This window comes from Agrobacterium sp. 16-172Ci, assembly GCF_053522725.1.
The window spans coordinates 565,232-614,512 of sequence record NZ_JBNWBW010000001.1 but is presented as its reverse complement, the minus strand read 5'-3'; the positions used below and the strand labels follow the sequence as shown (position 1 = coordinate 614,512).

Genomic DNA, 49,281 nt, shown 5'->3' with positions numbered 1-49,281 from the left:
CGTCGCAACCATGCGAAAGCTTCTGACAATGCTCAACGCCATCATCAGAGACAACAAACCATGGCAAAACGCTTGACATCAAAGACAGTCGCTCATCCCTGTGCTTGTCACAGGGATGAGGGAAACTTGGCCCTCAGTGCCCGCCCTCGGCATGGGAGCGGCGGATGCGGCGCACCACCCACCAGACGCCGAGAACCGCGAAAGGAACGGAGATGCCGGTGACGACGGCGGGGTCGAGCGGCAGCACATCATGGCTGATCGCCTTGGTGAGATAACCGATCAGACCGACGACATAATAGGAAATGGCGGCGACCGAGAGGCCTTCGACCGTCTGCTGCAGGCGAAGCTGCATGGCGGCGCGCTTGTTCATGGTGTTGAGCAACACCGTATTCTGCCGTTCCAGCTCCACGTCGATCCAGCTTCGGACGAGCGCCGTGGCGCGATAGAGCTTGCGCGACAGGTTGGCCTGCCGCTCCTCCACCGACTGACAGGTGCGCATGGCGGGCGCCATGCGCCGTTCCAGAAAGCTGCCCATGGTCTCGTGGCCCTGCACCGGGGTTTCCGCAAGCGCCCGAAACGTTCGCGCACGATGCCGTCATAGGCGCGGCTGGCGCCGAAACGATAGAGGCTGAGCGCGGCATTGGCTTCCAGTTCGGCCGCAAGCCGGGTCATTTCCGCCAGCAGCGCATCGGCCTCGTCGCGCGCGCCGTTTTTCATGCGCTGGGTGATACCCGTCAGGCCATCTTCGATACGGCGGATTTCCGGCGAGAGCGTCTGCGCCATCGGCAGGCCGAGCATGGCAAGGGTGCGATATGTCTCGATATCCAACAGCCGCTGCACCAGCGCGCCGCGGCTGTAATCGCTCAAGCCCCGGTCGATCACCAATATCTGTGTCAGCCCGTCGCGATCCTGCCGGAAATCGGTGAGGATCGCCGCCTGACCGTCGCGCACGTCGCTGTGACAGAGGCTGGTCGGCTCGAAGATCGTCTCCGCCTCAGACGCCACGCCATTTTCCGGGCGGATTTCCAGCCGCACGCCCGAGATCAGCGAGCCGGGCGGCGAAAAGCCGTCGCCGAAGGGATCGCCGGCAATCTCGCCGCCGAATTTTTCCGGCGCCGGGCCATCCCAGAACCAGGTCGAGAATTCGGTATGCCGCTCCCAGCGCAAGGTCCCCTGCCCCCACGGCATGGCATGGTGGCGGGCATCGCGCTCCGGTGGCGCGACACCGCGGCTGCGCGACATTTCCGCGATGACCGAGTGATGCACGGCCGAACCACCATCCATCATGAAGGCAAGCTGGACGATGATGCGCGAGGGTGCGAGAAGCACCGTCGGTCGCGCATGAACCTCCCCGAGCGCCAGCGATCTTTCCGGCGCGCTTGCGAAAGCAAATCTACCCTTGGCCATTGCGATATCGTCCCCGCCTGTTGCGCCGGTTTTATTAAAACATTGATCGCGATGAAAACATCGCAATCGAAGCCGCTGTTATTGTTTTGATCCACCTGGCGGAAAAATCCGCCATCGTCGCCCTTGCCCTGCCGCTGCTTTAACAAAAGCCAATTCGAAAAGGCAGATGCCGTGTTGCCGCAGGCATGGCACGGCCGAGGCGTGTAACTGGATAGAATATTTGACCAGTACGATGCTTGGCTGATAATTTGCCCCTATCGAAATACGGGGCGGGATTTCGCCGGAGACTTCTGCGATGGACGAAACGCTTTTTGCGCGCATCGAGCACAGCCGCACATCGCAGGAGGTGATCCTACGTTTCGAGGAACTGATCCTCGACGGCATATTGCGCGATGGCGACAGGCTGCCCGGCGAGCGCGAACTGGCGCAACGCCTCGATGTCTCGCGGCCGATCCTGCGGGAAGCGCTGAAGGAGCTTGAGACCCGTGGCCTCCTTACCAGCCGGCATGGCGGCGGCACCTATGTTGCCGATATTGTCGGCCCGGTCTTTTCCGATCCATTGAGCGCGCTGATTACCCGCCACAGTCGGGCGACGCGGGATTTCCTCGAATATCGCCGCTATATCGAAGGGATGACCGCCGAACTTGCCGCGCAGCGGGCGACGGAGCCGGACAGGCGCAACCTTGCCGCCATCGTGGACAGAATGCGGGAAGCGCATGAGGCGGGCCGTTTCGAAGAAGAGCTTGCGGGCGATGTGGAATTTCACAACGCCATTGGCGAGGCGGCGCATAATATCGTGCTGATGCATACGTTACGCTCCTGCTACCGGCTTCTAAGCGACGACATCTTCTACAATCGCCATCTCATCTTCACCGTCGCCGGCGCCCATGACGAGGTGCTGAGGCAACATATCGCCATCCACGATGCGATTGCCGCCGGCGATGCGGCTGCGGCAAGAGCGGCGGCGGAGGCCCATATCGACTTCATCGTGGAGACGACATCCAAGGCACATCAGGCGCGGGAATGGGACCGGATTTCGCGCCTGAGGCAACAGCAGCGCAGCCCCTGAAAACGCCATCCGGCGAAATGCGGCACCCGGTTTTTTCAGATTTTGATGGAACCTTTTGTGCTCTTTGGTCTTTTTATCGGGTTAATTGGAAAAATTTACCAAGATGGGACCCATGACGACCACGAGCGAAACTGAACGCTATCCGCGGATAGCTCTCATATCGACGCATGGCTATGTCGCCGCGCACCCGCCGCTGGGCGCTGCGGACACCGGTGGACAGGTGGTTTATGTGCTTGAGCTTGCACGCAAACTCGGCCAGCTCGGTTATACTGTCGATCTTTACACCCGCCGCTTCGAAGACCAGCCGGAATTCGATGATGTCGATGAGCGCGTCCGCGTGGTGCGCATTCCCTGCGGCGGGCGCGATTTCATTCCCAAGGAATATCTGCACCGTCACCTGATGGAGTGGTGCGAAAACGCGCTGCGCTTCATCAAGAAAAACGACCTGAAGTATTCTTTCATCAACAGCCATTATTGGGATGCGGGCGTCGCCGGCCAGCGGCTTTCCGAAGCGCTGAAAATCCCACATTTGCACACGCCGCATTCGCTCGGCATCTGGAAAAAGCGCCAGATGGAAACCGACTATCCGGAAAAGGCCGATACGTTCGAACTGGAATTCAACTTCAGGGAACGTATCCAGCACGAGCTGATCATCTATCGGAGCTGCGATATGGTGATTGCCACGACGCCGGTGCAGCTCGACGTTCTGATCGAGGATTACGGTCTGAAGCGCAAGCACATCCACATGATCCCGCCGGGTTATGACGATAACCGTTTCTTCCCTGTTTCCGATGCGACGCGGCAGATGATCCGGCAGCGTTTCGGTTTCGAGGGCAAGACGGTGCTGGCGCTCGGACGCCTTGCGACCAACAAGGGTTATGACCTGCTGATCGACGGTTTTTCCGTGCTTGCCGAACGCGAACCGGAAGCCCGGCTGCATCTGGCGGTCGGCGGCGAGAATATGGACGAGCAGGAAACCACGATCCTCAACCAGTTGAAGGAGCGGGTGAAAGTGCTCGGCCTAGAGGATAAAGTGGCCTTTTCCGGTTATGTCGCGGATGAAGACCTGCCGGACATCTATCGCGCCGCCGATCTTTTCGTGCTTTCCAGCCGTTATGAACCTTTCGGCATGACGGCTATCGAAGCGATGGCGAGCGGCACACCCACCGTCGTTACCATTCATGGCGGGTTGTTCCGGGCCGTCAGTTATGGCCGCCATGCGCTGTTCGCCGATCCTTTCGACAAGGAAGACCTCGGCATCACCATGATGAAGCCGTTCAAGCATGAGCGGCTTTACGGGCGGCTTTCCCGCATGGGGGCGCACAAGGCGCGCAGCCTGTTCACATGGACCGGCATTGCCCAGCAGCTTCTCGCCCTTGTGGAAGGCAGGACCATGATGCCGGTTCTGGAAGAGGCCGATTGGGCCGAACCATGGAACGACGGCGATTGAGACCGCTTCGCCTTTTTTCCACCGATCTCGACGGAACCGTCGTCGGCGATAACAACGCCACGCGCCGGTTCCGCGATTTCTGGTATTCGTTGCCGGAGGGTCAACGTCCTCTTCTGGTTTTCAACAGCGGCAGACTGATCGACGACCAGATTGCGCTCATCGAAGAGGTGCCGCTGCCGCAGCCCGACTACATCATCGGCGGGGTCGGCACCATGCTGCACGCGAAAGAGCGAGGCGAGTTGGCAAACGCCTATACACAGTCCCTCGGCACCGGTTTCGACCCCCAGAAGATTGCCGAGGTCATGGCCGGAATTCCCGGTGTGACGATGCAGGAAGAGCGTTACCAGCACGGCTTGAAATCGAGCTGGTTCCTGCATGACGCCGATGACGCCGCGCTCGAAGAGATTGAGGCCGCGCTTGCGGCGGCCGATATCGATGCCCGTATCGTCTATTCCAGCGACCGCGACCTCGACGTCTTGCCGAAAGCCGCCAATAAGGGTGCCGCGCTGACATGGCTATGTGGACAACTACAGATCGGCCTCGACGAATCAGTGGTTGCAGGCGATACTGGCAATGACAGGGCGATGTTTGAGCTAAAGAATATTCGCGGCGTGATCGTGGGCAATGCCCTGCCGGAGCTCGTCTCGCTGACATATCATGATACGCGCTTCTTTCACTCGGCTGCGAAGGAGGCGGACGGCGTGGTCGAAGGCCTCCGGCACTGGGGATTAACCCCGGACTAAAAACAGCCCCGGCTACAATTCATAGCGGCTTTGCAATCCGTATGCTTGAAGGCGGGCGGAGAGGGTATTACCGCATCGGCTGTCCGGCCGGGGAACCACCCGGTCGCAGCTTTGTTCGCATATCTACCATGCTCATCTTTGCCCGCAGGCTTCATCAGCGTGAAGACAGTAGTGGGTTATGGGCGAAAGGGGATTGGCGGAACTTACGGCACATCTATATTAGCAATTATCACTACCCGGCAAAAAAGGATCAATCCGGATTGAAAATTTTGAATCGATTGGCGACAGATGTTGGCTTGATGTTGCGCAGACCGCCGCGACAGCAATATGCAGCGCTGTGCTATCGATTGTCCAAGAAGAATCCGGAGCCGGAAGTGTTGCTGCTGACCAGCCGGGATACGGGACGCTGGGTCATTCCCAAGGGCTGGCCCATGGCCAACAAGAAGGCCCATGCGGTGGCCGAGCAGGAAGCTTATGAGGAAGCCGGTGTCAAAGGCACGGTGGAAAAGGCCCCCTTCGGTTATTACGAATACGAGAAAAAGCTGAACAGCGGCGTCAACGTACCATGCAGGGTTCAGGTGCATCTGCTCGAAGTTTCTGAGATGCAGGAAAGTTTTCCCGAAAAACAATCCAGACGTCTGGAATGGGTCAGCCCCCAGGAAGCGGGAAAACGCGTCAACGAGCCGGAATTGAAAGCGCTGATGCTCGCTTTCGACAAGCGGATGACGCATTCGAAATAGCGCGCCCGCCTCGAACGTGGCAATGTGCGGTTTGTTTTTCCAACATGGCTTTTATCGTCTTTCCTTTTGGAAAGATGTGCGAGATGTAACAGTCTTTCTGTAAAATTGCCTTCAACCTGCGACACTGCCGGACGAAAGGGAATGCTGGCAAACGAGGTCTGAATGGCAATCAAGCCGCCATCGAATATGAAACCGACGCTCGACAAGGATCTCGACAAGATTACCCGTGTCGAAGAGGCGACGCTGCATGTCACGCAGCAGCTTGCCGGCCTTGGCGCGGGGTTCATGTTCGTTGTCCTGGCGGCCATCTTCGCCGGCGTCTTCGTCACCGGCACCGCGGGTTCGGTCATCATCATCGCCGCCGTCGCCATCGGCGCCTATATGGCTATCAATATCGGCGCGAATGACGTCACGAACAATGTCGGCCCGGCGGTTGGGGCCAAAGCTATGCCGCTTGCCGCCGCCCTCATCATCGCCGCCATCTGCGAGATCGCCGGCGCACTGATCACCGGCGGCAACGTCGTCGAGACCATTTCCAGCGGCATCATCAACATCGAGACAATTCCCGACAGGACCGCCTTTTCATGGGCGATGCTGTCGGCGCTTCTCGCCGCCGGCCTTCTCGTCAATATCTCGACATGGACCAAGGCGCCGATTTCCACCACCCATACGGTGGTGGGCGGGGTTGCGGGCGCGGGAATGGCCGCCTATGGGGCGAAGGCGGTCGACTGGATTTCGCTCGGCAGCATTGCCTTCGCATGGGTTGTGGCGCCCTTCATCAGCGCCATCATCGCCGTCGCCATCCTTGCTTTCATCAAGGAATTCATCATTTACCGCGAGGACAAGCTCACCTCCGCCCGACTGTGGGTTCCGGTTCTCATCGGTTTGATGGCGGGCGTCTTTATGGCCTATCTCATCTGGGTCGGATTGCGGCAGCTCATGCATGTGTCGCTTGGCCATGCCAGCCTCACAGGGCTGGTGACCGGGTTCGTGGTCTGGCGGCTCTGCGTGCCGATCATCCGCAAACAATCGGAAGGATTGGAAAACCGCAACCAGTCGCTTCGAATCCTGTTCCAGTGGCCGCTGGTTCTCGCCGCCGGCCTGATGTCCTTCGCCCATGGGGCGAACGACGTTTCGAATGCCATCGGGCCCGTTGTTGCCATCGTGCGGGCCCTGCATGACGAGGCGGTGAGCACATCCGCCCGCGCACCGATGTGGGTAATGCTGGTCGGTGCCTTCGGGCTTTCCTGCGGTATTCTTCTTTATGGCCCGCGCCTCATCCGTCTCGTCGGCGAGCAGATCACCAAGCTCAATCCGATGCGCGCCTTCTGCGTTTCCGTGGCCACGGCGCTCACCGTGCTCGTTGCCTCACGCTTCGGCCTGCCGGTCAGCACCACCCACACGGCAATCGGCGCGGTGTTTGGAGTGGGTTTCTTCCGCGAATGGTACACGCAATCGTCGCGGCGACGGCAGGAGCTCGTTCAGGCTGGTGACGGCAGGCCCCGCCGGTCCGAAAGATATGCCGACAATCCTTCCGAGATACGCCGCCGTTATCTCGTCCGCCGCTCCCACTTCATGACGATCATCGCCGCCTGGCTGGTCACCGTTCCTTCCAGTGCAGCGCTTGCGGCGCTGCTTTACTGGCTCATGTCGTCCCTCTTTCTCTGAACCAGAAACAGAATCCCATGCGCGCCAATTTCCGGATGCAACGCCTGTATATCGAAGCCAGCCTTGCCGAAGGCGTCGCGCAGGAGGCGACGGGCGAACAGTTCAATTATCTCGCCAATGTGCTGCGCATGACCGACGGTGCGGAAATCCTGCTGTTCAACGGTCGCGATGGCGAATGGAAAGCGAAACTTGCCTTTCCGAGCCGCAAGAAGATCGTGCTCGTCCCCCTCGAGCAGACACGGCCCCAGCCGAACGCCCCGGACCTGCATTATCTTTTCGCGCCGCTGAAAGTCGGGCGCATGGATTATCTGGTGCAGAAGGCGGTGGAGATGGGCGCCGGCCTGTTGCAGCCGGTGATGACGCAGCATGTTCAGGGCAAGATCCACAATACCGAAAAACTGCGCGCCAACGCCATCGAAGCCGCCGAGCAGTGCGGCATACTGTCCCTGCCCGAGGTGGCCGAGCCGGTGAAACTGAGGGATATACTCGAGACCTGGCCCCACGACCGGCGCATCATCTATTGCGACGAAGGCGATGCGGGGCAAAATCCGCTGCCGATCCTGCAAGCCGTCACGGAGCGCAAACTTGCCCTGCTGGTCGGCCCGGAAGGCGGATTTTCCGAGGAAGAAAGGGAGCTTCTGCGCGGCCTTGCCTTCGTTACCCCCATTCCGCTGGGGCCGCGTATCCTGAGGGCCGATACGGCCGCCGTCGCTGCGCTCGCGGTCATTCAGGCGGCGATCGGCGACTGGAATTGAATGGCCCCATTGCGCTTCATGCATCTTTAAAAGAAATTCATTTGCCTCCGGATACGATCCGGCCCTATCTGCCAATCATATGCCTCGCCGCAACAGAGACGTCATAACAAGGTAAGCCATGGCACGCGACACGACCGACCAGACCCCCCTCTCCTCCGTCACGGAGCTTACAGATTATCTGGCGGGCGGTTGCAAAGCTGAAGCCGACTTCCGCATCGGCACCGAACATGAAAAATTCGCGTTTTTCCGCGAGGATAACAGTCCCGTTCCCTATTTCGGCGAAGCCAGCATTTCAGCACTTTTGAAGGGCATGCAGGAAAAGCTCGGCTGGGAGCCGATCATGGACGGCGGAAACATCATCGGCCTTGGCGAGCAGCACGGCATGGGCGCCATTTCCATCGAGCCGGGCGGCCAGTTCGAGCTGTCGGGCGCGCCGCTCGAAAACCTGCACCAGACCTGCAAGGAATCCAACCAGCATCTGGCGACACTGCGCGAAGTGGCCGAGCCGATGGGCATCCGTTTCCTCGGCATCGGCGGCAGCCCGCTGTGGAGCTATGACGAAACGCCACGCATGCCGAAATCGCGTTACGCGATCATGACGCGCTATATGCCGAAAGTCGGGACCAAGGGTCTCGACATGATGTACCGCACCTGCACCATTCAGGTTAATCTCGATTTTTCCTCCGAAGCGGACATGCGCCGGAAGATGCGCGTTTCCATGAAGCTGCAATCGCTGGCAACAGCGCTTTTCGCCTCCTCGCCCTTCACCGAAGGCAAGCCGAACGGTCTTCTTTCCTGGCGCGGCGATATCTGGCGCGACACCGACAATCGCCGCTCGGGAGTGCTGCCCTTCACCTTCAGCGATGACTTCGGCTTCAAGGACTATGTGGAATGGGCGCTCGACGTGCCGATGTATTTCATCGTGCGCGACGGCAAATATCATGATTGCACCCATGTCACTTTCCGCCAGTTCATGAACGGTGCGCTGAAGGGTGAAATCGCCGACTGGCAGCCGACCATGGGTGACTGGACGAACCATCTTTCCACCCTGTTCCCGGATGTGCGCCTGAAGCGCTTTCTGGAAATGCGCGGTGCGGATGGCGGCCCGTGGAGACGCATCTGCGCCCTTCCCGCTTTCTGGGTCGGCCTTCTCTACGATGACGAGGCGCTGACCGCTGCCGATGCGCTGACCGCCGGCTGGAGCTTCGACGAGGTCATCGCCCTTCGCGATGCCGTTCCGGCCAAGGGTCTTTCCGCCGAGATCGCCGGCAAGCCGCTTCTCGGTCTCGCCCGCGAGGTGCTCGACATTTCCCGTACCGGCCTGAAAAACCGCAAGCGCCTGAACGGCGAAGGCCAGGACGAAACCGTGTTCCTGTCGTCGCTGGATGAAGTTCTTGCCAAGAAGACCACGCTCGCCGAAGACCTGCTTGCGCTTTACAACGGTCGCTGGGGCGGCTCCGTGCTGCCGGTATTCGAAGAATATCAGTATTGAGAAAATTGCGACGCCATTAAAAAAGCCCGGCGCGGCCGAGGGGCCTGACACCGGGCAAAGGCAGGGCTATTGGCAAATCACCCTGCGGGGAAAACTTTTCCGTTCGAAAGCAATTACGGCGGCTGGAGGTCTGCCGGAATTGCCCGAACATTCTGGAACGTTTTGGCGCATTTACGGACGGAAAACCGGGGCCCGCCTTTCCTGGAAATGCTTTAAACGGTCTTGAACCGGGTCACCGCGCGGTTGCGTGCGGCGCGGGTCAGATGGGCGGTCGGATCCTCGAGCAGGCCGGTATTGAGCGCATCCCTCACATCCGAGCGCGCCAGACCGATATCGGCCAGAAGGCGGTCATCGAGTTCCGTGAGGCCATTGGCCACGATACGATTGTAGATGCGCTGCAAGAACGTTTTGACGCGGAAAGCAAAGAGGACAGCGACACGACGAAGCGTATCGTTCTGCCGCGAGGTTGCGAGTTCCAGTTCCATTCTCCGTTCTGCCGTGCGCATGACACTTATCCTTTCGTAACGGCACGATGCGGCACCGCCCCCGGCGCACCACGCGCGAGAAGCTGCCTCGGGTTGGGGGCCTGACGTTTCGCCAGCCCGGGGTTGATATTGATTTGCTGGGTGTCAAAATGTCGCAAGACTATTGATCAGTCCAACGAATGTTTCTAATGTGAGGCATCAATCATTCTGATGGATGGCCATCCATGTCCGCACCTCTCGACATAGACCAGCTGCATACCTTCATCGCCATCGTCGATACGGGCAGCTTCACCAAGGCCGCAGACCGCGTTTTCAAGACGCAATCCGCCGTTTCCATGCAGATGCGACGGCTGGAAGAACGGATCGGCAAGCAGCTTTTCGCCAAGGACGGGCGTGGCAACCGCCTGACGGCGGAGGGCGAAAAACTGATGAATTACGCCCGCCGCATCATCCGCCTCAATAATGAGGCGATTGCCGCCTTCGACGACAACCGGCTGGAAGGCACGCTGCGCATCGGCACGCCCGATGACTATGCCGACCGCTACATGCCGGAGATCATCGGGCGCTTCGCCAAGACCCATCCCAATGTCGAGCTTTATATCGTCTGCGAACCTTCGGTCAGCCTTGCCGAAAAAATGGCGCGCGGCGAGCTGGATATCGCGCTCGTCACCCATAATCCGCGCGCGCGCTCCTCGGATGTGGTGCGCACCGAACCGCTCTGCTGGGTCGCTTCCGCCAACCATCCGCTGAAGGACGATGCACCCGTGCCGCTCGCCGTCGGGCGGCGCGATTGCCACTGGCGCCAGCTTGCCTGTTCGGCGCTCGATGCCGATGGGCGGGACTATCAGGTCCTGTTCACGAGCTGGTCTTCCACCGTCGTCGCCGCCGCCGTGCTGGCGGGCATGGCCGTCTCGGTGCTGCCGGAATCGGCGCTGCGCACCGGCATGAAGGTTCTGACCGCCGCGGACGGTTTCCCGCCCCTGCCGACGGTGCAGATCGGCCTGATGAAACGGCCGGGCCTCTCCCCTTCGCTGGTGAACGCCATCACCGACCACATCACTGCCTGCCTCGACAATATCTCGCCGATGAGCGTTGCCGACGAAATGGACAGCGATGTGAAGACCTACCCCAAGATGCCGCGCCTGCGCGCCGGGCACATGCTGCCGGGGTGGTAAGAGGATAGCACAAATCCCGGGGATGACGTCGCGTATGCGGGAGGCTTTGTCATCAGCCGCAAGCCGGCTAAAGCCGATCCTCCCGTCGCTCGCCCGCGCTTTCTCTGTTACCGCGCCCGCAGCGTGGCAACCGCCAGCAGCGTATCGGCGCTGATGCCCACCGAACCGCTGCCGTTGAAGAGCGTCATGATCGGATCGGTGGTGTTCTGCTGATTGTCGTACATGATGGTGAAACGGGCGACCAGCTTCTTGACCTTTTCCGGATCCTGAAAATCCTCGATGTCGAAATATTTCTTCATCATCGTCACCTGCGTATCGACCTCGGCATTGGCGAGTTCGTCCGGAATCCCGAAAGTGGTGTTGATGAAGCTCTGGAGCGCCGTGTCGGCGAGGATCGAGTAATAGGACGTCGTTCCGGCCGCCATGCGCTGGAAATAGAGCGCCAGGCGCACGCCGGCATTTTCTTCGCCCGCCTGCGTTTCCAGCGTCTGGGTGAGATAATTGTCCAGCGTCTCGTAAAGGCCGCGCCGCGTCTGGATCAGGCTGCGATCCTCGTGAAGAAGCGTACCGTCGGTATTGAAGTTGAAGGCGGTGACGAGGCGGCGGAAGACCGGATCCATCTCCTTGTTGACGTAACTGTCCTTGTCATCGAGCTTCGAGGTGAAGGCCTTTTCGAGCTGTTCCTTCGTCACGCTTTCGGGATCGATGCCGAGCGATTCCATCGCGAATTTCGTCAGGCGATCATCGCTCAGGAATTCCTTGAGCGTCTTGATCTTCTGCATCTCGGCCGTGAAATATTCCGATTCCTTCTTCGCCGTTTCCTTGTCCTTTTCCGTGCCGAAAGCCGATTTTTTCTTGATGTAGTCGGCCGACATGGTCTGCATCTCGATTTCCGACTGCGCCAGAACCGGTGTTCCGACGCTGCCATCGGAGGCGAAATTGAACAGCTCCGCCAGCTTGACATAACGCTCGTCTTTCAGCGTGTAGACGAAGCTCTTTTTATCCTGCAGATCGCTGGTGAGCACCTTGCGAATATCGGCAGAATTCACCTTGGCCGGATCGAGGCCGACGGCTTTCAGCGCATAGGTATAGACCGCGCTGCTGTCGATGAAATCCTTGACGGATGTGACGCTGGCTATATCGCTCTTGAACAGCTTCAGCGCCTTCTCGTCGGCGGCGTCATCCTTGTCGTTATAATAGGTCATATAACCGCTGGTGGTGGTCGCGGTCTGTGCCGTCGTCTGTGGTGTCGTGCCGGCTGCCAGCGTTCCGTCGGTCTGGAAATTGAAGGCATTTCTCAAGGCAATATAACGCTTGTCGTTCTTGCCGACGGTCGCGATGTAGTTGCTCGGATCGCTGAGATCGCTGGTCAGGATATTCTGGATCGTTGCCGTGACGACTGTGAGGTCGTTCAGGTCGAAGGCGGTCCTGATATAGTTGAGAAGCCGGGTATCCGAGGTCAGTTCCGTTACGGTCTTGATCGAACCGATCTTCGATTCGAAATAATCCCGGTTCAGCGTGGCGACGGTCGGCGTCACGCGCGGGGCGCTGCCGATATAGGCATCCGTCAGGGCCTTGAGATTATCTGCCGTCTGCGCTTGACCGGCGGTGACCGTGCCGTCGTTCTTGAATTCGAAGGCGGTGGCGAGCTGCGCCATCTTGTTATATTGCGTCACGGTGCTGGTGAGCGTCGTCTGCTCGGCCTTGATGGCGGCGAGCTTCGCTTCCCACTCATCCTGCGGCGGCAACACCGCCTCGAGCTGGGTCAGCTGGTCCTGGCGCGTCACCTTTTCCGCCTCCAGCGCCGTGCGCTCCTCGGCCGTCAAACCGGTGCCAGCGAGTTCGGTGTCGATTGCGGTAATCCGGGCGGTGACCTGCGCGTGCAGTTCGATATTGCCCTTCATCGTCAGTTTTTCGACCGCGTCATTATAGGCCGCGCCGTATTTCTGGTTGATGTAGCTGTCGGGATCGTTGATGTCGCTCGTCATCAATCCCTTGATATGGGCATAGGAATAGGTCTTCTCATCGATGCCGAAGACCTGAAAGATATAGGCGCGGGTGCGGTCGTTGCGCAGCAGCTGGTCGACATTGGTCACCGTGCCGACGATCGCCTTGTAATAACGGGTCTCTTCCGCAAGGCTGTCATCGAGATCGGTTATCGACGTATCGTAAAGCCCGATCATCTTGTCGAGCTGCGCTTCCGTCTGAACGGTCTTCGTCGATGTGGTGAAGTTGAAGGCTGCGGCAAATTCCCGATACCGCTCATCGGTGAGCTTGTTGGCGAAGCTGTTCTGGTCGTTCAGATCGCTTTCCAGCACCTTTTTCATGAAGGCCTTGGCATAGGTCATCTCGCCGAGACCAAAGGCATCCATGGCATAGGAATAGAGCTGGTAATTGTCGAGGAACTCATCGACGCTTTTCACATTGCCGATGTTTTCCTTGTAATATGTCGTCTGCCGCTCGATGAGCCCCTGCTGCGACACGCGCGACAGGCTTGCCTTCATATCGCGGTTGATCAGGTCGTAGCTGAGATAAGTCGATACCATCCGAATGCCCCTTGGAGACCCGCGCGTCGCTTCAGACGCCGAATGCTCCGGTTTTCAATCCACCCATCGCGCCTCCATCGGGACGCACGGCAAGCCTTTGCCTGACTATGCGGGAGACGCCTTGCCCGGAGCTTGAAAGAGCACAATTTCCGCCGGGATAAAAACCGCATTGTCCCGATCTCTTTTACCTAAGCGAAACCATGCCACAGTGTGTTTTGCTAACCATTTGGGAATGCAAAGTTTTCTTAACCGCGATTTTTAAGCAGTCTCGAACAGGCGGCGGATATTCTCCCGACATCAGAGGACGAAAAGTCCCGATGAGAAGACCGGAAACCGGCTCTCAGGTAAAACAAGGGTAGAATAAACATGACCAAGACCGTTCTGAAGCCCGACTGGGCCGTCGCCACTCTCAGACTCGACCCGGCACGTTTTCCGCAACAGGTCACTTATGGAAAAGGCAACGGCGCGAGCGATGTCGCCGTCACCCTCGATGAACGGGGCGCCGTTCTGAGAAAGGTTCTGTCCTCTTCCGGCCTGCCTCTGTCCTTCGCTTTGCCAGCCCGCGCCTTCAAGGGCGTCGCCGCCCGCGCCATCGACCATGGCGACGGACAGGTAACGGTGACGCTGGAGCTGCACCATGACGATCCGGATCTCTGCGTTCCGCTTCTCGTCGCCCACGATCTCTGCGATATCGCCGCCGACTGGCGCAGCTGGTCCGAGGCCTACCGTATTCCCATGCTGATGGTGGAAGCCGATGGCGTCGCCCGTCCGCTGGAAGAACATCTCGGCAAGGTGCGCACCCAGAATACCCGCCCGCGCCGCCGCCATTCCTATTTCGCGGAACGCCGCCCGCGCTTCCTCGTTCGCCGCTCCACCGGTTCGCTGGGCATGAGCATGAAGATCGAGGGCAAGGAAATCATCGCCCGCAGCTGATAATCTTCAGCCAGACAAATCAAAAAGCCCGGCGCGGATGACGCGGCCGGGCTTTTTCATTTCGTGTTTTCACAGGCTTACGCCAGCAGGAGCGGCAGGATGAGGCCCGCGAAAATCAGCACGCCGACGCGATTGTTGGATTTGAACAGCACGAGGCACTGATCGACGTCGTCGATATTAAGCACCCAGACCTGCCGGAACAGCATGATGGCCGCAGCGGCAAGGCCGCTATAGGCAATGACGTTAACCCCCGCGATCCAGAACGACAGGAACATCATGACAAGGGCTGTGCCATAAAGGAAAACCAGCCAGCGATGTGTATTCTCGCCAAACAGCAGGGCGGTTGAACCGATGCCCACGGCGGTGTCGTCTTCCTTGTCCTGATGGGCGTAGATTGTATCATAACCGATCGTCCAGGCGATGGAGCCGACATAAAGCAGGACAGCCGGCCAGGCGATCGATCCGAACTGTCCCGCCCAGCCCATCGGCGCACCCCAGGAAAAGGCAAGGCCGAGGAAAAATTGCGGCCAGTTGGTGAAGCGCTTGGCGAAGGGATAGATCGCCACGAAGATCAGCGAGAATATGCCGGTGGCGATTGCGAAACTGTTGAACTGCAGGAGCACGACAAGCCCCGCAAGCGCCTGCAGGACGATGAAGAGCTTGGCCTGCGACCGGCTCACGCGGCCGGAAGGCAGCGGCCGCGAACGGGTGCGCGCCACGGCCATGTCGATCTTGTGGTCGGCCAGATCATTATAGGTGCAGCCCGCGCCGCGCATCGCCACCGATCCGATGAAGAACAGCAACAGATGCCAGATCAGCGTCGCCCAGGAAAAGCCGCCGCTCGCCATCGCGACATTTGCCGCAAGGGCTGCGGACCAGAAACATGGCCACATCAGCAATTGCCAGCCGATGGGGCGATCCCACCGGGCCAGTTGCGCATAGGGCCAGAGGGGCCTCGGCAAAATCCGATAGACCCAATTATTGGATGGCGCGTCGGAGACGCGATCTGACAAATCGCTGTGGTGAACCATGGAATGGTTCTACAGCATCGGCGGGAAAATCGGAATGGATTTCAACAGCTGGCCGCACACGCGGAAAAGCCCCGCAGCGGTTTCGTGACGGGGCTTTGCAGGACGATATCGCCGCTATTTATCAGGGCAGCGAGAAATTGAACTTGTAGCTCGCCTGAACGCCGATGATGAACTGGTTCTTCGAGCCGCGCTCGCGCACCAGCGAACTATCGGCGGCGTCACCGGTCAGGCGGCGATATTCCGCAAACGAGCCGACTTCGGCGTTCTCGGTGACTTTCCAAGTGATCGCGGCGCCGATGCCGGCGGAATGCAGGCCGCCGCCGGGGCTATAGGGCGATGGCGCGCCGGCAGCCGTCTGCGCGGCGCTTACGCCGTAATAACGCTCATTGTATTTGCTGCTTACCCATGTGGCGCGCGGACCGGCGGAAATCTGGATGCCGGGGGCGATATCGGTGAAGGCATCGACGGCAACATCGCCGACCACGCCGCTATGGCTGCGAATGCCCTGACGGACTTCGCCGCGAACGCGCAGCCAGTCGGTCGGATAGGCCTCGGCGAAACCGCCAAGCTCGCCGCCGCGCTTGATGCGGGTCATGCCCTTCAGATCGGACGAGTCGCCCTCGTCACGCGGGGATACCAGCTTTCCGGCAAGACCCATGCTAATCGGGCCATTGTCCAGAAGCGAAATCGAGGCGCTGTCGTTACGCGAGGTGAAACGCGCGCCCTGGCCCTGGCGGCCGAGCGAAATGATGGGCGAAAAGCCGAATTCATTCTTGTTGTCGCCCTGATATTTCGGCGCGGTAAAACCCGCGCCGCCGAGCTTCAGATACCAGTCGCCGGAAAACCAGCCTTCGGCATGGGCATTGCCCACGGCAAAAAGCGACAGGACACAGGCAGCGAATGCCGCTGATGGCTTGAACATGAAAGAACCCCAGAAACGCAATACAGACAGGTGTCCGTAGAATTAGAGGGATTGTCTTTCCATTCCATTAACCGTCACTAGGCCCTCGTCAGAACGTCACCTTCTCCAGCGGCGTGCGCGTCTTCTCGAATTCCAGCAGCTTCGCTTCGTTCTGCGCAATGTAGTCGCGACTATGCGGCACGGCATCGCGATCCTTGGCGATCTGGATCTGGAAAATGTGGAAATTTTCATGGGTAAAGGCCATTTCCGACCCCGCCAGATAAAATTCCCACATGCGGAAGAAGCGTTCGTCATAAAGCGCTACCGCTTCCGCCCTGCGCGCCACGAAACGCTCCCGCCAGTGGCGAAGCGTATGGGCGTAATGCATGGGCAGGATTTCGATATCCTTCACCAGCAGCCGCGATTTTTCGATGGCCGGCAGCACCTCGGCAAGCGAGGGAATATACCCGCCGGGGAAAATATATTTTTCGATGAAGGGGTTGGTCGCCAGCGCCGGATAGGGCTGGCCGATGGAATGCAGCACCATCACGCCCTTGTCGTCGAGCACCTCCGCCACCTTGTCGAAATAATCGCGATAATGGGTCGGCCCGACATGTTCGAACATGCCGACGGAGACGATGCGATCGTATTTTTTCGAAGCCGGCAGGTAGCGGTAATCCTGCAATTCGAAACGGACATTTGCCGCAAGGCCCCGTTTGGCGGCGCGGTCGCGGGAAACGCGCAGCTGTTCTTCGCTGAGCGTAATGCCGGTCACATCCGCACCGGCGCTTTCGGCAATATACATCGCCATGCCGCCCCAGCCGGAGCCGATTTCCAGCACGCTCTGGCCCGGCTCGGTCATCAGCTTGGCGGCTATGTGCCGTTTTTTCGCGACCTGCGCTTCATAGAGGCTGATGCCGGGCGGATTGAAATAGGCGCAGGAATATTGCCAGTCCTCATCGAGGAAGAGATCGAACAGCTTGGCGCTCAGATCGTAATGATGGGCGACGTTGCTCTTGTTGTGGTTGACCGGCAGATGCATCTTGATGCGGGCGGCGATGATGCGCGCCATGCCGCGCCAAATCATGCCGAAGGACAGCGCCTCACTCAGCGTATTGCCCTTCACCAGTGCAAGGAAATCGTAGATGTCGCCTTCCGCGACCTTCGCCCGACCTTCCATGTACATTTCAGCGAGCTTCAGCGCCGGATCGGCGGCGATCTCCTGCATGGCGGCTTCGTCGGTGAAGTTCAGAACCACCTTTTTTCCCGCGCCGTTGCCGAATGTGCGGCTGCCGCCCGGGCTGTTGACGGTGAGATCACCGGTCTTGATTATCTTTTCGAGAAGAACATGCAGAGACGACGCCATGGCACCCCCAATTGCTAAGTCTCACTTATCAATTTCGCTGACCGTATTCCTTTCGGCACAAGTTTCAAGATAGTCTTATTTCAAAAAAATTGAACGATTTCATCAAGCAAAAAGCCCCGCCGGGGTGTGCGGCGAGGCTTTTGGGTAAAAAATCATTTCAACCGCAGGTCAGCGTCGCTTCATGGCTTCAGCCAGAGCGGCGGCAAGCGCACCACCGGTTTGCGACCCCTCGTTGCGCTCTTTCGGCTTGGATGTCGCGTGCCGCATGGCGCTGGCATTGCCCTTCTCGCGCATCGGCTGCGGCGCTGCCTCGCCGCCATCCTTGCGCATGGTGAGACCGATGCGCTTGCGCTTCACATCCACTTCCACGACCCGCACCTTGACCACATCGCCCGCCTTCACGACCTCATGCGGGTCTTTCACGAAACGGTCGGCGAGTTGCGAGACATGCACCAGCCCGTCCTGATGTACGCCGATATCCACGAAAGCGCCGAAGGCGGCGACATTGGTGACGGTGCCTTCCAGAAGCATGCCCGGTTTCAGATCGGTGATCTCGTCCACACCCTCGGCGAAGGTCGCGGTCTTGAAGCTCGGGCGCGGGTCGCGGCCGGGCTTTTCCAGTTCGGCGATGATGTCTTTTACCGTCGGCAGGCCGAATTGCTCGTCGATGAACTTCTTCGGATCGAGCGCCTTCAACGCGGCGCTGTCGCCCATCAGCGAGCGCAGATCGCGGCCGCAGGCGGCGACGATCTTTTTCGCCACACCATAGGCTTCCGGGTGAACCGAGGAAGCATCCAGCGGCTCCTTGCCGTTCGGGATGCGCAGGAAGCCGGCGCATTGCTCGAAGGTGCGCTGGCCGAGACGCGGCACCTTCAGCAGTTCCTTACGGCTGGCGAAGGGGCCGGTCTGGTCGCGATGGGCGACGATGGCATCGGCAATCGAGCTGCCAAGACCAGACACCCGCGCCAGAAGCGGCGAAGAGGCCGTATTGAGATCGACGCCGACAGCGTTCACCGCATCTTCCACGACTGCATCGAGCGAACGGCTGAGACGGCCCTGATCGACATCGTGCTGGTACTGGCCGACACCGATGGATTTCGGCTCGATCTTCACCAGTTCCGCCAGCGGATCCTGAAGGCGGCGGGCGATGGAGACGGCGCCGCGCAGCGAAACATCGAGATTGGGAAATTCGGCCGCCGCCCGTTCCGAAGCGGAATAGACCGAAGCGCCCGCCTCCGAGACGATGACCTTGGTGGGCTTCGCGCCCGAAGCGGGCATCTGCGCCAGAAGATCGGCGACCAGCTTTTCCGTCTCGCGGCTGCCGGTGCCATTGCCGATGGCGATCAGTTCGACATTGTGCTTGCGGATGAGGACAGCAAGTTCCGCCTGCGTGCCGCGCACGTCGTTCTTCGGCGGGAAGGGATAAACCGTCGTGGTGTCCAGAAGCTTGCCGGTGCCATCCACCACAGCCACCTTGACGCCGGTGCGGATGCCCGGATCGAGCCCCATGGTGGCGCGGGAGCCGGCGGGGGCTGCCAGCAGCAGATCCTTGAGATTGCGGGCGAAAACATGGATCGCCTCTTCTTCCGCGCGCTCGCGCAATTCGCGCATCAGATCGAGCGAGAGCGACATGGAAAGCTTCACCCGCCAGGTCCAGCCAGCCACTTCCATCAGCCATTGATCGGCGGGGCCGGCATTGCGGATATCGAAGGCGGCGGCGATGGTACGCTGTGCGGGTTTGACCGGTGAGGGATCGTCCGCATCGACATCGATTGTCAGCGTCAGCACTTCCTCGTTCCAGCCGCGCAGCATGGCCAGCGCCCGGTGGCCCGGCACCGTCGCCCAGCGCTCGAAATGATCGAAATAGTCGGAGAATTTCTCACCCGCCGCCTGCTTGCCATCCACGACTTTGGCGCGGAAGGTGGCGTTCTGGCGCATGTAATCGCGCAGGCGGCCGAGCAGATCGGCATTTTCCGTCATGGTTTCCGCCACGATGTCGCGCGCGCCCTCCAGTGCCGCCTTCACATCGGCCACCTCACCCTGAACATAAGCTTCCGCCAGTTTCGCCGGATCGGCGGCGCGGTTCTCCCAGATGGCTTCCGCCAGCGGGCCGAGACCGCGTTCGCGGGCGATTTCGGCACGGGTGCGGCGCTTCGGCTTATAGGGCAGGTAAAGGTCTTCCAGCTCCGCCTTGGTGCCCGCCTGCATGATCTTGACCATCAGTTCATCGGTCATCTTGCCCTGGCCGGTGATGGAATCGACGATGGAGGCGCGGCGCGCATTAAGTTCGCGCAGATAGACAAGACGTTCCGAAAGCGTGCGAAGCTGGGTGTCGTCCAGCCCTCCCGTCACTTCCTTGCGGTAACGGGCGATGAAGGGAACGGTTGCACCCTCGTCCAGCAGCGCCACCGCCGCCTTTACCTGATCGGGGCGGGCGTTGATTTCGGTGGCGATGAGCGAGGCGAGGCGGGCATTGTCTGCGGTCATAGGGGACTCTTGGGGGTTCTCTGCTTTCACGTCTGGAGCGGCGAACATAATGTCTGATTGTGGCGTGACAACAAGAGGCGGCAACGATTCCACAGGAAAGGCGGCCTTCAAGGGAAAGACGGGTATTTGCGGCGCTTTCTCCTTGACCTTTCGCCCCCCTGCCCTTAACGCCCCTGACACAAGGTTACTGGCGAATTTGCAGGGATATTGACCATGAAAGTTCTGTTGATCGGTTCCGGCGGACGCGAACATGCGCTGGCGTGGAAAATCGCCCAGTCTCCCCTGCTCGATGAGCTTTATGCCGCTCCCGGCAATCCCGGCATTGCCGACCATGCGACACTGGTGGCGCTTGATGTGGAAGACCATGCGGCCGTCATCGCCTTTGCCAAGGAAAAGGCAATCGACTTCGTCGTCGTCGGTCCGGAAGCGCCGCTGGTTGCGGGTCTTGCGGATGACCTGCGCGCCGCCGGCATCGCCACCTTCGGCCCCTCGAAAGCCGCCGCCCAGCTGGAAGGCTCCAAGGGCTTCACCAAGGATCTCTGCGCGCGCTACGATATTCCGACCGGCGCTTACCAGCGCTTCAAGACCTCTGCACCGGCCAAGGATTATGTTCGTCAACAGGGCGCTCCCATCGTCATCAAGGCGGACGGGCTTGCCGCCGGCAAGGGCGTGACCGTGGCCATGACGGAAGCGGAAGCGCTTGCCGCGATTGACGACTGTTTCGACGGCGCTTTCGGCGCGGCCGGCGCCGAAGTGGTGGTGGAGGCCTTTCTCGATGGCGAAGAAGCAAGCTTCTTCTGCCTTTCCGACGGCAAGACCGCGCTGGCGCTCGCCACCGCGCAGGATCACAAGCGCGTCGGCGATGGCGATACCGGCCCGAATACCGGCGGCATGGGTGCCTATTCCCCCGCTCCTGTGATGACACCGGCCATGGTGGAGCGCACCATGAAGGAGATCATCGAGCCGACGATCTCGGGCATGGCCAAGGATGGCAACCCCTTCTCCGGCGTGTTCTTCGCCGGGTTGATGATTACCGCCAAGGGCCCGGAACTTATCGAATACAATGTGCGTTTCGGCGATCCCGAATGCCAGGTGCTGATGATGCGCCTGAAAAGCGATCTGCTGCCGATCCTCTACGCCACCGCCACCGGCACGCTGGACAAGGTTGAGGCGGAATGGCGCGACGATGCGGCGCTGACCGTCGTTCTCGCTTCGAAGGGTTATCCCGGCGCTTACAACAAGAACACGCCGATCGCCCATATTCCCGAGGCCAGCGAAGAGGCGAAGGTGTTCCATGCCGGAACCGCGCTGAAGGACGGCGGGCTGGTGGCGACGGGCGGACGCGTGCTGAACGTTACCGCCCTTGGAAAGACCGTCACGGAAGCGCAGTCCCGCGCCTATGCGTTGGCCGACAAGGTGGAGTGGGAAAACGGCTTCTGCCGCCGCGATATCGGCTGGCAGGCCGTCGCCCGCGAAAAAGCCTGATCCTTAAGGCAAACGGGATTGAGCGCGAATATTTCGTTCAATTTTTACCAAGTTTGCTGACCCGATGGAAACGAAACATCGGTAATACTCGCCGGAACATTGAAGGGCGCATTGCGTCTCGATCACGAGGCCGCGCCGTCATTTCGGGGGTTTTTCGATGCGTCGTCTTTTTCTGACAGCGATTGTCGCGCTGACCGGCGGGTCGGCGATGGCGTCTTCCATCGAATATATAAACGGCGTGCATGTGGCCAACGGCAGCTTCATTCGTCGCGATTGCGCGGGCTGCAAGCCCATGAAGGGCAAAGCCGTGGCGCAGGGTTACGCCGTTCCCTCCATTGAGCCGGGCACGCAGCACACGGAAATGCGCGAAGTCGACGGCAAGCGCACCCTGCTGCGCACCGAAGCCTGGCTTGGCGGCGCGCCCGTTACCTTCGTCAGCACCAATCCGGCATGGATGGCGGAAACCCCGAGCACGGCCATCGCGACCTATGACGACGCAGAACCCGTGGCACATCCCGCTGAGACGGTTTCGACATCGGCCGGTATCGACGTGACGACGACCACGGCAGCCGTCAAGGAAATTTCCACCGAAAACGCAGCCGAACCGGCCAGCGCCTCGGTGATCGCCGCCCCCCAGTTCCCGGATTTCCAATTGCGCGGCAATTGACCGGCCGATGACGTCTTTCATGACGAAGGTCAAATAATCGCGTCATCGCTGCATTCCCGAAATGGCGCCGCAACCATGCGGGGAATATTGCTTTTTCTCCCGCATATTCTACCTGTCGGGCCTGATAAATCTTTCGCTAATTAAATATTTATTCAAATTTTTAGCCGCTAAGTGCGTCTATAGTGCGATGCAGCACAGGATGAGGCCACGGCGCGGACTCGCGCTTTTGGGCCCTTTTATCGCGCATCATGCGCCTCTCCCTTCTCCGAAACATCGGTACCGCGCGGCGTTTTCAGGCGCGCGATCCCAAACGCTTGTGAGCGCCCATGAAGAACCTTTCCATTTCCCGTCAGTTGATCGTTCTCGTGGTGGCCCTGATGGCCGCCTTCGCCGTGGCGACGTTTTACCAGCTGAAATCCGCCACCGATGCGATCTATGAGGAACGCTACGGCATGCTGCGGACGCAGGTGCAATCGGCGATCTCCATCCTGCAATCCTTCCACGACAAGGAAAGGGCCGGAACGCTTTCGCGCGACGAGGCCATGAAACAGGCTTACGCCACCGTCAGCGCCATGCGCTTCACGCCGGACGGCTATCTGTTCGGTTACGACTACGACGTGACGATGAAGTTCCATCCCGATGCCAAGCGCGTCGGCGAAAGCTTCAAGGGCAAGCCGGACAGCAAGGGTTTCGCCTATCGCGACGAGCTGGTGCGGCTTGGCCGCAATGGCGGCGGCCAGACGGATTTTTACGGTCCGAAGCCCGGCATGGAAGGCAATGACTACGCCAAGAGCTCCTATGCCCTTGCCTTTGAGCCCTGGCAGGTGGTGGTCGTGACCGGCGTTTATATCGATGATCTGAACGCGCAGGTTCGCGGCGATGTGATGAAGGCGCTGTCGATAGGCGCGCTGATCTTCGTGCTGGCGCTTGCCGCAGCCTTCTACGTCATCCGTGGCATTTCGAAGCCGCTTGGCGATATTCACCGTGCGCTCGGTGAAGTGGCCAATGAAAACGTCTCGCTCGCCATTCCCCATACCGGCCTGACCAACGAGGTCGGCATGATGGCAAAGGCCACCGCCTCGCTGCAGGACAAGGTGCGCGAGCGCCATGCCATGCAGCGCCGTGAGGAAGAACAGCAGCGGCAGCTCAATGCGGAGCGCCAGAACAATCTCGACATGCAGCGTGACGAGGCGGAATTGCAGGCGCGTGTCGTCACCACCATCGGCGAGGCACTGGAGAAGCTCGCCGGCGGCGATCTGACCGTGCGCTGCGGCGATCTCGGCAATCGTTATGCGGCGCTGCGCGACAATTTCAACGAGGCTCTGATCCATCTCGACGCCGCCATGGCCAAGGTGAATTCCAAGAGCATCGACATCGGCGGCTCCAAGGAAGAAATCCGCAAGGCCTCCAACGAGCTTTCGCAGCGCACCGAACGGCAGGCGGCCAATCTGGAAGAAACCTCGGCCGCTCTCGATGAATTGACGGTTGCGGTGCGCCAGACGGCGGAAGGGGCGGCCGACGCCGCCAAGCGCGTCACCACCGTCAGCTCCGAAGCCATCCGCAGCGACCGGGTAGTGGAAGAGGCGATCACCGCGATGAGCGGCATCGAACAGTCATCCGACCAGATTTCCAACATCATCGGCGTGATCGACGACATTGCCTTCCAGACCAACCTTCTGGCACTGAATGCCGGTGTGGAAGCGGCACGTGCCGGTGAGGCCGGCAAGGGCTTTGCCGTGGTGGCGCAGGAAGTGCGCGAACTGGCGCAGAAATCCGCCGCCGCCGCCAAGGAGATCAAGGACCAGATCGCCCGTTCTTCCGCCCAGGTGGAAAACGGCGTACGCCTTGTCGGCGAGGCCGGCGATGCGCTGAAACGCATCTCGGATCAGATCAAATCGGCAAACGAGATCGTCAGCAAGATCGCCCATTCGGCCGCCGAACAGGATACGACGCTGCGCTCGATCTCCTCGTCGCTCAACCAGCTGGATGTCGCCACCCAGCACAATGCGGCGATGGCGGAAGAAACCACGGCTTCGGCGGAGGCGCTGGCCGTGGACACCGAGGAACTGCTGAACCTCATCCGCGGCTTCCGCGTCTCTTCCGGCCACCAGCTTCATGGCATGGCAGAGCAGATGCGCATGGCGGGGTGATAGGCCCCAGGGCCATCGATGAACAACGGCGCCGGGGGAAACTCCGGCGCTTTTCTTTTCAAGCATTTCCAGGAAAAGTTGAACCCGGTTTTGCGTCCGGAAATGCTCCAAAACACTCTAACGGGTCAGCGCATCCAGCCGGTCGATATCGGCAGGTGAAAATACGGCAATACCGGCTTTTTCGAACAGCGCCGCCGTCACCCCGTTGCCCGCATGTTTGACGCCCGAGAACGAACCGTCATAGATTGCAACGGACCCACAGGACGGGCTGCCGTCAATCAGAAGCGCATATGTGCAGCCATTGGCCCTGGCGAAGGCCAGCGCCCTTTCCGCACCTGCGATAAATTGCGCCGTGACATCGCCACCGGTCACTTCCAGCACGCGGGCGCAGCCCTCCAGCACATCGAGACCGGAGGCACCATTTTCGATTTCCGCCGGAGGCCGCGGCACGGGCATACCGCCCGCCATCTCCGGACAGATCGTAACCAGCCTGCCCTCCTGCCGCCAGCGGTCTATCGCCGGGTGGGCGAAGGGTTTGCCTCTGCCATCATAACGGACCGGTTGGCCGAGGAGGCAGGCGCTGATGAGGATTTTGGGGGTCATGTCGATCAATCTAAAACGCTCCCGGCAAGCGTGGAAGCCGAAAATACCCCCCTCTGCCCTACCGGGCATCTCCCCCTCAAGGGGGGAGATCGGCAAGAGGAAGGCTCCCCGCAAAAATCGCGACATTAGAGGTAATCGAGAGGTTGCCGCGATTCGATCTCCCCCCTTGAGGGGGAGATGTCCGGCAGGACAGAGGGGGGTGAACCAAGAACGCTGACATACCTGGCTACCCCGAAACCCCTCACCCCGTGATCTTCGAAAAATCCGCAACCGTTCCGGTCGCTTCGCGAATAGCCTTCAGCAACGCCAAACGGTTGGCACGGATGGCCGCATCCTCGTCATTAACGAGCACATCCTCGAAGAACTTGTCGACCGGCGCACGAAGCGTCGAAAGCGCCTGCATGGCGGAGCGGAAATCCTCGCCCGCAACAGCCTTCGCAGCGTCGGCAGATGCGGTCTTGATCGCCGCATAAAGCGCCTTTTCGGCCTCGAGCTTCAACAGCTCTTCCGAAACGCCATCGGCCACCACCGTACCCTTCTTTTCCTCTGCCGCCAGAAGCTGGGTGGCGCGCTTGGCGCCTGCCAGAAGGTTGCGGCCATCCTCGCCGGTGATGAAGGCGGTGAGCGCCTCAACACGGCGGGCGATCATTAGCAGATCGTCGGATTCCGGCGTCAAAACGGCGTCGATCAGATCGTAACGCGCGCCGAGATCGCGCAGATAGACCTTCAGGCGATCATGGAAGAAGGAGAGAAGGTCCGGGTCCTTCGCAACGCTTAGCAGCGGAAGCCGCACGTTTTTCTCAAGCAGAATGCGGACCACACCCAGCGCCGCACGACGAAGCGCGAAGGGATCCTTGGAGCCGGTCGGCTTCTCGTCGATGGCCCAGAAACCGACGAGTGTATCGAGCTTGTCGGCGAGAGCGACCGTGATCGCCACCTTATCGGCCGGCAGGCGGTCGGAGGGACCCTGCGGCTTGTAATGGTCTTCGATGGCGGCCGCGACGCTTTCGTTTTCGCCCTGCAGCGTCGCATATTTGCGGCCCATCAGGCCCTGAAGCTCGGGGAATTCGCCGACGGCTTCGGTGCGCAGGTCGGCTTTCGCCAGAACAACAGCGCGGTCCACCAGATCGGCATCGGCGCCGACAACCGGGGCCAGCGCCTTTGCCAGTTCGCGAATACGCGCCACGCGCTCACCCTGCGTACCGAGCTTGGCATGGAAGGTGACGTTCAATGCGTCGAGTTTGGCCATACGCTGGTCGAGCGGCTTATTGAGGTCGAGGCCGAATTTCGCGGCCGAGTCCTTCAGCGTCTCAAGATCAGGCAGATCGCCCTGGTCACGGGTCCAGAAATGACGGGCGTCGGACAGGCGTGCGCGCACGACCTTGCCGTTTCCGTGGATGATTTCCTTGCCGCCGTCGCTTGCCTCGATGTTCGAGATCAGGATGAAGCGGTTGGAAAGACCCTCTTCCGCACCCTGATTGCGGGTGACGAAACACTTCTGGTTGGTCTTGATGGTGAGGCGAATGATTTCCGCCGGGATCTGCAGGTAATCTTCCTCGAAGGTGCCCATCAGAACCTGCGGCCATTCGACGAGGCCAGAGACTTCTTCCAGCAGGCCTTCATCTTCCACCAGTTCAAGACCGTTGGCGAAAGCGAGATCCTTGGCGTCGTGCAGGATGATATCCTTGCGGCGTTCGGCATCGAGAACGACCTTCGCCTTTTCGAGGCTCGAGACATAATCCTCGAAACGGCGCACGGTGATCGGGCCGGGTGCATGGAAACGATGGCCATAGGTGACGTTGCCGGCGACGATACCGTCGATGGCGAAAGGAATGACCTGGGTTTCGTCATGTTCGGGGCCGAACAGGCAGACGATGGATTGCAGCGGGCGCACCCAGCGCAGGCTTTCGGAGCCCTTGCCTTCGATGCCGGCATAGCTCGAACCCTTCGGCATGGAGGCCGGGCCGGAGCGCATGGATTTCGGCCAGGGGAAGGAACGGATGATGCCGGGCATCACCTCGGCGATGATCTCTTCCGCCGGGCGGCCGGGCTTGTTGATGATGGCGATGTAGAAATCGCCCTTCTTCGGGTCGGAAACGACCTGCGCTTCCGAAATATCGTTGAGGCCGGCGCCGCGCAGAAAGCCCTCGATGGCCTTTTCATTGGCGTCGGTGCGCGGGCCCTTCTTTTCCTCACGCACATCGGCGGAGCGGGCATTAAGGCCGCGAATATCCAGTGTCAGGCGACGCGGCGTCCAATATTCGCGCGCACCTTCATAGGTCAGCCCTCTCTCCACCAAGGCATCGGTGACGAGTTTCTTCAGATCGCCCGCCGCCTTGCGCTGCATGCGGGCAGGGATTTCCTCGGAGCGAAGTTCAAGCAGAAGATCGGGCATGGGATAAGGACTTTAATCTGTTGCAAAAGAGTGTCGCGGACTTAGCAAGACCAGCGGCAAAAGTCACCAGCTATCGGTTAAATTACCGCCGGCGGGCGTTACCAGCCGCCGCCACCACCACCACCGCCGCCGGAGCCGGAAAAACCGCCGCCGCCACCGCCCGAAAAGCTGGAGCCGGACGAGCTGACAGGCTGGGGAATGGTGGAGGCGATGGTATTGGCCATGGAGGTGGAAAAGCCGCCGATCCTGTCGCCAAAGGTTCCGTAATTGCTGCCCGCATACCAGCCGGGCGCATAACTTGCAGCAGCGGCACCGGCAGCGGCCGTTGCAAGCCATGCCTCGAAGGTGCGGCTCCACGGTTTTTCAACGCCGAGCGCCACGGCATAGGGCAGCAACGTCTCGAAATGCTGCGGCGACATGGCGGGCGCGCCGGCCATGTTCATCCGGTCTTTTTCCGCCAGCGTCAGATAGGTTCGGAGGCCCTCAATGCCATCCATCAGCTTGCGGCCGAGCGGCGTCGGCGCGCCCATCAGGAACAGGAACAGCGCGTTGGTGAGCACGATGCCGCCGATGGCGGCCAGTGCCAGCGACTTGGTGTCATGCGTCACATCCAGCAGGATTTGTGTGGCGATGCCGCCAATGGCGGAAAAGGCCACGAAACCGGCAAAAGCCAGCATGACAATGCCGCCTATCCGCTTGCGTAGCGGTGCGCCGCGCGAAAACTGGCGGCCGATGCCGATCGACAGGATGCTGAAGAAGAAGGCGAAAAAGCCGAAGACCAGCACGGCGGCAATGGCGCTTTCATCCAGATCGCCGAAGATCAACGTCGCAACGATGAGGGCGATGCTGAGGAAGATGCCGAACACGGTGTAACCGGCATTGCTGCGGTAATATTTGCCGCGATGTTCTTTCTCTATCGCCGCGCGGAACTGTTTTCCGACCTTTTCAACTTCCGTCCCATGGGCCTTGTCGATGGTCAAAGTCTCGCCCGGACTGCCGATGGAGGCAAGCAGCGTCTTCTGGCCGGTCGGCAGGTTGTCGGCCGTCGCCTTTTGCGTGCGGCGGATGACGATGGCGTTCTTCAAATCCTCCAGAACGACATAACCCTTCACCGCCAGATCAAGAGCCGAGGCAGAGAGCGCCGTCCAGCCGGCACCTGAAAACCCGCGATTATCGACGTAATTGACCAGAGCCGGCGAAAGCCCCTCCGGCGCATCCCAGCGCGGCACGACCACACCCTTCGCCGGATCGCGGCCGACGGCGAACCAGGCGCGCAGGTAATAAAGCAGCACGGCGAAAAGCCCGCCGCCCGAAAGCAGGATGGCGAGATTATCCCGCAGCCACCAGCCCGCCTCCTGTGAGGTGTCTGGTGCCGCAATCGCGCCCTTGGAGAGCTTGACGGCGACCGTCATGCCCTCGCCAACCGTAAACGGGCGGGTGGAGGCGAAGAATACCTCGTTACCTTCGCTCAAGATGCGCGCATCCTTGCCCTTCGCACCCCGCGGCCCGGTGAAGACGTCGGTATCCGTTGCCTTCACGCCCTCCGGCAGAGTGATGGTCGCGGAAATCTCGCCCATGGGGAATTGCCAGCCATTGCCGGTGACATTCCAGGTCAGCTCGTCATAATCGCTGAAATAACGAATCTGCCGGGCGGTGGTGTAAGTGATCTGGAAGATGTGCTCGCCGGTCGGCAGAAAACGCTCGGCGCTGCCGGTATAGATGCGGATGCCGCCATCGATAGTTTCGGTGCGCCAGTTTTCCGGCGCGCCATCGCGCTCCACCGAAACGACGTTGAAATCCACCTTGGTACGACGGTTATTCGCATCCAGCGCATAAAGCGGGAAATCGCGGAAGATGCCGCGCTTGATGTTCTGCCCTTCCGCGCGGGCGGTGATGGTTTCCGTCACCGTCAGCTTGCCATCCGCCGCCAACTCGATGACGGAATGGTAGGAGCGGATGAATTCCTCCGCGAAGGCGGGGAAAGCCGCGCCCAGGAAGACGAACAGCGCGAGAAGTCTTGCGGCGATGGTCTTCACGGGCGGTCCCTCCTCAATGGCTCAGTGCTGCGGCTCGGCAGCGCTTTCCTTTTCGGTATAGTTGACGCCGAGCGAAGCAAGCGCCTTCCAGTAACCGGGATAGGTCTTGCCGACGCAGGCCGGATTCTGGATGGCAATACCGCCGACTTTCAGCGCCGCCAGCGCAAAGCTCATGGCGATGCGGTGGTCGGCAAAAGTATCGATGGAGGCCTTGACCGTCTGGCCTGCAAGGGCCGGATCGGCATGCACGATCAGGTCGTCGCCCTCTTCATGCGCAAGACCGTTACGGATTTCGTTGAGGCCGAGCGAGACGGCGCGGATACGGTCGCATTCCTTGACGCGCAGATTGGCGATGCCGACGAAACGCACCGGCGTCTCGTTGAAGGCGGCCAGAACCGCGATGGTCGGAATGGCGTCCTGCATCTGCGAGCCGTCGATTTCGGCGGGCAGGTGCGGAAACTTGGCCATGACATCATAGGCCTTGGCGTCCGGCTGGGTGAACTTATCGGCCGGCGTGCCGATATCGATCGCGCCGCCGGTCAGCAGTTCCGCACCCCAGAGATAGGTGGCGGCGGAGGCATCCGGCTCGATGTGGAAATCGGTCGCCGTGTAACCCGTCGGGTGCACGCGCCAGATGGCGTTGCTGACGCGCTCAATCTTCGCACCGAAAGCCTCCATGGCCGATGTGGTGAGATCGATATAGCCCTTGGCGCCGATTTCCTCACCCTTGAGGAGGATATCGACAGGCTTGTCGCCGCAGGCGGCGGCCATCAGAAGCGCCGACACATATTGGCTGGAGAGGTTGGCATCGATGGTGACGCTCCCCTTCGGGAAACCCGTGCCCTTGCCGCAGACGGTGACGGGCGGGCAGCCGGTCGGCGCCTCCGCCTCGACACCGAGGGAGCGCAGGGCCTCCACCAACGGCATGATCGGGCGTTTGCGCATATGCTCGTCTCCATCGATGATGACGGCGCCATCGACAAGTGCGGCAGCAGCGGTGAGGAACCGTGTCGCGGTGCCGGCATTGCCGAGGAAAAGCGGCTTTTCCGGCTGCTGAAGTACACCCGTGCCTTCCACCACAAAGGTGGTGGCGTCTGGTTCGGTTACCTTGACGCCCATCTCGCGCAGGGCTTCGGCCATATAAAGCGTGTCGTCGCTTTTCAGTGCGCCGGTCAACCGGCTTTTGCCCCTGGCAAGACCGGCCAGAAGAAGCGCACGGTTGGTGATGGACTTGGAGCCGGGCGGCTCGACCTTGCCGGAAAGCGGGTGGTCGGGCGGGGTGATGGTCAGTTCGATCATGATTGTCGTCTTGTCAAAGAATGCAGCGAAGAGCCGGATTATCGGAATTTGAACGGGAGGTCTTAAGCCGCCGAGGGAACAGTGCGCTTAGAATTTCACAGTCGGCACGGCGCGGTCGGCCGGGTTGTCGATCTCGAAATACGGCGCCTTGGCAAAACCGAACTGGCCTGCGACCAGATTGGAGGGGAAGCTCTCCACCTTGACGTTGAGGTCGCGGGCGGCGCCATTGTAATAACGGCGCGACATCTGGATTTCGCTTTCGATGGTTTCCAGCGAACGCTGCAATTCCAGAAAATTCGTATTGGCCTTGAGATCGGGATAGGCTTCGGCAAGCGCAAAGAGCTTGCCGAGCGCCTGCGACAGCAGCCCTTCCGCCTGCGCACGACCCTCGACATCGCCCGCCGGCACGGCCTGCGCCCGGTTGCGCATGGCAATCACCTCCTCGAAGGTGCTCTTTTCATGCGCCGCGTAACCCTTCACTGTCTCGATGAGATTGGGAATGAGATCAGCGCGGCGCTTCAGCTGCACGTCGATGCCCGACCACGCCTCTTCCTTCATCTGCCGCGCCTTGACCAGCCCGTTATAAATGAAGACGACATAAAGCGCGATTGCCGCAATGATTGCCAGCGTGATGAACATTCCCTACCCCTCCTCAAGAGGTGCGGACACCAGAACGGCGTCCGCACGTTAGACTGTTGCCCCGCCTTACATAAACGTTCAGGCGGCCCTGTTCCAGTTCAGCCCGCCCGCATCCGTCAGCAGGAAGGCTTCGCCGCAGGCTTTCGCCAGCGTGCGCACGCGCAGGATATAGCTCTGGCGTTCCGTGACCGAAATTACGCCGCGTGCATCCAGAAGGTTGAAGACGTGGCTGGCCTTGATGCACTGGTCATAGGCCGGGAAAACGCATTTGTGCAGGCGCTGGTTGTCGTTGTCACCGGGCGCGCCGGCGGCGAGAAGCGCCTGGCATTCCTTTTCGGCGTCGATGAAATGGCGATGCAGCATGGCTGTATCGGCGAACTCGAAGTTATGCCGGGAATATTCCTGCTCGGCCTGCAAAAACACGTCGCCGTAGGAAATCTTTTCTTCACCTTCGCGGCCGTTGAAGTTCAGGTCATAGACATTATCGACGCCCTGGACATACATGGCCAGACGCTCCAGACCATAGGTCAGCTCGCCCGCAACCGGCGAGCATTCGATGCCGCAGACCTGCTGGAAGTAAGTGAACTGCGATACTTCCATGCCGTCGCACCAGCACTCCCAGCCAAGGCCCCAGGCGCCGAGCGTCGGGCTTTCCCAGTCGTCTTCGACGAACCGCACATCGTGCAGCAGAGGGTCGAGGCCGATGGCCTTCAGCGAACCCAGATAGAGTTCCTGCAGGTTCGAGGGGTTTGGTTTCAGGATCACCTGATACTGGTAATAGTGCTGCAGACGGTTGGGGTTCTCGCCGTAACGCCCATCGGACGGGCGGCGTGAGGGCTGCACGTAAGCGGCCTTCCATGGCTTGGGACCGAGCGCGCGTAGCGTGGTTGCCGGATGGAACGTACCCGCGCCCACTTCCATATCGTATGGCTGCAACACCGCGCAGCCCTTGTCGGCCCAGTAATTGTGCAGCGTCAGGATCAGCGCCTGAAAAGAACGCTTCGGGTTCATATGGTCGGGAACATCGGTCATTGCAGTCATCGCGGCGTTAGGAGGACAAGTAAGCATTGACTTACTTTGGATGCGGACACGTGCCACGGCATGGCGTGAGGGTCAAGGTTTTATGCGTGGAGAGGGGCGGTGAACGGGTTGACGATCTTCATTCGCCCTTCGACGGTGAGGCCATCCTGCATGTCTTCGGAGAGGAAAACATTGCTTTCCGCCTTCAGCGCTGCCGCCAGCATCAAGGCGTCGTAAAAAGCAACATTGTATCTCTGCACAAGATCAAGCGCGTCCATGTGCAGACCAACGTCCAGCGGCACAATCTGCGCCGCCGCCGTTCTGAAATCTTCCAAAGCGGAACGTATACCGCTCCATTCCATTCGCAATTTTTTACGCGCGACAACCGAAAACTCGTTAAGTGCCTGGACGCTGATAACGAATGGCTGCGATATTATCGTATTGGCCACCTCGGAGCGCGGGTCGGAGGTCGAAGCATAGACCAGAATATTGGTGTCAACGAAGGGCGCCTTGCTCAACGCTCATTAGCCTCGTCACGATCAAATTTATAGTCCGGCGGCAATGTCCATCGCAGGGAACGAATTTTTTCAAGCGCCTGTCGCCGCTCTTCGTCAGTCGTCGCGTTGACAACCGCATCGGTTGCTGCAACGACATCCACCTCGTCGCCTTCCTTGATATGCAAGGCTTCCGCGACATCCGCCGGGATGCGGACCGCAAGACTATCGCCCCATTTCGTGACACGCATGACAGCCTCCTTACTCGAAAGCGACTATAGCAAATTCTGCGTTACAGGAAAATTACGCCTCATCCTCGCGCTTCACGCGGTATTCGCCGGTTTCCGGGTCCTTGATCAGCGTGCCGATGGCGCCGGTCTCGCGTTCCTTCTCGCGCTGTTTCGATTTTGCCGAGAGCTTTTCCGCATCGCGGACGAAGCGGCGGTAAAGGATGACGGATCCCACCACCAGAAGAATAATTGTAATGAGCTGCGCCATAAGGCTTTATTCCTGAGACATCATAGACCGAAACGCGACCACAATGCCTTTTCTTCGGCAACCTCCGCAAGCCCTGATACCGCACCGGCGGCCAGCCTTTCGGCATTCACGTCCAGAGCAGCATTGACGCCCGGCACCTTTTTGCCGAACAGAGTGCGACCGCCACTGACGAGCTGCAGCTTGACCTTGGTGCCGTAACGGCGGCGAAGAACCTCACGCATGTCGCCCAGCCCGTCGATTAGGCCGAGGTCGAGGCCGCGCATGCCGGTCCAGAACAGGCCCGAGAAGATCGCCTCGTCGCCCTTCAGTTTCGAGCCGCGACGCATCTTGACCATATCAATGAAAACATTGTGGATTTCGACCTGAAGCGACTTCAGGTAATCGATATCGCCTTCCTTTTCCGGCTGGAAGGGATCGAGGATGACCTTGTTCTCGCCGGCCGTATAGACACGGCGCTCCACGCCGATCTTCTTCAGCATTTCCGGGAAACCGAAACCGCCGGAAACGACGCCGATCGAACCGACGATGGAGGTGGGATCGGCGATGATCTCGTCGCCGGCAAGCGCGATCATGTATCCGCCGGAGGCTGCAACGTCCTCCACGAAGATCAGGACCTTCTTTTCCTTTTCCTCGGCGAGCTGGCGGATGCGGTTATAGATCATGCGCGCCTGCACCGGCGAACCGCCGGGCGAGTTGAGCGAAATGGCGACGGCCGGGGCATCCTTGACGGCGAAGGCCTTTTCCAGAAGCGGCGCATAGGAGGCGAGATTGAGGGCGGGGCGGAACTGGTTGCCGCCGGCCATGATCGCACCGTGCATGCGCACCACCGGGATGACGAGCTCTTTTTTACGAAAGCGTTTCGGCACCAGATACTTCAGAAAACCCACTACTCAATCCTCGCAGCATTTATCCGTTCGTCAGGGATGTATGTATCGCCCCGGAAAACACAATGGTTTGCGGCCGGCGGAACGGCGATATTTATGACGCCGGCCGGATTGCCCTTACATTACGCGAATAGGCGGCGCGGCCATTGTTCAGGTCATCGACGAATGGGGTGAAGGCATGGCTGCCGGTCTCATGCATGATGAGCGGCGCACGGAAGGACAGCCGCGCCCGTGAACCTTTGATGGCGGTGACGAGCATGCGCACCGCATCCTCGCCAGGGCGCGGATGAATGAGGGTGATTTCGAGGCCGCCGAAACGGCTGCCGCAGGCGGCGATGATCTCCGCCACCGATTGCGGCCTTGAAATCAGGGAAAGCTGACCACCCGGCACCATGATCGCGCCTGCGGTCCTGATCCAGTCTTCGAACAGGCCATCGGTCATGGCATGCGCTTCGGCCTTCAGGGCATCCGGCGTGCGGCGGTCGCCCGCATCGTTATAGGGCGGGTTCATGATGACGTGATGGAAATGCTCATCGGGCAACCCCGCTTCGGCGCGTGCTTTCGCCCGCAGCGTCACATCGGCTTCGCGCACGCTGACGCGCGCAGAAAAGGCAGCATTCTCAGGCAGTTCGAGGCTGCGTCGGGCAAATTGCGCCATTTCCGGCGAGCGTTCGTACAGCGTCACCTCAGCCTTTTCGATCCGCGTCGCAACCGCCATGCCGGCGGCACCTGCGCCCGCGCCGAGATCGGCTATCCGGCAGGCACGCTCATCCGCCACCAATGACGCCAGGAGCATGGCGTCCATGCCGGCCCGGTGTCCCCTGCCCTTCGGCTGGATGACGTGAAACCGGCCCCGGTGAAAGGCGTCGATCGTTTCGGAAATGCCGTCGCCCACCGCCGTTCAAGCCTCTTCGTTGCGCAACTCGTCGCCGAGCCCGGCATCGATGAGAATGCGGCGGGCCTGATCGGCCCGATCTTCCTCCACCAGAAACCTTCGTGGCAAAAGACCGAGCGATCCTTCCAGAATGCTCATCGCCTGATCGGCGATGAGGCAATGGATGCCGGCATCCTTCATCAGGCTTTCGGCGAAGGAGAGCAGCACGGCATCGTTGGTACGGATCAGTTCACGCATGGATAGACCTTAAATTCCCATCTTTTTGAATGGCTAGCGGCAATTCGCCCCTTGCCGCGCAAGGCGTCAGTTTTTATTGTCGAATTCAAATTCGAACTGGAGTCCTGTCCCTTGGGCGTCGTCATACCGCTTGAAGAAAGCAAAAACAAACTCGCATCCGTCAAGCCGCTTGTCGACCTGACCCGCCCCGATATGGAACGGGTGAACCAGCTTATCCTTTCCAAGGCCGGTTCCGATGTCCAGATGATACCCGAGGTGGCCAACCACCTCATCTCTTCCGGCGGCAAGCGCCTGCGGCCGATGCTGACGCTCGCCTCGGCCTCGATGTTCGGTTACGAGGGCGACAACCACATCAAGCTCGCCACCAGCGTCGAATTCATGCACACGGCGACGCTTCTGCATGACGATGTGGTGGATGAAAGCGATCTGCGCCGCGGCAAATCCACCGCCCGCACCATCTGGGGCAACCAGGCGAGCGTTCTCGTCGGCGACTTCCTGCTCGGTCAGGCCTTCCGCATGATGGTGGATGTCGGCTCCCTCGATGCGCTCGATGTGCTGTCCACCGCCGCCTCGGTGATCGCCGAGGGTGAGGTGCTGCAGCTTTCTGTCGCCAAGAACATGGAAACGACGGAAGACGATTATCTGCAGGTGATTCGCGCCAAGACGGCCGCCCTTTTTGCGGCGGCGGCGGAAGTCGGCCCCATCGTCGCCAAGACCGACAAGGCGACCCGCAGCGCGCTGAAATCCTACGGCATGAATCTCGGCCTCGCCTTCCAGCTCGTTGACGACGTGCTGGACTACGGTGGAAAATCCGCCGATCTCGGCAAGAATACCGGCGACGATTTCCGCGAAGGCAAGATCACCCTGCCGGTCATCCTCTCCTATCGTCGCGGCACGCAGGATGAGCGCGCCTTCTGGCGCAAGGCCATCGAGAAGGGTGAAAGCAGCGACGAGAACCTTGAAAAGGCGCTGGGCCTGATCACCAAATACAACGGTCTTGGCGATACGATCGGCCGCGCCACGCACTACGGCACCATCGCCCGCGATGCGCTCGCACCGCTGCCGCAGAGCCCCTGGAAAGATGCGCTTCTGGAAGTGATCGACTTCTGCATCGAGCGTCTGAACTGACGCTAGAGGCCGGGCGAAAGGCGGATGGAAAAGACAATCCGCCCAATGTTCCGGGCCAGCTTCTCCGCAAGGCGTGATTGTGGCCGGGGCCATAATTTCTTGCGGGGCTGCTTCAAAAAAGCCATTCTATCGTGACCAACAATGGAAACTGATTTTTCCGTGCTTCTGCACAAAGGCAAAGGTTCCCTCATGCGGCGTAAACCAGCACTCCGTCTTCTCTGCAGCGCGGCTCTTGCCGCTGCTCTCGCAATCGGCGCGGGTGCAAGCCCCGGCTTTGCGGAAACGAAGGCGACACCGGAAGACAAAGCCGTTACGTTCGATCCCGGCAAGGTGAACACCTTCTCCGGCGCCTTCCTCGCCGGGCGCAATGCCGATGTCGATCAGGATTATCCCACCGCGATTTCGCTTTACAAAAAGGCGCTGGAATTCGATCCGGCCAATACGGAAATCCGCCAGCGGCTGATGATCGCCGAACTTCTGAGCGGCAATTTCGAGGCCGGCGCCAAGATCGCCGATTCGATGAAGGACGATACCTCGGTGGAGCGCGTGACGACCATCGTGCGCGGTCTCGACGCCATCAAGGATAAGGAATTCGCCAAGGCCGAGAAGATTCTGAAATATACCGGTCCGAACGATCTCGACCGCATGGTCAACACGCTTTTGACCGCGTGGGCGCGTGCCGGTTCCGGCAAGCCGAAGGAAGCGCTGGCGCTGGTCAACAATATGAAGGGCCCGGGCTGGATTTCGATCTTCCAGAAATACAATGCGGCGGCCATCGCCCTTGTTTCCGGCAACAATGAAGCCGCCCGCAAGAGCCTGAACGAAGCGGTGACGGACCGCGAAGGCGGGGCAACCGCCTCCGATACCTATATGCGCGCTGTGATGGCGCTTGCCCGGCTGGAGGCTTCCGCCGGCAACAAGCAGAAGGCGCTGGATGCGATTGCGGTCGGAGACACTTTCGCACCGAATTACGCGCCGCTGAAGGCGCTTCGCCAGTCCATCGAAAACGGTGAAAAGCCGGAACAGCAGATCACAAATGCGGTTGAAGGTGCCGCCAGCGTCATGTTCTCCATCGCCGGCGCGCTGAACCGCGAAGGCGCCGAAGAGATCGTGACGCTTTATCTGCAGACGTCGCGCGCACTCGATCCGAAGAGCCCGGATACGCTCATCCTTCTCGGCGGCCTTTCCGAAGCGCTGAAACAGCCTGACCGCGCCATTGCCTTCTACCGCGAGGTGCCGAAGGATTCGCCGATGTATCGCATTTCCGAGCTGCAGCTCGGACTGACGCTTGCGCAGACCGGCAAGGTGGATGAGGCGCGCAAGCACCTCAAATCCCTGCTCGAATCCGATCCGAAGGACATTCGTTCCTATCTCGCCTACGGCAGCGTGCTTTCGGACGCCAAGGACTACAAGGCGATGGCCGAGAACTACGACAAGGCCATCGAGGTCATCGGCTCCGTGCCGCAGAAATCCGACTGGTCCGTTTTCTTCCAGCGCGGCATCGCCTATGAGCGACTGAAGGAATGGGACAAGGCCGAACCGAATTTCAAGCGGGCGCTGGAGCTGAACCCGGAACAGCCGCAGGTTCTGAACTATCTGGGCTATTCCTGGGTGGACAAGGGCATCAATCTCGATGAAGGCATGAAGATGATCAGCCGCGCCGTCGAGCTTCGGCCGAATGACGGCTACATCGTCGATTCGCTCGGCTGGGCGCATTATCGCCTCGGCGCTTTCGATGAAGCCGTGACCGAGCTGGAGCGGGCGATCGAACTGAAAGCCGGCGATCCGACCATCAACGACCATCTGGGCGACGCCTACTGGCGGGTCGGCCGCAAGATCGAGGCGGTTTATCAGTGGAACCGCGCATTGATCGGCGACAGCGACGACGTGGACAAGGCCACGGTGAAGGAAAAGATCGCCAACGGCCTGCCGCCGGTGGAAAAAGATGCCGAAAATACCGCCAAAAAGGAAGTCGCGCCGGTGCCGCCGGCTCCTCCGGCGCCGGCACCGGCTGCCACTCCGGACAAGAAATCCTGACGCCGCATGCGCGGGCATGACGTATCCGGGGCCACCGAGACCATCGAGGCGGCCCCGGCCAAAATCAATCTGGCGCTGCATGTGACCGGCCAGCGAGCGGATGGGTATCACCTGCTCGAAACGCTGGTGACCTTTACTGAAGCCGGGGACACGATCCGTATTCGCGACGCCGATGCCGACAGTTTTTCCATCTCAGGCCCTTTCGGCGATCTTTTGCGCGCGGGCGATGGCGGCGATAACCTCGTCACCCGCGCCAGGGACCTGTTGCGCGATGCGCTTGCATCGACGGGTCAACCGGCACCCCCGGTCGCCATTCATCTTGAAAAGAACCTGCCGGTGGCTTCCGGTATCGGCGGCGGCTCGGCCGATGCGGCGGCGACACTGCGCGGGCTTTTGCGGCACTGGCGTGCCGGGATCGCGCCGGATGCGCTTGCATCCATGGCGCTGACGCTCGGGGCGGATGTACCGATGTGCCTTGAGAGCCGATCCCTGATCGCGCGCGGCATCGGCGAGGACATCGAACCGGTCACCGATCTGCCAGAACTGGTGATGGTTCTCGCCAATCCGCTGAAGGCGGTCTCGACGCCGGAGATTTTCCGGCGATTGCAGACCAAGACCAATGCGCCCCTGCCCGCCTCTGCGACAATCGGCTGGATGGATTTTCTCGCGCAAAGCCGTAACGATCTGCAACCGCCAGCTCAGGCGCTTCTGTCGGAGATCGGGGAAATCATTGGGCTGCTGTCGCAGGAAGATGCTGCGCTTGTGCGCATGTCCGGTTCGGGGGCGACCTGTTTCGGGATTTTTCATTCCCTTGAAGCGGCCAGGAAAGCGGAAACATCGCTTCGGAAGAAACGCCCCGGCTGGTATTTTCAGGCGACGCGGACCATTTGAAGATTAGAGCGGCGGGCCCGCCGCTCCCAGTTTTGTTTGAGCATCGGATTTTCCGAAAACCGCAATACACTTTTCGGTCCGATGCTCCCGGCATTCGAGGATAAGGCCATGGCAGGCGATAGACCCTTCATTCCCCTTGGCATTGCGGTTCTGACCGTTTCGGACAGCCGCACGCTGGAGAACGACAAGTCTGGAGACACACTCGTCGCAAGACTGGAGGACGCGGGCCACCGGCTCGCTGCCCGCGCCATCGTCCCGGACGACAAGGCGGCGATCGCAGACACGGTGCGCGAATGGACGCTGTCTGACGGCGTGGATGTGGTCATCACGACAGGCGGCACGGGCTTCACCGGCCGCGATGTGACACCCGAGGCGCTGGAGCCGCTGTTCGAAAAGCGCATGGACGGATTTTCGGCGCTGTTCCATCGCATTTCCTATGACAAGATCGGCACCGCCACCATCCAGTCACGCGCGACCGGCGGCGTGGCGAACGCGACCTTCATCTTCGTGCTGCCCGGCTCGCCGGGTGCGTGCAAGGATGCGTGGGACGGTATTCTGAAAGCCCAGCTCGATTATCGCCACCTGCCCTGCAATTTCGTGGAGATCATGCCAAGGCTCGATGAGCATTTGAAGCGTGGGGCTGGGGGCGTTTAGATCAGCGGATTGAGGGCGCGTGGGGCTTACCCCCCTCTGCCCTGCCGGGCATCTCCCCCTCAAGGGGGGAGATCGGCAAGAGGCCCTCTTGTCGCTTTATCTCAAGCTTCAAGATGCACTAGACATCGCCGCAGATCGATCTCCCCCCTTGAGGGGGAGATGCCCGGCAGGGCAGAGGGGGGTGAAGCCGCACCCACCTCCGGTTCGCATACAATGCCCGCCCAAAACCCCATCACGCCAGATATTTCTTGAAGAACTCCGTCGTCCGGCCCCAGGCGAGATCGGCGGCCGCCTTGTCGTAGCGCGCCGAGGACGTGTCATTGTTGAAGGCGTGGTTGACGCCGTCATAGACGAAGATTTCAAAGGTCTTGCCGTTTTCCTCCAGCGCCTTCTTATAGGCGTCGATGCCGGCATTGATGCGCTCATCGAGACCCGCATAGTGCAAAAGCAGCGGCGCCTTGATGGCTGGTACATCGGCCGCGGGGGCCTGCTGGCCGTAATAGGCGACGCCGGCATTCAAACCTGCCGATTTGGTGGCGAAACGATTGACCAGCCCGCCGCCCCAGCAGAAACCGACCGCGCCCACCTTGCCATTCGCCCCCTGCCGGGCCGCGAGCCATACCCGGCCCGCTTCGGCATTGGCGACGGTCGCGTCCATGTCGAGACCGCTGAACATCTGCCGTGCCTTCTCCTCATCGGCGGGCGTGCCGTCCTGCGGGGATAGGAAATCGACCGCAAGCGCGCGGAAACCGGCGAGCGCCACCCGCCTTGCCACGTCACGAATATGGTCGTTCAGACCACGGTTCTCATGAATGACGATGACCGAGCCGATGGGGCCGGAAACGGATTTCGGCGTAACGAGGTAACCCTTCATCTCGCCGCTGGCGGCGGGATAGGTCACCTCCTCGGCGACGATCCTGTCGTCATCGGCCGCGATAACCGCCGCACGGGCGCTGTTGGCCGAAAGAAGCGGAGCGATGGCCGCCGCCGCTGCACCAGACCCGGCCAATACGGTGAGCTTTTCCATGAATTTGCGGCGATCGAGGCTGAGATGGGTATATTCATCGTAAGCGTCGATCATGGCCTGCGTGATCTTGGGCTTGTCCATCGCTCTATCCTCCTTGAACGCACGGATGCGGGAGGATAGCGCAGATCGCCCCGTGGGGAACGAGGCGGGGGCAAGCGACGCCACACATTTACGTGAGCGCCGCCAGCCAGTTTTCACATCAGGCAGCGAGGTCCACGACGATACGGCCGTCGATCTTGCCCTCTTCCATGCGGTGGAAGATATCGTTGATGTTTTCGAGCTTATCCCAGGAGAAATGGGCCGCCACCTTGCCTTCGCCGGCAAACGTCAGCGCTTCCTCCAGATCCTGCCGCGTGCCGACGATGGAGCCGCGCACCGTGATGCGCTTCAGCACCGTGTCGAACACCGGAATGGAGATGAAGCCCGGCGGCAGGCCGACAAGAGCCATGGTGCCCTTGGAGCGCAGGAAGCCGTAAGCCTGCTCCATGGCCTTGGGCGACACCGCCGTCACCAGCGCGCCGTGGACGCCGCCGGTCGCCTTCTGCACCTGCTCCACCGCATCTGGCGCGCGGCCATTGACGGTGACATCGGCTCCGAGTTTCTTCGCAAGCGCCAGCTTGTCGTCGAAAATATCGGCGGCCACGACATGCATGCCCATGGCCTTGGCATATTGCACGGCCATGTGGCCAAGCCCGCCAATGCCTGAAATGACCACCCACTCACCGGGCCTGACTTCGGTTTCCTTCAGCCCCTTATAGACGGTGACGCCGGCGCAGAGCACCGGTGCGGCCGGGCCGAAATCGAGATTATCCGGCAGGCGGCCGACGAATTTCGGATCGGCAAGGCCGTATTCGGCAAAGCTGCCATTGACGGAATAGCCGGAATTCTTCTGGCTCGGGCACAGCGTTTCCCAGCCCGTGCGGCACGGAATGCAGCAGCCGCAGGCGGTGTAGAGCCAGGGCGTGCCGGCGCGGTCGCCTTCCTTGATGCCGGTGACGCCAGCGCCGATCTTGGCGACGTAACCCACACCTTCGTGGCCGGGGATGAAGGGCGGATTGGGCTTGACCGGCCAGTCGCCCGTTGCGGCGTGCAGGTCGGTGTGGCAAATGCCTGTCGCCTTGTAGTTGATGAGAATTTCACCCGGGCCGGGATCCGGTATCGCCACTTCCTCGATGGTCAGCGGTTTTCCAAACGCGCGGACGACGGCTGCCTTCATTGTCTTAGCCATGACATACTCCCTAATCTCTGCTCGCCTGGAATCCTCGACGGCAGGCAGAGATTAACGGGGATGGGGCGTCATGGAATTGACCCATCGCAAATCGGAGCATTTTGCAAGGCGGGATTGTCTCACTTATGAGGCAACCTCACGGTGCTGATTTACTCCAGCGCCAACCATATGGCGAGCCACGCCCACAGGCAGACGACCAGCGCAAAGCCGATGCCGAACAATGCGCCACGCTGACGCAGGCGGTTGCTGGTGACGTGGACATAGGAATGGGCATAACGCGAGAGCACGAACAGCCATGCCAGAACGACGGTGACGATATTGTCCGCATCCGTGATGTAGAGCAGCAGGCAGGCGATGTGAAACAGCACCGGCAGTTCGAACTGATTGGCGATGTTACGGTTCACCAGATGGCTTTCACGCGCCTCTTCGCCCCGGTCGCGCAGCTTGATCGCCGATTCGCGATCCTTGAAGGTGTATTTGTTACGCCGGATGATCAGGAGCGCATAAAGGCAGAAGACCAGAAAGACATGGGCGATCATCGGCCAGAACATTGCGGTCGTGGGTGACATGCTTTCTTCTCCAATCATGATAACGCTCCCCGATCCGGCATGAATCGGGGAGCGCCAAATACTCAGTATCCTTTTACGGATTCGCCTCGAAAGATCAAACCGCGCCGGGGTAGTTCGGGCTTTCGCGGGTGATCGTCACGTCATGGGCGTGGCTTTCGCGCAGGCCCGCGCTGGAGATGCGAACGAAGGTGGCGCGCTCCTGGAATTCCTTGATGTTGCTGCCGCCGACATAACCCATGGCGGCTTTCAGGCCACCTGCCAGCTGGTGCAGGACGCCGGAAACCGGGCCCTTGTAGGGAACCTGACCTTCGATACCTTCCGGAACGAGCTTCAGCGTGTCGCGTACTTCCGCCTGGAAATAACGGTCTGCCGAGCCGCGCGCCATGGCGCCTACGGAGCCCATGCCGCGATAGGCCTTGAAGGAACGGCCCTGGTAGAGGAACACTTCGCCCGGGCTTTCATCCGTGCCGGCAAGCAGCGAGCCGATCATGACGGCGGAAGCGCCGGCGGCGATTGCCTTGGCCAGATCGCCCGAGAACTTGATGCCGCCATCGGCGATGACAGGGATATCAGCCGCATTGGCGACTTCAACCGACGACATGATGGCAGCGAGCTGCGGAACGCCGACGCCGGCGACGATGCGGGTGGTGCAGATGGAGCCGGGGCCGATACCGACCTTGACGCCATCAGCGCCGGCATCGATCAGCGCCTTCGTGCCGTCGGCGGTGGCGACATTGCCGGCGATGATGCGAACCGAGTTCGACATCTTCTTGACCTGCGAGACGGCATCCAGCACGCGCTGCGAATGGCCATGCGCGGTATCGACGACCAGAAGGTCGACGCCGGCATCGATAAGGCGCTCGGCGCGCTCGATGGCGTCAGCGCCGACGCTGATGGCGGCAGCGGCGCGAAGGCGACCCTGCGCATCCTTGGTGGCGTTGGGGTTCAGCTGCGACTTCTCGATATCCTTGACGGTGATGAGGCCGACGCAGTTGCCCTTGGCATCCACAACCAGCAGCTTTTCGATACGGTGCTTGTGCAGCAGGCGGCGCGCTTCCTGCTGATCGACGCTGCTTTCCTTGACCGTGACCAGGTTTTCGCGGGTCATCAGTTCGTAAATCTTCTGCTGCGGATCGGAGGCGAAGCGCACGTCGCGATTGGTCAGAATGCCAACGAGACGGCCGTTCTTGTGGCCGCCGGAACCGCCGTTTTCAACGACCGGAATACCGGAAATGCCATGCGCCTTCATCAGCGCCTGTGCTTCAGCGAGCGTCGCATCCGGGCCGATGGTGACGGGGTTGACGACCATGCCGCTTTCGAACTTCTTCACCTGCCGTACTTCTTCGGCCTGTTCGATGGGGGTCAGGTTGCGGTGGATGACACCGATGCCGCCGGCTTGGGCCATGGCGATGGCGAGGCGGCCTTCGGTAACCGTATCCATGGCGGAAGAGAGGATCGGCAGGTTGAGATCGATATCGCGGGCGATGCGGGTGGCGATATTCGTCTGTCCCGGCATGACTTCGGAATGTCCGGGTTGCAGCAACACATCGTCAAATGTGAGAGCGTCCAAACCAGTGGGTGTTTGAATGATGCGTGCCATGACCAAATTCCTTCATACTGAAAATGCGTGGCCGTTCCGGAACGAAAAGTTCACCCCGGCGCCCTGCAAGGATTGCTTGGAAGTTGGCGAGGGCTGGTAACACGTTCATGACAGGAAGGGAATAGAAAAAACCCGGAATTGCCTTCCGGGCTTTCTTTGTTGCTGCATTGCAGCAGACGTTATAGCGCGTCGTGTGGGTCCTTGCCCCACACGACGCGCTATAACTGCTTGTTTTTATGCATGTCGTTATCGCAAAACCGCTGAACACTTTTGCGCGACATGCATTAGATGTCGAACTGATAGGATTTCGGCACGAAACGATAGCCGGTATCCAGCTTTTCCGCGTAACCGACCGCCGGGAAAGGCATGTGATACCCAAGGAAAGGCAAACGGTCGGTGGCGATCATGTCATAGACCTTCTTACGGGTCGCGGCGGCAGCCGCCTTGTCCATGTCGAATTTCACCTCCCAATCTGGTTTCTGCAGGGAAAGGACGAAATGGTTGGCCGTATCCGCCGTCAGGATGAGTTGTTTGCCTTCCGATTCGACACGGAAAATCATGTGACCAGGCGAATGACCGAAGGCCGCCACACCGGTAATCCCGGATACGACACTGGCGCCGTCGCCAATGAAGGTCGCCTTTTCCGCCAGCGGCTTGACGTTCGTGAGAACGCCCTTGTGACCGCCTTCCGCAGGCGTGCCGACACGTTTCTCATCCGTCCAGAAATCATATTCCGCCTGACCGAACACGTAGCGCGCCTTGGAAAAAGCCGGAGCACCCTTTTCCATCAGCCCACCGATATGATCGCCATGCATGTGGGTCAGCACCACGACGGTCACATCTTCCGGCGTATAACCGGCCGCCGCCATGCCCTCGATCAACCGGCCATTGCCCGCACCGCGCCCGGCTTCACCGAAACCGGTATCGAACAGCACGAGATCCGTGCCGGTATTGACGAGGACCGGCGAGAAGGAATTGACGAATTGCTCCTTCGGCAGAAAATTGTCTTCCAGCAATTTTCCGACCGTCTCCGCCGACTGATCGGTCCCGAAGGTCTCGCCGGGATTGGGAGCCGCGCGTGCGCCATCCTTCACCACCAGCACTTCGAAATTGCCGAGCTTGAAGCGGTTGGTTTCAGGCGGCATCGCGTGTTCTATCTCCATGGAGGTTTGCGGCTGGCTGGTCTGGGCCGTTGCCGTGCGCGCCATCAACAGCGGCGCACCGAGAACGCTTGCGCCCGCCGCGCCGATGAGGCCGCGTCTGCTCATGCTCAAGGATTGGGTCATCATTTTTCTCCCGATATCGCCAACTGGCCGTGATCGCCAACTGAACCATGCCAACGGACAATAGAGCGATAAAGTTGCAAGAAAACCGGCCTCACGCAGGTTTGATCGGAACTTGAGAAATTGATAATTAACGTGTTGGCAAGCCCGCTTATCAGGCGTAGGAGGAACGGCGATATCCTTTGTCGCAGCGGAAAGCCGCAGGCAGCCTCATGAACCGCATCATTCCCCTCATCCTGGCAGTCGCTCTCTTCATGGAGCAGATGGACTCCACCGTCATCGCCACCTCGCTGCCGGCAATTGCCGCCGACCTTCATGTCGGCCCGATCACGCTCAAGCTCGCATTGACGGCCTATATGGTGGCGCTGGCGATCTTCATTCCCATCAGCGGCTGGATGGCCGACAAATACGGCGCGAAGAAAATCTTCCGTTTCGCCATCGGCGTCTTCGTGGTGGGGTCGATCTGCTGCGCAGTGTCGTCCTCGGTGTTCGAATTCGTGCTCTCGCGTTTCCTACAGGGCATGGGCGGGGCGATGATGACGCCCGTTGGCCGCCTCGTGCTTTTGCGCACGACCAAGCGCAGCGAACTCGTCTCCGCCATGGCGCTGCTGACAATTCCGGGGCTGGTGGGACCGCTTACCGGCCCACCCATCGGCGGCTTCATCACCACCTATTTTTCATGGCACTGGATTTTTCTGATCAATGTGCCGATCGGCGTCATCGGCATTTGGCTCTCGACGATCTTCCTGCCGGAAATCGAAACCACCAACCCGCCGCCGATGGATGGCAAAGGCTTCGTGCTATCAGGCATCGCCGCCTCCGGTGTGGTGTTCGGCCTCTCCGTCGTCAGCCTGCCGGCGCTGCCGCCGGCCATCGGCATCGCCTCGACGATCATCGGTTTCATCTGCGGTTTTCTTTATCTGCGCCACGCCGCGCGCCACCCCGCCCCCATTCTCGATTTTCGCATATTCCAGAACGCGACCTTCCGGGCGGCGTCCGTCGGCGGCACCGTTTTCCGCATTTCCACGGGCGCCATACCCTTCCTGATGCCGCTGATGCTGCAGATCGGTTTCGGGCTCAATCCGTTCCAGTCGGGCATGATCACCTTTGCCGGCGCAATCGGCGCGATCACCACGAAATTCATGGCCAAGCGGGTGTTTGCGGCAACCGGATTCCGCTCGACACTGATCGGGGCCGGCATCGTCGGCGCCTGCACCACGCTCGCCAACGGCTTCTTCACCCCGGAAACGCCTTATCCGCTGATCATGATCTTCCTTGTGACAGCGGGATTTGCCCGGTCCTTCTTCTTCACCGGATCGAACGCGCTCAGTTATTCCGATATCGAGGACAGTCAGGCCAGCCAGGCGACCTCGATGGCGTCGGTGCTGCAGCAGATTAGCCTGGCGCTGGGTGTTGCTTTCGCCGCCTCCATTCTGGAAGTCAGCAGCGTGATGTCCGGCACGCACCTGCAGCTCGCCGATTTCCACATCGCCTTCATCATCGTGGCGCTGGTATCGCTGTTCGCCATCGTGCCGATCATCCGCATGGACGGCAATGCCGGGGCGGCCGTCTCCGGCCACCGGGGCAAGGTCTCACAACCGGCGGAGTGATCAGTCTTCGGAAGCCTCTTCGGCTTCGGATGCGTCGGTCGGCTCGCCCTTGCGGCCCTTGAAGTGCTTAGCAAGCAGGAACATTTCCACAGATTCCGAGCGTGAGGACGCCGGCTTGATGTGCAGAACCTGCTTGAAGTTCTTCTTCAGCATATCCAGCAATGCCTTTTCCGTGCCGCCCTGAAAGGTCTTGGCAAGGAAGTGGCCGCCTTCCGCCAGCACCTGAACGGCGAAATCGGCCGCGACTTCGCACAGATGCATGGTGCGGATATGGTCGGTCTTCTGGTGACCGGTGGTGGGCGCGGCCATGTCCGACAGCACCAGATCGGGCGTGCCGCCAACAGCCTCCATCAGCTTTTCCGGCGCGGAGGGATCGAGGAAGTCGAGCTGGAGGATTTTCACACCGGGAATGGGATCGATCTCGAGGAAATCGATGGCGGCAACGCGAATATCGTCTTCGGTGGAATCCGTCACCTTCGAAGCGATCTGCGACCAGCTTCCAGGTGCCGCCCCAAGGTCGATGATGCGGCGCGCGCCTTTGAGGATCTGGTGCTTGTCGTTGATTTCCAGGAGCTTGAAGGCGGCGCGGGCGCGATAGCCCTCAAGCCTGGCGCGCTGCACATAGGGGTCGTTGATATGACGTTCCAGCCAGCGGCGCGACGAGGCCTTGAGCTTGGTCTTCTTGACCTTCTGGCCGATCTTGCGGCCGGTGCGGTTGTTGCTTGTCGGCGCCTTGCTCATGTCAAACCTTCCGTCCTGTCCTGCCGTGTCATCTGCATGCGCCTGATGCGGTTGCGCCGCCATGCGCCGTCATCCGCCATCATATCCGTCAAAAGGCCTTCGCGCAGGCCGCGATCCGCCACGCGCATACGGCGTGCCGGCCAGCGGCGGCGAATGGCCTCGAGAATGGCGCAGCCGGCCAGAACCAGATCGGCCCTGTCAGGCCCGATGCAGGCATTGGCGGCGCGGCCGGCGAAATCCCAGGCCAGCAGCTTGTCCTGCATCGCCGTCACCTCGGCGTCCGACAACCACAGGCCATCCACCTTTCGGCGATCGTATCGTGGCAGATCGAGATGGACGCCGGCAAGCGTCGTGACCGTGCCCGAAGTTCCGATAAGATGAAAATCCTCGTGATGGGTTTGCGGCGCGAGAGGCGGGCAATGGAAGGCATCGAGCAACCCTTCGACTTCCCGCACCATGGCGGCGAAGACGTCCGGCGTCACATCGCGCCCGCCATGGCGTTCCGAGAGCGTGACGACACCGACCGGCAACGAGGTCCAATGGGTGATGTGATTGGCGAGCCGGTTCGAGCGGTTTTCGCCAACCTTGATGACGGCGATTTCCGACGATCCGCCACCGATATCGAACAGCACGACCGAACGCGCCTCGCGCCCAACGAGAGAAGCGCAGCCAGACACCGCAAGGCGGGCTTCCGTCTCGCGGCTGATGATTTCGAGCTTCAGTCCCGTTTCCCGCGTAACCCGCGCCAGAAACTCTTCACCATTCGACGCAGCGCGGCAGGCCTCGGTCGCGATGAGCCGCATGCGCCTGATCGGGCGACCGGAGAGTTTCGCGGAGCAGACTTTCAGCGCCTCGACAGCTCGATCCATGGCGTCGTCGGAGAGCCGGCCGCTCGACACCAACCCCTCGCCCAGCCGGACGATGCGCGAAAAGGCATCGACGACCCGGAACTGACCGGGTCGC

At 60.4% G+C, this 49,281-nt stretch carries 42 protein-coding genes and 1 pseudogene (1 of these 43 running past the window's edge); 17 read left to right on the top strand and 26 right to left on the bottom strand.

Translation table 11 applies throughout. The features are described 5' to 3' along the window. Positions 1-133: 133 nt before the first annotated feature. Positions 134-1,407 (bottom strand): annotated as a pseudogene (locus ACQZ40_RS03040) (DUF3422 family protein). 295 nt (positions 1,408-1,702) lie between these two features. On the opposite strand from ACQZ40_RS03040, the gene ACQZ40_RS03035 reads away from it, so the two are divergent. From ACQZ40_RS03035 to ACQZ40_RS03005, 7 genes are all read left to right on the top strand, one after another. Further along, positions 1,703-2,476: a FadR/GntR family transcriptional regulator gene (locus ACQZ40_RS03035; RefSeq protein ID WP_065654388.1), complete on the top strand. Its 774-nt coding sequence runs from the start codon at positions 1,703-1,705 to the stop codon at positions 2,474-2,476. A 103-nt stretch (positions 2,477-2,579) separates the two neighbouring features. Further along, entirely contained in the window at positions 2,580-3,926 is a 1,347-nt protein-coding gene (locus ACQZ40_RS03030; RefSeq protein WP_448747369.1) for a glycosyltransferase family 4 protein, read from the top strand. Next, positions 3,923-4,669, top strand: coding sequence for an HAD-IIB family hydrolase (locus ACQZ40_RS03025; protein ID WP_448747368.1), 747 nt, complete (start codon positions 3,923-3,925; stop codon positions 4,667-4,669). The genes ACQZ40_RS03030 and ACQZ40_RS03025 overlap by 4 nt, the downstream gene beginning before the upstream one ends. A gap of 299 nt (positions 4,670-4,968) precedes the next feature. Next, a complete protein-coding gene (locus tag ACQZ40_RS03020) occupies positions 4,969-5,409 on the top strand; it encodes an NUDIX hydrolase (protein ID WP_004432806.1) in 441 nt (146 codons plus the stop codon). Between the two features lie 162 nt (positions 5,410-5,571). Beyond that, a complete protein-coding gene (locus ACQZ40_RS03015; RefSeq protein WP_448747367.1) occupies positions 5,572-7,077 on the top strand; it encodes an inorganic phosphate transporter in 1,506 nt (501 codons plus the stop codon). A 17-nt stretch (positions 7,078-7,094) separates the two neighbouring features. Next, entirely contained in the window at positions 7,095-7,832 is a 738-nt protein-coding gene (locus tag ACQZ40_RS03010; protein WP_448747366.1) for a 16S rRNA (uracil(1498)-N(3))-methyltransferase, read from the top strand. Between the two features lie 118 nt (positions 7,833-7,950). Further along, positions 7,951-9,324: a glutamate--cysteine ligase gene (locus tag ACQZ40_RS03005; RefSeq protein WP_004432797.1), complete on the top strand. Its 1,374-nt coding sequence runs from the start codon at positions 7,951-7,953 to the stop codon at positions 9,322-9,324. A 212-nt stretch (positions 9,325-9,536) separates the two neighbouring features. On the opposite strand, the gene ACQZ40_RS03000 is transcribed toward ACQZ40_RS03005, so the two are convergent. Further along, positions 9,537-9,830: a DUF1127 domain-containing protein gene (locus ACQZ40_RS03000; protein WP_127756322.1), complete on the bottom strand. Its 294-nt coding sequence runs from the start codon at positions 9,828-9,830 to the stop codon at positions 9,537-9,539. Positions 9,831-10,033: 203 nt separating this feature from the next. On the opposite strand from ACQZ40_RS03000, the gene ACQZ40_RS02995 reads away from it, so the two are divergent. Further along, positions 10,034-10,984, top strand: coding sequence for a LysR substrate-binding domain-containing protein (locus ACQZ40_RS02995; RefSeq protein WP_448747365.1), 951 nt, complete (start codon positions 10,034-10,036; stop codon positions 10,982-10,984). A gap of 107 nt (positions 10,985-11,091) precedes the next feature. Here the strand turns inward: ACQZ40_RS02995 and ACQZ40_RS02990 are convergent, their stop codons facing one another. Beyond that, entirely contained in the window at positions 11,092-13,530 is a 2,439-nt protein-coding gene (locus tag ACQZ40_RS02990; protein WP_065654395.1) for a DUF1217 domain-containing protein, read from the bottom strand. A 366-nt stretch (positions 13,531-13,896) separates the two neighbouring features. Here ACQZ40_RS02990 and ACQZ40_RS02985 point away from each other — a divergent pair, with 366 nt between their 5' ends. Beyond that, positions 13,897-14,463 carry a DUF6101 family protein gene (locus ACQZ40_RS02985; RefSeq protein WP_004432786.1) on the top strand — a complete coding sequence of 189 codons (567 nt, stop codon included), beginning with the start codon at positions 13,897-13,899 and terminating at the stop codon, positions 14,461-14,463. Positions 14,464-14,540: 77 nt separating this feature from the next. On the opposite strand, the gene ubiA is transcribed toward ACQZ40_RS02985, so the two are convergent. From ubiA to ACQZ40_RS02965, 4 genes are all read right to left on the bottom strand, one after another. After that, on the bottom strand, positions 14,541-15,494 hold the full coding sequence (ubiA, locus tag ACQZ40_RS02980; protein WP_142844001.1) for a 4-hydroxybenzoate octaprenyltransferase: 954 nt from the start codon (positions 15,492-15,494) through the stop codon (positions 14,541-14,543). 121 nt (positions 15,495-15,615) lie between these two features. Then, positions 15,616-16,416 carry a MipA/OmpV family protein gene (locus tag ACQZ40_RS02975; RefSeq protein WP_174038820.1) on the bottom strand — a complete coding sequence of 267 codons (801 nt, stop codon included), beginning with the start codon at positions 16,414-16,416 and terminating at the stop codon, positions 15,616-15,618. 88 nt (positions 16,417-16,504) lie between these two features. Then, positions 16,505-17,761, bottom strand: a complete 1,257-nt coding sequence (locus ACQZ40_RS02970; RefSeq protein ID WP_065654397.1) for an SAM-dependent methyltransferase — start codon at positions 17,759-17,761, stop codon at positions 16,505-16,507. 168 nt (positions 17,762-17,929) lie between these two features. Further along, entirely contained in the window at positions 17,930-20,248 is a 2,319-nt protein-coding gene (locus tag ACQZ40_RS02965; protein ID WP_142844002.1) for a Tex family protein, read from the bottom strand. Positions 20,249-20,461: 213 nt separating this feature from the next. Here ACQZ40_RS02965 and purD point away from each other — a divergent pair, with 213 nt between their 5' ends. The 3 genes from purD (at position 20,462) to ACQZ40_RS02950 (ending at position 24,550) form a co-directional block, all read left to right on the top strand. Beyond that, positions 20,462-21,733 carry a phosphoribosylamine--glycine ligase gene (gene purD / locus ACQZ40_RS02960; RefSeq protein WP_448747364.1) on the top strand — a complete coding sequence of 424 codons (1,272 nt, stop codon included), beginning with the start codon at positions 20,462-20,464 and terminating at the stop codon, positions 21,731-21,733. A 157-nt stretch (positions 21,734-21,890) separates the two neighbouring features. Further along, positions 21,891-22,400 (top strand): plant virulence effector HPE1-like domain-containing protein, encoded by a 510-nt coding sequence (locus ACQZ40_RS02955; protein WP_065654400.1) that lies wholly within the window; start codon positions 21,891-21,893, stop codon positions 22,398-22,400. A 326-nt stretch (positions 22,401-22,726) separates the two neighbouring features. Beyond that, positions 22,727-24,550: a methyl-accepting chemotaxis protein gene (locus ACQZ40_RS02950; protein WP_065654401.1), complete on the top strand. Its 1,824-nt coding sequence runs from the start codon at positions 22,727-22,729 to the stop codon at positions 24,548-24,550. 117 nt (positions 24,551-24,667) lie between these two features. On the opposite strand, the gene ACQZ40_RS02945 is transcribed toward ACQZ40_RS02950, so the two are convergent. From ACQZ40_RS02945 to ACQZ40_RS02890, 12 genes are all read right to left on the bottom strand, one after another. Further along, on the bottom strand, positions 24,668-25,153 hold the full coding sequence (locus ACQZ40_RS02945; RefSeq protein WP_448747363.1) for a DUF523 domain-containing protein: 486 nt from the start codon (positions 25,151-25,153) through the stop codon (positions 24,668-24,670). A gap of 241 nt (positions 25,154-25,394) precedes the next feature. Continuing rightward, entirely contained in the window at positions 25,395-27,548 is a 2,154-nt protein-coding gene (glyS, locus tag ACQZ40_RS02940; RefSeq protein WP_448747362.1) for a glycine--tRNA ligase subunit beta, read from the bottom strand. A 98-nt stretch (positions 27,549-27,646) separates the two neighbouring features. After that, a complete protein-coding gene (locus ACQZ40_RS02935; RefSeq protein WP_448747361.1) occupies positions 27,647-29,584 on the bottom strand; it encodes a DUF2207 domain-containing protein in 1,938 nt (645 codons plus the stop codon). Positions 29,585-29,605: 21 nt separating this feature from the next. Next, the gene (gene aroA, locus ACQZ40_RS02930; protein WP_448747360.1) at positions 29,606-30,883 is read right to left on the bottom strand and encodes a 3-phosphoshikimate 1-carboxyvinyltransferase; all 1,278 of its coding nucleotides are present in this window, start codon (positions 30,881-30,883) and stop codon (positions 29,606-29,608) included. An 87-nt stretch (positions 30,884-30,970) separates the two neighbouring features. Continuing rightward, complete coding sequence (locus ACQZ40_RS02925) at positions 30,971-31,522, bottom strand: LemA family protein (RefSeq protein ID WP_078051226.1); 552 nt, start codon at positions 31,520-31,522, stop codon at positions 30,971-30,973. A 78-nt stretch (positions 31,523-31,600) separates the two neighbouring features. Then, the gene (locus ACQZ40_RS02920) at positions 31,601-32,563 is read right to left on the bottom strand and encodes a glycine--tRNA ligase subunit alpha (protein WP_020813609.1); all 963 of its coding nucleotides are present in this window, start codon (positions 32,561-32,563) and stop codon (positions 31,601-31,603) included. 80 nt (positions 32,564-32,643) lie between these two features. Then, the gene (locus ACQZ40_RS02915) at positions 32,644-33,060 is read right to left on the bottom strand and encodes a PIN domain-containing protein (RefSeq protein ID WP_271044920.1); all 417 of its coding nucleotides are present in this window, start codon (positions 33,058-33,060) and stop codon (positions 32,644-32,646) included. Further along, positions 33,057-33,287: an AbrB/MazE/SpoVT family DNA-binding domain-containing protein gene (locus ACQZ40_RS02910; protein WP_065654408.1), complete on the bottom strand. Its 231-nt coding sequence runs from the start codon at positions 33,285-33,287 to the stop codon at positions 33,057-33,059. Before ACQZ40_RS02910 ends, ACQZ40_RS02915 begins: the two co-directional genes overlap by 4 nt. Before the next feature lie 52 nt (positions 33,288-33,339). Further along, on the bottom strand, positions 33,340-33,534 hold the full coding sequence (locus ACQZ40_RS02905) for an NfeD family protein (protein ID WP_004432742.1): 195 nt from the start codon (positions 33,532-33,534) through the stop codon (positions 33,340-33,342). A 20-nt stretch (positions 33,535-33,554) separates the two neighbouring features. Next, positions 33,555-34,421 carry a S49 family peptidase gene (locus ACQZ40_RS02900; protein ID WP_161987679.1) on the bottom strand — a complete coding sequence of 289 codons (867 nt, stop codon included), beginning with the start codon at positions 34,419-34,421 and terminating at the stop codon, positions 33,555-33,557. A gap of 91 nt (positions 34,422-34,512) precedes the next feature. After that, the gene (locus tag ACQZ40_RS02895) at positions 34,513-35,313 is read right to left on the bottom strand and encodes a tRNA1(Val) (adenine(37)-N6)-methyltransferase (RefSeq protein ID WP_448747359.1); all 801 of its coding nucleotides are present in this window, start codon (positions 35,311-35,313) and stop codon (positions 34,513-34,515) included. A 6-nt stretch (positions 35,314-35,319) separates the two neighbouring features. Then, entirely contained in the window at positions 35,320-35,550 is a 231-nt protein-coding gene (locus ACQZ40_RS02890; RefSeq protein ID WP_003503261.1) for a putative signal transducing protein, read from the bottom strand. A gap of 111 nt (positions 35,551-35,661) precedes the next feature. On the opposite strand from ACQZ40_RS02890, the gene ACQZ40_RS02885 reads away from it, so the two are divergent. From ACQZ40_RS02885 to moaB, 4 genes are all read left to right on the top strand, one after another. Further along, positions 35,662-36,678, top strand: coding sequence for a polyprenyl synthetase family protein (locus tag ACQZ40_RS02885; protein WP_080856960.1), 1,017 nt, complete (start codon positions 35,662-35,664; stop codon positions 36,676-36,678). Between the two features lie 189 nt (positions 36,679-36,867). Next, positions 36,868-38,715 (top strand): tetratricopeptide repeat protein, encoded by a 1,848-nt coding sequence (locus ACQZ40_RS02880; RefSeq protein ID WP_448747358.1) that lies wholly within the window; start codon positions 36,868-36,870, stop codon positions 38,713-38,715. Positions 38,716-38,721: 6 nt separating this feature from the next. After that, complete coding sequence (locus ACQZ40_RS02875) at positions 38,722-39,606, top strand: 4-(cytidine 5'-diphospho)-2-C-methyl-D-erythritol kinase (RefSeq protein WP_448747357.1); 885 nt, start codon at positions 38,722-38,724, stop codon at positions 39,604-39,606. Positions 39,607-39,714: 108 nt separating this feature from the next. Then, positions 39,715-40,260 carry a molybdenum cofactor biosynthesis protein B gene (gene moaB, locus ACQZ40_RS02870; RefSeq protein ID WP_162934027.1) on the top strand — a complete coding sequence of 182 codons (546 nt, stop codon included), beginning with the start codon at positions 39,715-39,717 and terminating at the stop codon, positions 40,258-40,260. Between the two features lie 232 nt (positions 40,261-40,492). On the opposite strand, the gene ACQZ40_RS02865 is transcribed toward moaB, so the two are convergent. The 5 genes from ACQZ40_RS02865 to ACQZ40_RS02845 form a co-directional block, all read right to left on the bottom strand. Continuing rightward, positions 40,493-41,368, bottom strand: a complete 876-nt coding sequence (locus ACQZ40_RS02865; RefSeq protein ID WP_448747356.1) for a dienelactone hydrolase family protein — start codon at positions 41,366-41,368, stop codon at positions 40,493-40,495. A 118-nt stretch (positions 41,369-41,486) separates the two neighbouring features. Beyond that, entirely contained in the window at positions 41,487-42,515 is a 1,029-nt protein-coding gene (adhP, locus tag ACQZ40_RS02860) for an alcohol dehydrogenase AdhP (protein WP_004432721.1), read from the bottom strand. Between the two features lie 149 nt (positions 42,516-42,664). After that, complete coding sequence (locus tag ACQZ40_RS02855; RefSeq protein ID WP_004432719.1) at positions 42,665-43,066, bottom strand: MAPEG family protein; 402 nt, start codon at positions 43,064-43,066, stop codon at positions 42,665-42,667. Between the two features lie 112 nt (positions 43,067-43,178). Beyond that, on the bottom strand, positions 43,179-44,684 hold the full coding sequence (guaB, locus tag ACQZ40_RS02850) for an IMP dehydrogenase (protein WP_065654415.1): 1,506 nt from the start codon (positions 44,682-44,684) through the stop codon (positions 43,179-43,181). Between the two features lie 284 nt (positions 44,685-44,968). Further along, positions 44,969-45,970, bottom strand: coding sequence for an MBL fold metallo-hydrolase (locus tag ACQZ40_RS02845; RefSeq protein WP_162934026.1), 1,002 nt, complete (start codon positions 45,968-45,970; stop codon positions 44,969-44,971). Positions 45,971-46,179: 209 nt separating this feature from the next. Between ACQZ40_RS02845 and ACQZ40_RS02840 the strand changes: the two genes are divergently transcribed. Continuing rightward, positions 46,180-47,577 (top strand): MDR family MFS transporter, encoded by a 1,398-nt coding sequence (locus ACQZ40_RS02840; RefSeq protein WP_078051232.1) that lies wholly within the window; start codon positions 46,180-46,182, stop codon positions 47,575-47,577. On the opposite strand, the gene ACQZ40_RS02835 is transcribed toward ACQZ40_RS02840, so the two are convergent. Further along, positions 47,578-48,318 (bottom strand): RlmE family RNA methyltransferase, encoded by a 741-nt coding sequence (locus ACQZ40_RS02835; RefSeq protein WP_078051233.1) that lies wholly within the window; start codon positions 48,316-48,318, stop codon positions 47,578-47,580. Continuing rightward, positions 48,315-49,281: the 3' portion of a Ppx/GppA phosphatase family protein gene (locus ACQZ40_RS02830; RefSeq protein WP_198939047.1), read on the bottom strand. Its footprint extends 662 nt past the window's final position; only the last 967 of its 1,629 coding nucleotides appear in the window; its start codon lies off the right edge, out of view — the gene reads right to left on this strand; the stop codon is at positions 48,315-48,317. Before ACQZ40_RS02830 ends, ACQZ40_RS02835 begins: the two co-directional genes overlap by 4 nt.

Bases quoted from the DNA above. Each gene is read 5' to 3' on its own strand.
- ACQZ40_RS03035 (WP_065654388.1), top strand. From the start codon at position 1,703: ATGGACGAAACGCTTTTTGCGCGCATCGAGCACAGCCGCACATCGCAG.
- ACQZ40_RS03030 (WP_448747369.1), top strand. From the start codon at position 2,580: ATGGGACCCATGACGACCACGAGCGAAACTGAACGCTATCCGCGGATA.
- ACQZ40_RS03020 (WP_004432806.1), top strand. From the start codon at position 4,969: ATGTTGCGCAGACCGCCGCGACAGCAATATGCAGCGCTGTGCTATCGA.
- ACQZ40_RS03015 (WP_448747367.1), top strand. From the start codon at position 5,572: ATGGCAATCAAGCCGCCATCGAATATGAAACCGACGCTCGACAAGGAT.
- ACQZ40_RS03010 (WP_448747366.1), top strand. From the start codon at position 7,095: ATGCGCGCCAATTTCCGGATGCAACGCCTGTATATCGAAGCCAGCCTT.
- ACQZ40_RS03005 (WP_004432797.1), top strand. From the start codon at position 7,951: ATGGCACGCGACACGACCGACCAGACCCCCCTCTCCTCCGTCACGGAG.
- ACQZ40_RS03000 (WP_127756322.1), bottom strand. From the start codon at position 9,830: ATGCGCACGGCAGAACGGAGAATGGAACTGGAACTCGCAACCTCGCGG.
- ACQZ40_RS02995 (WP_448747365.1), top strand. From the start codon at position 10,034: ATGTCCGCACCTCTCGACATAGACCAGCTGCATACCTTCATCGCCATC.
- ACQZ40_RS02990 (WP_065654395.1), bottom strand. From the start codon at position 13,530: ATGGTATCGACTTATCTCAGCTACGACCTGATCAACCGCGATATGAAG.
- ACQZ40_RS02985 (WP_004432786.1), top strand. From the start codon at position 13,897: ATGACCAAGACCGTTCTGAAGCCCGACTGGGCCGTCGCCACTCTCAGA.
- ubiA (WP_142844001.1), bottom strand. From the start codon at position 15,494: ATGGTTCACCACAGCGATTTGTCAGATCGCGTCTCCGACGCGCCATCC.
- ACQZ40_RS02975 (WP_174038820.1), bottom strand. From the start codon at position 16,416: ATGTTCAAGCCATCAGCGGCATTCGCTGCCTGTGTCCTGTCGCTTTTT.
- ACQZ40_RS02970 (WP_065654397.1), bottom strand. From the start codon at position 17,761: ATGGCGTCGTCTCTGCATGTTCTTCTCGAAAAGATAATCAAGACCGGT.
- ACQZ40_RS02965 (WP_142844002.1), bottom strand. From the start codon at position 20,248: ATGACCGCAGACAATGCCCGCCTCGCCTCGCTCATCGCCACCGAAATC.
- purD (WP_448747364.1), top strand. From the start codon at position 20,462: ATGAAAGTTCTGTTGATCGGTTCCGGCGGACGCGAACATGCGCTGGCG.
- ACQZ40_RS02955 (WP_065654400.1), top strand. From the start codon at position 21,891: ATGCGTCGTCTTTTTCTGACAGCGATTGTCGCGCTGACCGGCGGGTCG.
- ACQZ40_RS02950 (WP_065654401.1), top strand. From the start codon at position 22,727: ATGAAGAACCTTTCCATTTCCCGTCAGTTGATCGTTCTCGTGGTGGCC.
- ACQZ40_RS02945 (WP_448747363.1), bottom strand. From the start codon at position 25,153: ATGACCCCCAAAATCCTCATCAGCGCCTGCCTCCTCGGCCAACCGGTC.
- glyS (WP_448747362.1), bottom strand. From the start codon at position 27,548: ATGCCCGATCTTCTGCTTGAACTTCGCTCCGAGGAAATCCCTGCCCGC.
- aroA (WP_448747360.1), bottom strand. From the start codon at position 30,883: ATGATCGAACTGACCATCACCCCGCCCGACCACCCGCTTTCCGGCAAG.
- ACQZ40_RS02925 (WP_078051226.1), bottom strand. From the start codon at position 31,522: ATGTTCATCACGCTGGCAATCATTGCGGCAATCGCGCTTTATGTCGTC.
- ACQZ40_RS02920 (WP_020813609.1), bottom strand. From the start codon at position 32,563: ATGACTGCAATGACCGATGTTCCCGACCATATGAACCCGAAGCGTTCT.
- ACQZ40_RS02910 (WP_065654408.1), bottom strand. From the start codon at position 33,287: ATGCGTGTCACGAAATGGGGCGATAGTCTTGCGGTCCGCATCCCGGCG.
- ACQZ40_RS02905 (WP_004432742.1), bottom strand. From the start codon at position 33,534: ATGGCGCAGCTCATTACAATTATTCTTCTGGTGGTGGGATCCGTCATC.
- ACQZ40_RS02890 (WP_003503261.1), bottom strand. From the start codon at position 35,550: ATGCGTGAACTGATCCGTACCAACGATGCCGTGCTGCTCTCCTTCGCC.
- ACQZ40_RS02880 (WP_448747358.1), top strand. From the start codon at position 36,868: ATGCGGCGTAAACCAGCACTCCGTCTTCTCTGCAGCGCGGCTCTTGCC.
- ACQZ40_RS02875 (WP_448747357.1), top strand. From the start codon at position 38,722: ATGCGCGGGCATGACGTATCCGGGGCCACCGAGACCATCGAGGCGGCC.
- moaB (WP_162934027.1), top strand. From the start codon at position 39,715: ATGGCAGGCGATAGACCCTTCATTCCCCTTGGCATTGCGGTTCTGACC.
- ACQZ40_RS02865 (WP_448747356.1), bottom strand. From the start codon at position 41,368: ATGGACAAGCCCAAGATCACGCAGGCCATGATCGACGCTTACGATGAA.
- adhP (WP_004432721.1), bottom strand. From the start codon at position 42,515: ATGGCTAAGACAATGAAGGCAGCCGTCGTCCGCGCGTTTGGAAAACCG.
- ACQZ40_RS02855 (WP_004432719.1), bottom strand. From the start codon at position 43,066: ATGTTCTGGCCGATGATCGCCCATGTCTTTCTGGTCTTCTGCCTTTAT.
- guaB (WP_065654415.1), bottom strand. From the start codon at position 44,684: ATGGCACGCATCATTCAAACACCCACTGGTTTGGACGCTCTCACATTT.
- ACQZ40_RS02845 (WP_162934026.1), bottom strand. From the start codon at position 45,970: ATGACCCAATCCTTGAGCATGAGCAGACGCGGCCTCATCGGCGCGGCG.
- ACQZ40_RS02840 (WP_078051232.1), top strand. From the start codon at position 46,180: ATGAACCGCATCATTCCCCTCATCCTGGCAGTCGCTCTCTTCATGGAG.
- ACQZ40_RS02835 (WP_078051233.1), bottom strand. From the start codon at position 48,318: ATGAGCAAGGCGCCGACAAGCAACAACCGCACCGGCCGCAAGATCGGC.